We start from the raw sequence: 55280 nt of genomic DNA, 5'->3' as shown, positions 1-55280 counted from the left end.
GATCACGCCGGGCATGAAGAAGATGGGGATGAACACTGCCACCAGCGATACCGAGATCGAGATAATGGTGAAGCCCATTTCCTTCGAACCCATCAGGGCCGCCTTGAAGGGAGGAATGCCGTCTTCCACGTGGCGCACGATGTTTTCGAGAACCACGATGGCATCGTCCACCACGAGGCCGACTGCGAGGGTGATGCCAAGCAGGGAGATGTTGTCCAGGCTGTAGCCCAGGCCGTAGAGCAGGGCGACCGCGCCGATCAGCGAGACCGGCAGCGACAGCGTGGGAATGATGGTGGCCACCAGGCGGCGCAGGAACAGGAAAATCACGAGCACCACCAGCGCGACCGTGATGCCCAGCGTGATGTTGACGTCATGCATGGCCTCGCGGATCGACATCGAGCGATCGTTGAGCAGGCTGACCTGGATGGATTGCGGCAGCTGCGACTTGAAGCGCGGCATCATCTGCTTCACCGCGTCCACCACCGCCACGGTGTTGGCATTTGGCTGGCGCTGGATGGCGAGCACGATGGAGCGCTCGCCATTGAAGCGGCTGGAAGTCTTGATGGTTTCGTAGCTGTCTTCGACCGATGCCACGTCGCGCAGGCGTACCGGCGCATTATTGCGGCTGGCGATGATCTGGTCGGCGAAGGCGGCCGCGTTCGTCAGTTGTGCGTTGGCCTGGATGGTCAGCGTCTGGCGTGCGCCGTCCAGGGTGCCGACCGGGGTGTTGGCGTTGGCATTGCGGATGCCCGCCATCAGTTCGTCGAGCGTCATGTTGCGCGACGCCAGCAGGGCAGGATCGGCGCGCACCCGCACCGCGAAGCGCTTCTGGCCGTAGATGTTCACCTGCGCCACGCCATTCAGGGTCGACAGGCTGGGCGAAATCAGGTTCTCGGCATAGTCATTGAGTTCGGAAATGTTGATCGAGGGCGAGGTCAGGGCCAGCAGCAGCACCGGTGCGTCCGCCGGGTTCACCTTGCGGTAGGACGGCGGGGTGGTCATTTCCGCCGGCAGCGAGCGCTGCGCGCGCAGCAGGGCGGCCTGCACGTCCACCGCCGCGGCGTCGATGTCGCGCGAGGGATCGAATTCGAGGGTGATGGACGAACTGCCCAGCGTATTGGTAGAACTGATGACGTTCAGGCCGGCGATGGTGGAAAACTGCTTTTCCAGCGGCAGCGCCACCGACGACGCCATGGTGTCGGGACTGGCGCCCGGCAGCACCGCGCTGACGTTGATGACCGGCGTGTTATAGCTGGGGAGGGCGGCGACCGGGATCTTGAGGTAGGCCAGGACGCCGGCAATGACGACCGAGGCGCTCAGCAGCACCGTCAGGATCGGCCGCCGGATGCACAGTTCGGAAAGATTCATGATGCGCTCTTCTGCTCGGCGGCCTTGCCGTTCTGCGCGGCCGCGTCCTTGTTCGCGGGATCGCGGCCCTTGCCGCCGCTTCCACCGTTGCCGCCGTTGCCGCCGGCCTTGCCGCGGTTCGGCGCGGCCTCCGCCTCGCGCACCTTGGCGCCGGGACGCAGGTTCTGCTTGCCGTCGACCACGACCAGGTCGCCCGCCTGCACGCCCTTGACGGCGGCCTGGTCGCCGAAGGAATACACCAGTTCGATCTTGCGCGGCTGCGCGGTCTTGTCGGGCGTGACTGTGTAGACCGTGCGGTTGTCGATGCCGGTGATGATGGCCGCCTGGGGAATCACGATGGCGTCCTTGATCTCGCGGACCGTCAGCGCGACCGCCACGTATTGGCCCGGCCACAGCTTCTGGTCGGCGTTCGGGAAGTTGGCCTTGACGCGGATGGTGCCGTTCTGCGCGTCCACCGTGTTGTCCACGAAACCGACCTTGCCCTGCAGCGGCTCGCCGTTCTTCGGCGTGGCCACCACCTTGATGTCGCCGGCCTTCTGCGCGGCGAGCAGGCCGGAAAGCTCGCTTTCCGGCAGGCTGAAGGTGACGGCGATCGGATCGAGCTGGGAAATCGTGACCAGCGCCGGCGCGGTTGCAGCAGGCTGGACCAGGCTGCCGGGGAAGACGCTGATGGCGCCGAGCCGGCCGGAAGACTGGGCGCGGATGGTGTCGTAGCTCAGGGCCACCTTTGCCGCCTCGACCGCCGCGCGGTCGGCGGCGATGGTGGCGCGCTGGGCTTCCACCTGGGCCTGCACCGTGTCGACCGCGCCCTGGGCGATGAACCCCTTGCCCAGCAGGTCGCGGCTGCGGGCGAGCTGGCGTTCCTGGTCGGCCAGCGTCGCCTGGTCCTTCACCAGCTGCGCCTCGGCCTTCTGCAGGTTGACGCGGTCGGCGCGGTCGTCGAGCGTGAACAGCACGTCGCCGGCCTTCACGAACTGGCCTTCCTTGACATGCACCTTGGACACCACGTTGGTCACCTGCGGCCGCACGTCCACGCTGTTGAGCGAGCTGACGTAGCCGTTGGCATCGACCCGGACCGGCATGTCCATGCGCCTGGCGGCGACGGTGCTGACGGTCGACGCCGGCGCCTGGCCTTGTCCCTGCGCTTGCGCCGAGGGCGCGTTCGCCGCGTTGGCCGCGTTCTGCGCACCGGGCTTGAAGGCGAGCCAGCTGGTCAAACCGCCGGCCAGGACAACGATCAGGATGAGGGCAAGCCGCTTGTTCATGAGCGCCAAAAAATTAGTTAGCAGAGGCAAGCATTCTAACACTGGCATACTATGTGCCCGTTAGCCCTGACTCCCTCAAACGTATCGGAACGTAGCAATAATATGTCACAACGTAACGGTTCTCCCTCCATGCCGCCGGTCCAGGAACGTTTCGGCCTCGCCATCGGCAACGTCAGCCGCGCCTGGCGCGCGAAACTGGACGTGCGGCTGCGGCCGCTGGGACTGTCGCAATCGAAGTGGCTGGCCTTGCTTTACGTGTCGCGCGCGCCGTCCGGGCTCAGCCAGACCGAGCTTGCCGCCATGCTCGGCGTCGAGGCGCCGACGCTGACCCGCCTGCTGAACCAGCTCGAGGAATCCGGCTGGGTGCGGCGCAACACGCTGGCGTCGGATGGACGCTGCAAGATGGTGAGCCTGACGGCGAAGGCGCGCGGCGTCATCAAGCGGATCGACGCCGAGATCCAGCAGCTGCGCGCCGAAACTTTGTTCCAGCTCTCCGACGCGGAAGCGAAGGCCGGCCTCGCCGCCTTGCAGAAGCTGCACGGCCTGCTGGACGCGCTCTGACCTTCCTCGGCATGGAGCCCGTGCCCCGTCGCGGTTAGCACAGCCCGCGGCGAAAGCCAAATAAAATTTCGCGCCCTTCCTGAAATGAAATAGTTGTTTCAGTTTCATCGCGGCTACATTGCAATACAGTCGTGCCGGCCAGGACCCATCCGGGTTGCCGACCTCCGCAGCGATGCGCGAAGGGCGGGCATGCCGCCACCGCCTGCATTCCTCTGGAGAACCGCACCATGATCCTGCGCCGCCTTCGCATCGGTACCCGCCTCTCGGTCGGCTTCGGCCTCATCCTCGTCATGCTCATCGTGGTGCTCGCCGCCAGCAACCTCGTCAGCCGGCAGAAGCGCGAGGCCATCGTGAAAGCGGTGGAAACCAGCAACATGAAGACCGCGCTGGCGGCAGACATCAAGGGCGCGCTGCTGGAAACCGCGGTCGCCATGCGCAACATCGGCCTGCAGAGCGACCTCGACGTCATGAAGAAGGAAGAGGCCAAGGTCAAGTCGCTGCGCGCCCAAGCCGTGCAGGCGCATGAACGCCTGAACGCGCTCGGCCTCGACGGCGAGGAGAAGAGCATCCTGGAGCGGATCGCCAAGCTTGAGCAGGACATCGACGTACCGTTCAAGGAAGCGATCCGCCTGGTCGGTGCCTTCAACAGCGAAGAGGCGATGAAGCTCATCTCGTCGCGTATCGACCCGCTCAACCAGCAGGAACTCGCCGAGATCAACAAGCTGGTCGCGCTGCAGAAGCAGGCCGAGAAGTCCGTGCTCGAATCCTCGCGCAGCGCCGACGCCCGCATCCTGATGCTTTCCTTCGCCATCGGCGCAGTCGCGCTCGTACTCGGCGGCGGCCTCGCCTTCGTCCTGACCCGCGGCATCACCCATCCCCTGCAGGATGCGGTGCTGGTCGCGCGCAAGGTGGCGGCGGGCGAACTCACGTCGCAGGTGGAAGTGACGGGCAACGATGAAGTCAGCGAATTGCTCGCCGCGCTGCAGGACATGAACGGCAGCCTGCTCAAGATCGTCGGCGAAGTGCGCCAGGGAACCGATTCCATCACCATCGCCTCGCGCGAGATCGCCTCCGGCAACGCCGACCTCTCGGTCCGCACCGAGCAGCAGGCCAATGCCCTGCAGACCACCGCTTCCTCCATGGGCACGCTGACCGACACCGTGAAGCAGAATGCCGAGAACGCGCGCCAAGCCAACTCGCTCGTGATCTCCGCGTCGGACGTCGCGGTCCGCGGCGGCGCGGTGGTGAGCGAAGTGGTGGGCACGATGGGCGCGATCAAGGACAGCTCGCGCAAGATCGTCGACATCATCACCGTCATCGACGGCATCGCCTTCCAGACCAACATCCTCGCGCTCAATGCGGCGGTGGAAGCCGCCCGCGCCGGCGAGCAGGGACGCGGCTTCGCGGTGGTGGCGGCCGAGGTGCGCAACCTCGCGCAGCGCAGCGCCAGCGCGGCCAAGGAAATCAAGGCGCTGATCTCGGACTCGGTGGAGAAGGTGGATGCCGGCGGCAAGCTGGTCGACGAAGCCGGCAGGACGATGGACGACATCGTGGCCTCGGTCAAGCATGTGGCCGACATCATGGGCGAGATCACCGCCGCCAGCGCCGAGCAGAGCGCGGGCATCGAGGAAGTCAACCGCGCCATCGCCCGCATGGACGACATGACGCAGCAGAACGCCGCGCTGGTGGAACAGGCCGCCGCGGCCGCGCAGAGCATGCAGGACCAGGCCGGCACGCTGGGCCGCGCCGTCGCCGTGTTCAAGGTGGAAGGCCGCACCCTGGACGCGCCGCCGTCGACCGGCCATGAGCCGGCGGACCAAACCCCGCGCGCCGGTCACGCGGCATCGGGTGCTCTGGTCGCGCGTTCGCCGGCTGCCGGCCGGCATGGAGGCGCGATGACCGTGCGCACGGCGTCCCGTGCGCGGGTTGCCGCTCCGGCCCAGGGCAGCGAGTGGGAGGAATTCTGAACCTTCCCGGCCGGTCTTCGTACCGGTACTTGACCTTTCCCTGAATCGGGATGGCGCGCCTGCGCCATCCCGCGTTTTCATGGCGTCGCCGCTTCCCGCGCGGGCAGGTCGCATGGAACGATCGCGTACCACTTCCCACATTGCTTATCCCGTCGCGACCTTGTTATAGTGCCCATGAGCATTGTCTTTTTTCCATGCTTGGGAAACTCCAGCAAAAGCCGATTAAGGTATTGAGTGACATCAAATAGCACGCTTTTTGCTTGGACTAAACTCAAAGAATCGTACTTTGTAGAGCATCCGTGTTTGCTGAACGTCGTGTGCGACGGAGCTCTGTCCATGCTTCCATGCGGTAACGCATGACAGCCGCTCCCTCTGCCTCGCGCGCGGCGCACGATGCGTCGTCAACCGCACCTTGCCCGCATTTCATCCGGGCAAGCATGTCGCGGTTTTTATCTGTCATCTGAGAGGGAGAATGGAATGAATGAGGTCGTCATCGTCGCAGCAGGTCGTACCGCCGTTGGCAAGTTCGGCGGCACGCTGGCCAAGACCGCTGCGTCGGATCTGGGCGCGCACGTGATCAAGCACCTGCTGGCCAAGACCGGCATCGCGCCGGAACTGGTCAATGAAGTCATCCTGGGCCAGGTGCTGACTGCCGGCTGCGGACAGAACCCCGCCCGCCAGGCCGTCATCCGCGCCGGCCTGCCCGACATGGTCCCCGCCTTCACCGTCGGCAAAGTCTGCGGCAGCGGCCTCAAGGCTACTCACCTCGCCGCGCAGGCCATCAAGTGCGGCGACGCCGACATCATCATCGCCGGCGGCCAGGAAAACATGAGCGCCTCGCCGCACGTGCTGAACAATTCCCGCGACGGCTTCCGCATGGGCGACGCCAAGCTGGTCGACACCATGATCGTCGACGGCCTGTGGGACGTCTACAACCAGTATCACATGGGCATCACCGCCGAGAACGTCGCCAAGAAGTACGGCGTCTCGCGCCAGGAGCAGGATGAGTTTGCCGCCGCGTCCCAGAACAAGGCGGAAGCCGCGCAGAAGGCCGGCAAGTTCAAGGACGAGATCATTCCCCTGGAAATCCCCGGCAAGAAGGGCCCGACCGTCTTCGACGCCGACGAATTCATCAAGCCCGGCGTGACCGTCGATGCCCTCGCCAGCCTGCGTCCCGCCTTCGACAAGGCCGGCACCGTGACCGCCGGCAATGCCTCCGGCATCAATGACGGCGCGGCCGCGGTGATCATGATGTCGGCGAAGAAGGCCGACGAGCTCGGCCTCAAGCCGCTGGCCCGCATCAAGGCCTATTCCTCGGCCGGTGTCGACCCGACCGTCATGGGCATGGGCCCCGTTCCCGCATCGCAGCTCTGCCTGCGCAAGGCCGGCTGGACCCACAACGACCTCGACCTGATGGAGATCAACGAAGCTTTCGCCGCACAGGCCATCGGCGTCAACAAGGAAATGGGCTGGGATACCAGCAAGATCAACGTGAACGGCGGCGCGATCGCGATCGGCCACCCGATCGGCGCTTCCGGCTGCCGCATCCTCGTCACGCTGATCCATGAAATGATCCGCCGCGACGCCAAGCGCGGACTCGCCAGCCTGTGCATCGGTGGCGGAATGGGCGTCGCACTTGCAATCGAGCGCTGATTCAGGGTTGGCGCAGTTTCACATTACTACCACGTCACCATAAAAGAGAGAGAACACAACATGGCAAGAATCGCATTGGTAACCGGCGGCATGGGCGGACTCGGCGAGGCTATCTGCATCAAGATGGCCGCGCTTGGCTACCAGGTCGTGACCACCCATTCGCCCGGCAACACCAAGGCCGCCGACTGGCTGGCCGAGATGGAAGGGCAGGGCTACAAGTTCAAGGCCTATCCCTGCGACGTGGCCGACTACGACTCCGCGCAGAAATGCATCCAGCAGATCACCGCGGAGCTCGGGCCGATCGACGTGCTGGTGAACAATGCGGGCATCACCCGCGACATGACCTTCAAGAAGATGGACAAGGTCAACTGGGATGCCGTCATCAAGACCAATCTCGATTCCGTGTTCAACATGACGAAGCCGGTGGCCGACGGCATGGTGGAGCGCGGCTGGGGCCGCATCATCAACATTTCCTCGGTGAACGGCCAGAAGGGCGCCTTCGGCCAGACCAACTACTCCGCCGCCAAGGCCGGCATGCACGGCTTCACCAAGGCCCTGGCGCTGGAAGTGGCGCGCAAGGGCGTGACGGTCAACACCATCTCGCCCGGCTACATCGGCACCAAGATGGTGATGGCAATCCCGAGCGAGGTGCTGGAGAGCAAGATCATTCCGCAGATCCCGATGGGCCGGCTCGGCAAGCCCGAGGAAGTCGCAGGCCTGGTGGCTTACCTCGCCTCCGACGAAGCCGCTTTCCTGACCGGCGCCAACATCGCCATCAACGGCGGCCAGCACATGTCCTGAGCCGTCTTCCGCTCTTGCTGCCCGTCACGGGCAGCCCGCGTTCAGCCCGGCGCCGACATCGGCGGTCCGGGCTTTTTTGCGCCGTTCCCCACGCTGCCTACCGGGCGGGCTGCGCCATCATGGGGCAGGCCGTTTCAGCCTTGCACCAGCAATTGACAGGGATCAGTGCTAGGCCATCCAGCTTCCGCACCCGCGTCAACATCCGCTAACGTCATTCTGATTTTGCGATGACGAACTAATCGCGCAAAGACGTCTCTATTCGGCATGCCGCCGAGAACGATGACGTTGATGGCAGGCCACCATGCGAATCGAGTTTGGAGACCGTTATGCGTAACGAATATACCCAGCGTTTCAGTTCTGACCTGGATGAAACACATGAAAAACTGCGGAAGGATGTGATGCGCACCATCGAGGCGCATGGCATGCGGTCGATCACCGACCTGCCGGAAATGACGGCAGCCGAATGCGCGAAATGGTTCTTCTGGAACATGCATGAGAACCTGGAGCAATTCAGGCAGTACGAGCCGACCCTGATCGGCCAGGTCATGTGCACGACGCTGACGCTGACCGATGGCCTGTCGATGGCGACCGAGAAGGTCGGTGCGGAAAAGCGCGTGGCGCTGACCTGCCGCTGGCACTTGCGGCTGGCCTATGCCTCCTACCAGAACGAGGAAGCCTTTCCGATCGGCGACGGTTCCGTCACGCTGTCCATCGCCGACGAGGTGCCGACCCAGCCGCCGCTGCAGAAGAACCAGAAGGGCTACATCGACTCCGACAACTCCCTCTATCCGAACCAGCTCTTCATGTACGGGTGGGTGAAGGAATCGATCTGGAACGAAGTCAAGCCGCATCTCTATACGCCGACGCCCAACTGCCAGACCGACCTCATGCTGCGGGATAACTGCCTGTTCCCGGTCAAGTCGGGTTTCGGTTTCGTTGCCGGGCCCCCGGGATCGATCGGCATCACCAACCTCGAATTCACCGTCGCGTCGCATTCCGTCGACCGGCGCATGAACCGCAGGATCGAAACCCTGCGCAAGCCCTGATCCGTCCTACGGCAACAGTTTGCGCTGCGCCAGCAGAAGCAAGGTGCGCAGCGCCAGCAAGCCGATCGCTACCGTCGCGGTGAGCAGCACCACATGGCCGATCCAGATCGGCCAGCCGCCGCGATGCACCGCTTCCAGCACCACGCTCGCGCATGCCGCCAGCGGGAAAGAGAACGACCAGAAGCCCACCGAAAACGGCACCTGGCTCCACCACGCGATGCGTGCCATCACCACCGCCAGCGGCAGCAGCGCCATGCCCAGGCCCATCGCCAGCACGAGCGCAGGCAGCTCGGGCCAGAGCGTGGCCGCGCTCAGCGAAGCTACCAGCGGCGGCGCCAGTTCGATGCCGATGGTCGGCCGCAGCCCCTCCGGCAAGGGACCGGAGAACAGCTTGTCCAATACCTTGGCCTCGAGCATGGCCCAGCCAGCCAGTCCGGCGCCGAAGCTGATCGCGCCCCAGCCGGCGTAGTCCAGGGAGGCCAGCGCCATGCCGCCCACCAGCGGCCCGCCCACGAGCGGAAGATAGAGCGCCGGCGTCACCGCGTTGGCGGGCAGCTGGCCGCTGGCCAGCGTGGCGCACACCCGGTAGGCAATGATCGCGTTGAGGGCAAGGGCGGCAATGCAGATGGCGGTGCGGATGTCATGCGCGGGATCGCCGACATGGATCACCGCCAGCAGGGTCGACATCGGCAGCAGGGCCTGCAGCGGCCCCTGCACCGGATGGCGGAATTCGGCCAGCACCGCCGGCCAGTGGCGGTGGCACTTCGCGGCATAGAGCAGCAGGATGATCGCCCAGATGGCGGCGCTCGACCAGACGATGGGCGGGAAGACGTCGGCGGCGAGGCTCCAGCCGAAGGCGCCGGCGCGCCGCCACGCTCCCGCCAGGCCGAACAGGCCAACCGGGATGGCGCACAGCCCGGCCGGCAAGCGTGCCAGCCATGGCGATCCCTTGGGGTGGTTCCCTGCACCGAAGAGGTAGTAAAGCCGGGCGCGTGGGTGTTCGTTGTCCATCGAAAAACCTTGTGCTGCGCTGGTGAGAGGCTGAGGTTCATATTACCCAAAGTCGCCCGCCGGTGTCAGCAAGCCTCAGGCACAAGCTGAAGCAGCGCAAGGCGGCCGCCCTAAGTTCCTGATGGTCCGGCGCACTGGCAGGGGTATGTCGCGTTGCACAAAATCATCATTGAACTTCACCACGCATGTCTCTAAAATACGCCGTGTTGCTTCGCAACATACCAGCAGTCGTTCCAGATTGATACATACAGTACGCCAAGTCGTGCCGGCCGCCAGGAGCGGCCGTCGTCCAGTTACCGGAGAAGCCATGTTTTTGACCCAAGACCAGATTTCCACCGCCAAAGCCAATCTCGAAGCAAACGTATCCCTTTACTTCACCCTGACAAGCAAAACCCTGGAAAGCCTGGAAAAGCTCGCCACCCTCAACGTGACGGCAATCAAGGCCTCGATGGAAGAATCCGTCGCCACCACGCGCCAGCTGATGGCCGCCAAGGATGCCCAGGAATGGCTCGCGCTGGTCAATGCACAGGCCAAGCCGAACGTCGCCAAGGTGGTCGCCTATGCGGGCCACGTTGCCAGCATCGCCACCGATGCCCAGGCCGAATACAGCAAGGCCACCGAAACCCAGATCACCGAAGCCGCGCGCAAGGTCAATGAACTGGTGTCCGAAGCAGCGAAGAAGGCACCCGCCGGTTCCGACGCTTTCACCAACCTGTTCAAGACCACCATGGACAACGCATCGGCCGGCTACGAGCAGCTGACCAAGTCCACCCGCCAGGCAGTCGACGCCTTCAACGCCAACGTGAACGGCGTGGTCAACCAGATGGCCAAGACCACTACCGACGCCACCACCACCGTCAAGGCATGATCGGCTGATACCAGCCGCGCGGAAAAGCGCAGGAAAGAGAAGGGCCGCCAGAGCGGCCCTTTTTTCATGTCTGCGGCTTGCAGTCTGTGTCTCGCATCGCATCCGGTTGACGCAGGCCGATTCGCCCGGGAAGGCGATCGGCGAGAATGTCCGGCATGAGAGCCATGTCCCCGCCATTCCCATGACGGCGCCGCCATCCACTCCCGACGGCCGCTACCTGATCGTGCGCGGCCGCCTCTGGCGCAAGTCCAATCCCGCCCTTTCCGAGGAAGAACGCGCACGGCACACCAAAGCCTTGATGGCGGCCCGCCGCGCCGTGCGCGCCGCCTTGCAGGGCGGCGACGACGCGGCCCTGCGCAAGGCGAGGGCCGGGGTACAAGCCGCCAAGGTCGCGCTCGGCGAGCGCGGACCCGTCTGGTGGCAGGACGGCAGCCCGGACTACAACCGCCATCTCGTCAAGAATACGCCCTATGCCGCCTGGCATGACAGTCTCGGCCCGCAGGAAGATGCCTGACGCCGTCACCTCCCGATGAGGCCGGCGGATCAATCCACGGAAGCGCCGCGCGGATCGAAATTCAGGTCGCGGGCCATGGCCTCGTATAGCTCCCGGGCGCGCGGACTGTCGGCCGGGGGCAACCTGACCTCGACCACCAGGTAAGCATCGCCCGGATCGCCTTGCGCGCCGGCCGGAATGCCGCGTCCCTTCAGCCTCAGCTTGCGTCCCGGCTGCGTGCCGGGCGGAATGCGCACTTCCACCTTGCCATCCGGCAGCGTGGCATCGACGGTGGCGCCGAGCGCCGCTTCCCATGGAGCCACCGGCAGGCTCGCGAACAGGTTGCGGCCTTCCGCGCGGTAGCGCGGATGCGGCTTGAAGTGGACCTTCAGGTACAGGTCGCCGGGCTTGCCGCCGATGCCCGGCGCACCCTGGCCGGCGAGACGTATCGATTGTCCGGGGCGCACCCCGCGCGGGATGCGCACCTGCAGCGAACGGTCGCCCGACGGCATCCGCAGGGTGATGGTGCGGGTTGCGCCGGTGTATGCGTCCTCGAGGTCCAGTCCGATCTCGGCGTGCTGGTCCTCGCCCGGCATGTCGAACGATGCGCCGGTTCGTCCCGATTGCCGGAATGGCCCGCCGCCTCCGAACAGTTCCGAAAACAGATCGCCGAAGGCGTCTTCGTCGCTGCCGGCAGCGGCCCGGCGGCGGCCGGCATGCTCTTGCCAGCCCTGTTCCTCCCAGCCGGGCGGGAAGCCGAAGCCCGCGCCCATGTCCGGGCGGCGGCCGGCCTCGTCGTAGGCCGCGCGCTTTTCCGGGTCGGAAAGCACGCCAAACGCTTCGTTGATTTCCTTCATCTTCAATTCGGCGTCCGGTTCCTTCGATACGTCCGGATGGTACTTCCGCGCGAGGCGGCGGAACGCCTTCTTGATGTCGTCCGCGGAGGCATCGCGGGCGACTCCGAGCATCTCGTAGTAGTCCCTGGTTTCCAAAGCGGATCTCCTGCAAACAGTGGTTGCAGTGAAGATGGCATCGCCGGGACGCGATTTCAAGGCCGCCGATTTGCAATGACCAGGCAGTGGATGCGGCTGAAAAATTTCGCCGGAACGGCTCTTGAAAACCGTTTTTGCGATTCCTATGTTGGCCATGAACGCGGATCGGCATGCATCCGGGAAGTCCCGGTGGCCGCCGCGGCCCGTGAAGAAAAAGGAGGACAACATCATGTATCGCACCCTATTTCCGCGTGACCTGTTTGCCGAACTCGACCGGCTCCAGCGTGAAGTGCAGGAAGCCTTTGACGGCCCGAGCATCCGCGGCGCCGGACGCGGCGGCTATCCGGCGCTGAACGTCGGCAGCACGCCCCAGTCGCTGGAGCTCTACGCATTCGCTCCCGGCCTCGACCCGAACAGCATCGAAGTGAATCTCGAACGCGGCGTGCTGACCATCGCCGGGGAGCGCGCCAATGCCACGCCCGCCCAGGACGAGAAGACCACGCTGCACATCAATGAACGTTTCGCCGGCCGCTTCCGCCGCGTGGTCAGCCTGCCGGACGACGACATCAATCCAAGCGGCGTCAGCGCCGAATACCGCGACGGCGTGCTGCATGTCACCGTCAAGCGCCGCCAGGCACCGCAGGCGCGCCGCATCGAAGTGCAATGACAAGGAGGCCATCATGACGACCAACACCATCAACCAGACCAGCGCGGGCAAGGACCAGGTCGCCCAGAAAGACAACCGGAAAGACCAGCAGCCGAACGCGCGCCAGGAAGCGGCGCTGCTGCCGCCCGTCGATGTCATCGAAGACGCAGCGGGCATCACCCTGTACGCCGACCTGCCCGGCGTGCCGAAGGAAAAGCTGAGCCTGCACCTCGAAGCCGACAGCCTCACCATCGAAGGCGAAGTCGCGCTTGCGACACCGGAAGGCATGGAGTCCAGCCATGCGGAAGTGCGCCTGCCGCGCTATCGCCGAACCTTCACCCTGTCGCGCGAACTCGACAGCGACAAGGCCACGGCGGAATTCAAGCTTGGCGTGCTGACCCTGCGCATCCCGAAGGCGGAGCACGCCCAGCCGCGAAAGATCGAGATCAAGGTGGCATAAGGCCCCGCCGCATCGACGGCGGGAACGATGGCGGCAACGGCGCGGGTCAGGCCCGCGCCGGGGCAGGCAAGGGGACGACCCGCAGCTTGCCTGCCGCCAGCGCGCCCGTGATCAGCTTGTAGGCATCGGAATCGAAAACGATGTCGTCTTCCGCATCCCCCAGCAGTTCCTGCCATTCGCTCGCCTGGCCGAGGGCCCCGAGGTAACGCCAGCGGTCGATCACGAGCACATCCTCGCGCGTTCCCTGAGCGCCCGTCTCCACCATGCCCACCGGCCCGTCGTGGGGCCAGGCCTGGATGCGCAGCGATTCCATCGCCGCCCGCGACTGGTTGCGCAGCGACGCCATGGCCATCTCGGCCTTTCCCACCGTATTGAACGGCCCGTACAGCGGCCCCTGCGCCGCGCTGAAGTCGACCTCGCGCGACGACACCAGCGCGAGTTCCGGCCGGCCGCGCGCATCGGCGCCATCGATGCGCCAGGCGTAGGCAACGCGCCGGTTCGGCGGCGCAGCATTGTGCACCGGCCGCAGCCTGCGCAGCAGGCGCGCTTCCAGCAGCCTGGCGCCGATGTCGCCGGCGGTTTCGCACCAGTCGAGGCGGTGTGCCTGGCGCGCGAGCTGCATGTCGCGCTGGGTGAACTTGTCTCCGTGGAAGTGCGCGAACACCCGTGCGCGCAGCTGCGAGGCGCGTCCCACGTACAAGGGCGCGCCCTGCTGGTCGCGGAAAAGATAGATGCCCGGCCTGTCCGGCAGGTCCTCGATCACGTCCGGGTCCAGCGCGGTCTCCAGCCCGCGCCGTTCGAGCTGGCGGGCGATCGCCGCATCGAGCGCTTCCGGCGCCACCGCGTCTTCCAGCTTGCGCCAGAACTGCCACAGCAGGTCGGCGTCCGCCAGCGCCCGATGCCTGGCTTCCACCAGCAGGCCATGGCGTTCGACAAGGGCGTCGAGCCCGTGCCGGATCTCAGAGGGAAAAAGCTTGCGCGAGAGCTTGACCGTGCACAGCACGTCGACCCGCAGCGTCATGCCGAGGCGCTTGTACGCCTGGCGCAGGAAGCCATAGTCGAAGCGCGCATTGTGGGCGATGAACAGGCCGCCCTCGATGCGTTGCCGCAGTTCGGCAGCGACTTCGTCGAACGCCGGCGCGCCGGCCACCATGGCATCGTCGATGCCCGTCAGTTCCTGGATGAAGGGAGGAATCGGCACGCCCGGATTCACCAGGCTCGACCAGCGCTCCACCCCGGACGCGCCGACCTCCACGATGCCGATCTCGGTGATCAGGTCGATGGCGGGATCGGGGCCGGTGGTTTCGAGGTCGATGAACAGCAGCTTGCCGGAACGATGATGCATGGGCTTGGCGGCGGGACGCGGTAGGCGGGACGGCGGGGCCGGCGCTTCAGGCGGACGTCACGCGGATGCGCACGTCGCCGAGCGTCACCACCTGGCCCGCGCGCACCTTGCAGGTCTTGCGCGACTCGACCTGGCCGTCGACCGATACTTCGCCGCTGGCAACGAGCGCCTTGCCGGCACCGCCGCTGTCGCACAGGCCGGCCAGCTTGAGCAGCTGGTTGAGTTCGACGAAGTCGCCGCGCAGGTTGAATTCGATGTCCTGCATCATGCCTTCTCCAGTGTCCGGGACGCCTTGTCCAGCCACACGGCAAGGTTCGCCTGCAGGTCTTCCTGGCTGAAGGAGCAGCTTTCCTCGGTGAACAGGCTGCCGGCTTCCATGCGGCCGAGCAGGTCTTCCTGGCTGAAGGAGCAGCTTTCCTCGGTGAACAGGCTGCCGGCTTCCATGCGGCCGAGCAGGTCTTCCATCACCTGCCCGTAGCTGGCGGGCAGGGCGGCAAGCAGGGCGGTCTCGCCGCGCCAGGCGCGGCAAAAGGCATCCATGGAAAGTTGTTTTCGGCGCAGGCCGTCGAGGGAGGCGCGCAAGGCGTGCAGTGCGGTATCGTGAGACATGAAATGGATGATCAGGTGATTAAAGCTGGCGCGCCTCGAAGGTGTTGCAGGCAGAGATCTGCCCGGTCTCGATGCCGCGCGTGAACCAGCGCACGCGCTGCGCCGAGGTGCCATGGGTGAAGGAATCCGGCACCACCTCGCCGCGCGCCTGGCGCTGCAGCGCATCGTCGCCGATGGCGCTGGCCGCCTTGAGCGCGGTTTCCACGTCGCCCTGCTCGAGGATGTTGCGCGCCTGGTTGGCATGGTTGGCCCAGACGCCGGCGAAGCAGTCCGCCTGCAGTTCGAGGCGAACCGAGAGCGCGTTGGATTCCACTTCGGAAGAGCGCCGCCGGACCTGGTCCACCTTGTCGGAGATGCCCAGCAGGTGCTGCACGTGGTGGCCCACCTCATGCGCGAGCACGTAGGCCTGCGCGAATTCGCCGGAGACATGGAAGCGCTGCTGCATCAGCCGGTAGAAGCTCAGGTCGATGTACACCTTCGAATCTCCGGGGCAATAGAACGGGCCGGTCGCGCTCTGGCCGGTGCCGCAGGCCGTCGGCGTGGAACCGGAGAACAGCACCAGCTTGGGCTTCACGTAGTTCCGGCCCTGGGCGCGGAACAGTTCCGTCCAGGTGTCTTCGGTGTCGGCGAGCACGGTGCGCACGAAGTTGGTCATCTGGTCGTTGGCGGGCGGATGGGAAGGCGCCTGCTGCACCTGCGCAGGCTGGCCGCCGCCGAGCATGCTGAGCACCGACAGGGGATTCACGCCGAACAGCAGCGATGCGACGACCGCGATGGCCACCGTCCCCAGGCTCAGCGAACCGCCGCCGAGGCTGAATCCGCCGCCGCCGCCTTCGCCGCGGCGGTCTTCCACATTGTCGCTTTCGCGATTACCTTCCCATTTCATTCCCGTCTCCTTGCGGCATCTGCTGCCTTCAAGATGTTGACAACGAGGCAGCAGTGAAGTGCCGCGCCTTCGGTTGTTCCTCAGCAAGCGCCAACGTCATTGGCGTCGTTGGCGTCATTTCCGTCAGGTCCGGCCGCCGGCTCACGCCAGGGCGACGCGGTTGCGTCCGTTTTCCTTGGCCCGGTACAGCGCGGCATCGGCGCGCGTCACCAGGCCGTCCGCGTCTTCCCCGTCCAGGATCGTCGCCACGCCCATCGATGCGGTGACGTGCGGCAAGGGCCGGGCCGCATCCTCGAACACCCGCGTCTCGCGCAATTGTTCGCACAGCCGCTGGGCAACCGCCTTCGCGGCCTGGGCGCCGGTGCCCGGCAGCAGCACGGTCAGTTCCTCGCCGCCATACCGGGCGGAAAAATCGCTCGGCCGGAGCACGGAAGAGATCGCCTTCGCGGCAGCAACCAGGGCGGCATCGCCCGTCTGGTGGCCGTGTTCGTCATTGAAGCGCTTGAAATGATCGAGGTCGATCATGATCAGCGACAGCGGCTCGCGGCTGGCGTGCGCATGGTCGATGAGGGCGGGCAGGCGGTCGTTGAGCCAGGCGCGGTTGTGCAGGCCGGTCAGGCCATCGATCATCGATAGCTGGCGGTAGAACTCGCCGACCTTCTCGCGGCGCCGCAATTGCGCGTTCGCGGCGCGCAGGCGGAACGAGAGCAGGCGCAGCATGTTGCGCGCCACGCCGTGGCATTCGTCGACCATGCGCCACAGCACGTCGGCGGGAATGACCAGCACGTCGGTGTCTTCCTGCGCGGCCACGTGGTCCGGCGGCGCGCCATGGTCGAGGACCGACAGTTCGCCTGTGCATTCGCCCGGCAGGACGGTGCCGAAGCCGCGTTCCCCGCCAGGCCGGACTTCGGCCGGCGTGACGCCGAGCGCGCCGTGCAGCACCACGTAAAGACGGCCCTGGCGATCCTTGGCTTCTGGCGGCGATTCCCCCGCGCGAAGGCGCAGTACCGGGCAATCGGCGAGCAGGGGCAGGATGGCTTCCAGCGGCGCGCCGTGGAAGAGTTGCACCCGGTCGGGGGCGTAACCTGAGGCGGCGAAGCTGGCGATGTGTTCCAAGGCTGTCCTGCGTGGTGATGGGGTGGTTTCCAACAGAACAGTAGGCTACAGCACTTGGCGCGTCAGTGCCACCTTGACGATGTAACCGAAGACCAGCAGCGCCGCGACGAAGGCGGCGGCGCGCACGCCCTTGGTCTTGCCGCGCTTGAGCGCAATGGTGCCGAGGCCGATGTAGGCGATGAGCGCCACGACCTTCGCGGTCAGCCAGTTCTGCGCGAGCGGGTACTGGCTGCTCCACACCGCCAGGGTGATGGCGCTGGCCAGCAGGGCGGTATCGATCACGTGCGGAGCGATCCTGACCCAGCGCTGGCGCAGCGCCGGCGAGTCGCGCAGCATCCAGAGGCCGCGCAGCAGGAAGAAGGCGCCGCTCAGCGCGGCGCAGGTCATGTGTAAATGTTTGATGGCGAGATAATTCATGGTGCCCGCATTGTATCAAGGGACGCCATGATGCCAGGTTTCATTTCGGCCAGAGCACCATCTGCGTGCAGCGGAACATCGCCATGACCTTGCCGGTGTCGCGATGCCTGACCACCGCGTCCCAGACCTGGGTATTGCGACCGAGGTGCACGGCGCTGGCTTCGCATTCGACCACGCCGTCGCGGGCCGTGCCCATGAAGTTGCTCTTGAGTTCGATGGTGGTGAAGCTCTGCGCTCCCTCCGGCAGGCTGGCGACGCAGCCATAGCCGCAGGCGGTGTCGGCGAGGGTGACCACGCTGCCCGCGTGCAGGAAGCCGTTGGGCGCGAAGTGGGTCTTCTCGACCCTGAATTCTGCCCTGACCTTGCCCTCAGTGACTTCGGTGATCTGGATGCCGAGGTGGCCGGGCAGGAAGCCGGGGCTGCGGTCGTTGAAATAAGCGGCGTTCTTTTCCATGCGTTCTTCCTCAATCAGGCCAGGTGACGCGCTCGGGCAGCGGCACGCCGTCTTCGATGTCGGTCGCCGCCATGCTGCCTGCCATGGCTTGGACCACGATGTAGTACAAGTCTTCCTGCGAGTCGTTGCGCCAGGTGCGCGAGCCGTCGGGCGCCACGCGGATGACCGTTCCTTCGCGCACCGGGACGACGCGGCCGTCCACCTGGAACTGGCCGCTGCCCTTCAGGAAGATGTACAGCTCTTCATGGGTCTTGTGCTTGTGGTAGAAGGGCATGCCCTGGCCGGCGGGCAGCTTGTTAAGGGACACCTCCATGCCGGTCATTCCCAGCGGCTCCTTGAGGAAGAGCTTGCCGGGAAAGCCCCGGCCCTTGCCGAGGGGATGAAAGAACTGGTAGCTCGAGAGTTCATCGAGCGGTCCGGCGTGCGCGCTGGCGAAATGTTCGCCCTGGGTCACTTCCAGCGATGCCATGGTCATGATCGTTCCTCCATTTGAATGTATATGCATCTATTTGAACAAAAAAAATCAGCCAGCCTGCTGGCTGGTCATGGCCAGCACGGTATCGGCGAGCACGCCGAGGTCCAGTCCCCGCATGCGTTCGGCAAACTGCTTCTGCGCCTGCTTCCAGAGCGGCGTCGCCTCGCGCAGGCGCTCCTTGCCCTCGGCGGTGAGCGACCAGCGGCGCTCGCGCCTGTCCTCGCCTGGCTCGCAGCCGATCCAGCCATTCTCCTGGATGATCTTCAGGGTGCGGGTCAGGGTGGTGCTGTCCGCGACCAGCGCCGATGCGATTTCCCCGGTGGGAAGCCCGGGATAGGCCGCAAGCAGGCGCAAGATGCCGTACTGGGTGATCTTCACTCCAGAGGGCTTCAGCGCCTGGTCGTAGAACTGGGTGACCACGCGCGAGGCTTGGCGGATGGAACCGCAATAGCAGGGCATTCGGACAGGTTGCATGATGGCTTGAATATAGCTGCATATACATCTAAACGCAAGGCGCCCGGGAACGCAAGGGCGTGATTGCTTCAAAACAAGCCGGTTGAACTTAGCATTGCACCAACAGTCCCACCGGCGTAATGGGGCAATAACGTGCAACAAGGGATGGGAGCAAACGTCATGAACGCATTTCGCAGCAGGCATGAGGAAAGGTATCGCGATGCCGCGGTCGGCGATGGTCTCGGCAGGGAACGATCACCTTCCAGGCTGCTCGGCCGCAATGCCGCGCTGCTGGGCGCCGGCGCCGCTCTCGCGGCCGCCGCGGTCTACGTGCAGATGCGGACTCGCGAAGCGGAAAACACCAATCCACCCGCCGGCAGGTTCATCGAGGTCGAGGGCGTGCGCTTGCACTATCTTGAGCGCGGGCAAGGCCAGCCGCTGGTTCTCCTCCACGGAAACGGCAGCATGATCCAGGACTTCGAAACGTCCGGCCTGATCGAGGAAGCGGCCAAGCATTACCGCGTGATCGCCTTCGACCGTCCGGGGTATGGCTACAGCACTCGTCCGCGCAGCACGATCTGGGGACCGCAGGCGCAGGCCGAGCTGCTCCATCACGCCTTGCATCTCATGGGGATCTCGCGGCCGATCGTCGTCGGTCATTCCTGGGGGGCGATGGTGGCGGCCACCATGGCGCTCGATTACCCCGGCGCGGTGAAGGGCCTGGTGCTGATGTCCGGCTACTACTATCCGACGGCGCGGCTGGACGTGCCCTTCGCGTCCCAGCCTGCCATACCGCTCATCGGCGACCTGCTGCGCTACACCGTCTCGCCGCTGCTGTCGCGCATGATGTGGCCGGCGGTCCTGCGCAAGCTGTTCGGGCCGAAGGAAGTGCCGGAGCGCTTCGCGCGCGAGTACTCGGTATGGATGACCCTGCGGCCTTCCCAGTTGCGGGCCGCCGCCGCCGAGGCGGCGCTGATGATCCCCGCCGCCTTTTCCCTGCGCAATCGTTACCGTGAACTGGACGTGCCGGTGGCCATCGTGACCGGTTCGAGCGACCGGCAGGTGAGTTCACGCTTCCAGTCGGAGCGCCTGCACGACGAGGTCAGGCGCAGCACGCTCCACGTCGCGACCGGCGTGGGGCACATGGTGCATCACTTCGCCCAGGGAGAAATCCTTTCCGCCATCGAGGAAGTCGGCAAGGAACTGCCGCAGCGGCAGGCCGTGCCGCGCATCCACGCGCAACGCATTCCCCTGCACTGAAACGCGGCCGGCGCCCGGCCGCGTCCTGCGTCAGTACCCGGTGCGGAAGCGGGTGCCGCGGAAGTTCAGGATCATCCCGTTCGCCGTCATCGTTTCCAGCTTCAGTCCAGGGGCGATCTCGTCGCCCTCGTGCATCAGGCGGCCGTTGATCAGGACCGAGCGATCAGCCTTGTTCCCCGAGTAGATGTAGCCGTTCATGCTGTACGCCGGGATCTGCCGCTGCAGGTCTTCGGGCAGCTCGCGCAGGGCCGGCGCGGGCGCGGGTTTGGCTTCCTGCTTCTCTTGCTTTTCCTGTCTGTCCTGCGCCTTCGGCGTCTCCTTGCGGCGTGCCGGCCTCGGCTTGCGCTCGTCGGCCTGTGCGGCTGAAGCATGCTCGGCAGGCGAGGGCGCTTTGGCCGCGGGTGCCGGCGCATGGGTCGCCGGCGCGACCGGGGCTGCCGATGGTACTGCGGCCTGCGGCGCATTTGCGGAAGCATCGGCGACGGCGGGTGCGGCGGGTGCAACAGGTGATTGCGGCGATGCCGCTGGAGGCGCGGCTTGCGGCGCGGGCGACGGTCCCAGGCGCAGCCATGCGAGGCCCATGCCGAGCGCGGCGATCACGGTAATCGCCAGCCAGGGCCAGGGCGTGCGCCACACGGACGGCGGCGCGCCTGCGGGACCGCCGGAAGGGGCGCCGCTGAACGTGCCGCCGGCATTCCCCTGCCGGCGCTCCGCCTCGGCCTTCTTCAATGCGTCGAGGATGTAGGACATCTAAGCTCCTGCCTTGCTGTTCATGGTTGCCGCCGGCTGGCGCGCGGCATGCAATGCCGGTTCGGCGACGCCGGCCATGCGGTTCAGGTGCATGAGCGTGACCGCGCCGGCAATGCCGTCCACATGCAGGCCCTGGGACGACTGGAAATCCTTGATCTGCGCCATCATCCGTTCGGACATCGCCTGGCCCTCGGCCGGCGCGGCCCCGCCGTAGATCTGCGCGAGCTGGCTGGCGATCCAGTCGACCTGCGGCCCGCTGTCGCCGATGCGGGGCGGCTTGTCGAATTCCGGCGGCACGCGCCAGATCGTCAGGAATCCGCCGTGGTACTGGCGCGTCAGCGCTGCCATGGAGATGGTCTTTGCCGTCGCGCCGATGCCCGTAACCAGTTCCTGTCCCTCCAGGCCGGTCAGCAGCAGCCAGCTGGTCTTGCCCGCGGCATCCTTCAGCGGCAGCAAGGCCGGCCGGTCGAGCAGGCGAAGCTCGGCGAGTCCGCCTTCGCTGCGGTAGCAGCGCAGCTTGGCCGGCTTGATGGCTTCGCAGGGATCCTGCGCGCCGTCGGGCACGGCATCGCCCCACATGGCGGCGAGCCGGCGGATTCCGGCTTCCTGGGAGGCGAAGCTGTCCGGCGCATCGACGGCCGCCTGCGACGGCCCGGCAGGAGCGGGCTGGCTGGTTGCCGATGCCGCCGGCGTTGGCGTGGCTGGCTCGCCGGTGCCTTTCTTGTCCGCGTTGCCGGCAGGCGCGCCGCTTGCCGCCGGGCCGGAGGAAACGGTCCGCAGCACCGCGGGAAGCATGCCGGCGAGTCCGTCCATCCAGCCCTGCTCGTAGCCGATGGCGAGCGCCCCGGCGGCAACGATCGCCGCCACGGCAGCGAACGTTGCCGGCGTCTTTTTCTTGACGGCCGGCGCCGCCGCGTCGCCCCCGGCAAACAGCTCCTGCGCCGCATGCCGGATGATGTCCCGGTCCACGGTATGCCGGCCCATGGAATAGGCGCCAAGCAGCGCGCGGTCGCACAGCAGGTTGATGCGGCGGGGGACACCGCGCGTGAGCTGGTGGATTTGCCTCATCAGGGGCTGCTGGAATGGCGAGGTCGCGGTGAGGCCTGAGGTGGACAGGCGATGCTGGATGTAGCTGGCCGTCTCCTGCTCCGTGAGCGCGCCGAGATGGTAGCGCGCGATGACGCGCTGGGCGAGCTGCTCGAGGTCGGGCCGGGCGAGGATGTCGCGCAGTTCGGGCTGGCCGATCAGGATAATCTGCAGCAGCTTGCGTTCGTTGGTCTCGAGGTTGGTCAGCAGGCGCAGCTGCTCCAGCACCTCGACCGCGAGGTTCTGCGCCTCGTCGATGATGAGCACGGTATTGCGGCCGCGCGCATGCTCGTCGAGCAGGAAGGCATTGAGGGCGTCGATGTGGTCCTTGACCCCGTTCACCCCCTTGGCGGCCTGCGGAACGGCGATGTGGAATTCCTCGCAGATGGCGCGCAGCAGCTCATGCACCGTCAGGCGCGGGTTGAAGATGTAGCCGACGTTGCAGTTCTCCGGCACCTGCTCCAGGAAGCAGCGGCAGACCGTGGTCTTGCCCGCGCCGATTTCACCGGTCAGCACCACGACGCCGCCGCCGCTGTTCGCGCCATACATCAGGTGGGCCAGCGCCTCGTGGTGGCTCTGGCTCATGAAGAGGAAGCGGGGATCAGGCGAAATCGAGAAGGGATCCCGGTTCAGCCTGAAAAACTGGGTGTACATGTGGCGATGAAGTGGGCGATGTGGTGAACGAAGTGTACGCGGCGGTGCGGCCTGGAAAGGGAACGACCTGGTTGCAGGCCGCGGCCAGGCAAGGCGACAGTTTAACAGTCCGCGCCACGAAAGGCGGCCCGGCGCATTGCCGGTTTGATAAAATCCCGCGGTGACACGGCCGCTGCCGCCGCGCCGCCTTCCATTCAATCGTTTCCTGGAGAACACTACATGGGCAAGACTTTTCTCATGCTCGCCTTCCTCGCGCCGCTGGCCTGCGCCCCCGCCTTCGCGGCCGGCCAGATGAAACCCGGATTGTGGGAAATGACCATGAAATCCGACGCCATGAAGAACATGCCCAAGATTCCGCCCGAACAGATGGAGCAGATGAAGAAGATGGGCATCGCCGTGCCGGAATTCCAGGATGGCGGCATGAAGACCCGCATCTGCATCACCAAGGAAATGGCGGACCGCGAGGAGCCGCCCGTGATGGACCCCTCCACCGGCTGCCAGCCCAGGAACTACCAGCGCAGCGGCAACAGCTACAGCATGGACATCGTCTGCAACGGCGCCGACATGAAGGGCGAAGGCAAGGCGAAGGGCAGCTTCTCCGGCAGCGACAACTTCACGTCGACCTACGACTTCAAGGGCACGATGCACGGCCAGCCGGTGAACCAGCATCACGAAAGCAGCGGCAAATGGCTCGCGGCGGACTGCGGCAACGTCAAGTCCTATGGCGACATGAAGCCGAAAAAGTGAGCAGAGCGGGGGCGACTAATATTTCATGACGGGAAAATAATTTTGTCGGAAAGTTGATTTGTGGCATATTTTGGGAAATAGCCATCGCGCAACGGTCGGGGCAATGACCGTGCCGATCAACGAAGAAGAGGTTGACATGTTATTTTTGAAGAGCACCGCAGCGCCCGTCGCCCCTGGCGTGTTCACCGTGGATGTGGCGGCCAAGCCGCCCGGCAAGACATTCATGATCTACACCGCGCTGGATGCGGCGAACCCGCCGACCACCTTCATCCAGGAAATCGAAGGCCTCGGCTTCAAGCAGGTGTTCACCAAGGAATACACGCACCACGACGGCAAGAAGATCATGGACATGCATTTCCAGAAGGCCGGCACCGACATCTTCGAAGGCTGGAAGGATGCCGAACGCGAGGCGAACCTGCAGGCGATCCAGGATGCGATGTCCAAATACAACATCACCATCAGCCCCAGGGTGATGTCGCTGGCCGAAGCCTTCCGATAGCCTTCCAATCGCCTTCCCATAGTCGCCTCCACCAGACTGTGGTAGTCTGAACAACGCGCGCCGCCTCACAGGCCTGGCGCGCCGCAGTGCTTCCTTTCCTCATCCTCCGGGAAGCACGGGGCGGGTGCCGGCAACGGCGCGCCGTCCCCTCCAAGGCATTCGCCCGCACACCCGCCGGACGCATGCCCCTGCTGGCCGAAATCCACCCGTTTCCGTGCGCCGTCCTGTCCGTGTTCCATGCGGCCCGGCGGCCTTTGCCATTGCTTTTTCGCCGCAGTGAACCTGCATGCGTGCGCTGTCACGCACAGGGCCGGACCATGACCGGCCACGACAACAAGACCAACGACGATAACGCTCCCACTAGACATGACTACGCTCGAACACAATGCATTGCAATACCACGCCGCCCGCGATGCGCGGCCGGCCGGCAAGATCGCCATCCAGGTGACCAAGCCCGTCGACAGCCAGGACGATCTTTCGCTTGCCTATTCCCCCGGGGTCGCCGTGCCCTGCATGGAAATCAACCGCGACCCCGCCAAGGCCTACGACTACACCGCCAAGGGCAACCTGGTGGGCGTCATCACCAACGGCACCGCCGTGCTCGGACTCGGCGACATCGGCGCCCTCGCCGGCAAGCCGGTGATGGAAGGGAAGGCGGTCCTGTTCAAGAAGTTCGCCGGCATCGATGCCTTCGACATCGAGATCGACGAAACCGACCCGAAGAAACTGGTGGAAGTGATCGCCGCGCTGCATCCCACCTTCGGCGGCATCAACCTCGAAGACATCAAGGCGCCCGAATGCTTCCAGGTCGAACGCTCCCTGCGCGAGCGCCTGTCGATCCCGGTCTTCCACGACGACCAGCATGGCACCGCGATCGTGGTCGGCGCCGGATTCCTGAATGCATTGCGCCTGACCGGGCGCGACATCTCCCTCGCCAAGATCGTGTGTTCCGGCGCCGGCGCAGCGGCGCTGGCCTGCCTGGACATGCTGGTGGACCTGGGCGTGCCCCGCAAGAACATCACCGTCTGCGACAGCCGCGGCGTGCTCACCACTTCGCGCGACCTGAGCGAGGAAAAGCGCGCCTGGGCCCAGGACACGCAGGCGAGCACGCTCGGCGAGGTCATCGGCATGGCCGACGTGTTCCTTGGCTTGTCCGGCCCCGGCCTGCTCAGCCAGGACGACGTGCGCAAAATGGCCGCTAGGCCCATCGTCTTCGCGCTCGCGAATCCGGAACCGGAACTTCGCCCGGAACGCATCCGCGAGGCCGCCCCCGACGCAATCGTTGCCACCGGGCGGTCCGACTACCCCAACCAGATCAACAATGCGTTGTGCTTTCCCTACCTGTTCCGCGCCGCGCTGGACGTGGCGGCAACGACGATCAACCAGGCGATGAAACGCGCCTGCGTGGTGGCGCTGGCGGAGATGGCGGCGACCGATGCGCAGTTCGGCACGGAATACATCGTGCCGTCGCTGCTAGACAAGCGCTTGCTGACGGGCGTGACGCCCTTGATCGCAGCCGCGGCGGTGGAGAGCGGCGTGGCGCGGCAGGTGTGGGACCAGCAGGTTTATCGCGGGCGTCTCGAGGCGCTGGCGAAGACCTTGATTTGAAGTGGGCTTGGGTGGGGGTTGTTCCCTCCCCTTCAAGGGGAGGGCTAGGGTGGGGATGGGGTTCGGTGGCATGTAGAGAACACTATTTGGTTCGCTCGTGATGTCAACGCTGTTCTTTGCTCGCGTCGGAAACCCATCCCCACCCCAACCCTCCCCTTGAAGGGGAGGGAGCTTGGTAGTCAGGGCGCGGATGTAGTGGCCGTGGCGGTCGCCGCAGTCATCATTCGCCGTAACGCGATGCCGAAGGCGAGCCCGCGATGTCCCTTCTGACGTCGCCGAAAGGGGCGGCGGCAGGGGGCGCTTTTCTTTGGTTCCGTTTCGTGGGGCCCGCCTAGGGGGCGAGTCCAAAGAAATGAACTGGCCCGCCGGGGCCAGTCCCGGCACCGCCCCACGGAGTGGGAACAGCAACCGGTTCACCGGAGAGACGTACGCAACCGTCGTAGAAATGGGATCCCCGCCTTCGCGGGGATGACAAAGGTAGTCTGCAATGACAGCCCTAGCAAACCCTGACAAAGCCAATCAAGAACTCCACTCCCTTCCCCCTACCCCTTCTTCCGAAACACCAAATCCCAAACCCCATGCCCCAACCGCAATCCGCGGTTCTCGAACTTCGTCACCGGCCGATACTCCGGTCTCGACGCATACCCGGCCGCGGTATTTTCCAGCACGGCTGAGTCGCTCAACACCTGCAGCATCTGCTCCGCATAATCCTGCCAGTCCGTGGCGCAATGCAAGTAGCCGCCAGGCGCGATGCGCGAGGCGAGCAGCTCCACGAAGGGCGGCTGGATCAGCCGGCGCTTGTTGTGCCGCGCCTTGTGCCAGGGATCGGGAAAGAAAACGTGCACGCCGGCCAGCGACTGCGGGCGGATCATGTGGGTGACGACCTCGACGGCGTCGTGCTGGATGATGCGGAGGTTCGTCAGCCCGCGTTCGCCGATCAGCTTGAGCAGGCTGCCGACCCCGGGGGTGTGGACTTCCACGCCGATGAAGTCCTTGCCGGGCATGGCGGCGGCGATGTGCGCCGTGGTGTCGCCCATGCCGAAGCCGATCTCGAGCACCTGGGGCGCGACGCGGCCGAATGCCTGCGCGAAGTCCGTTTCCGCCTTGGCGTAGGGCAGGCAGTATGCCGGGCCCAGCGTTTCCAGCGCCTTGGCCTGCGCGTTCGACAGGCGGCCGGCACGCGTGACGAAGCTGCGTATCCGGCGTTCGGTCGGGTCGTACAGCATCGGCCGGTTGTCGTCGGAGGAGTGGTCAGACATGCGAATTCGAATCCAAGAAAGCCCAATGAAAAAGGCACCGGTCCGGTGCCTGGCGTGGAGCGGGTGAAGGGAATCGAACCCTCGTCTTAAGCTTGGGAAGCTTCAGCTCTGCCATTGAGCTACACCCGCGATGCCGTGCATTTTACGCGGGTTGGCGAGCGCCGCGCAAATCACGGCGGGCGCACTGACGAGGGCGGAGGTGCCGGCAAGGGCAGGGGCAGTATGGCGCGGATATGCAAGTAAAACATCCGGGCGGCGATTCGTACTCCGGGGAAAGGGAATCGCCTATACTGGCTGCATCGCGCCCGCGCCCCCGCCGATCCGACAATGGCCACACGCTCCGCATCTTCCCTGCCGTTCCTGCCCGCATCGTTGCGCGCGGCACTGGTGGGAACGCTGCTGTTCCTGGCCCAGGCGGCGATGGCCGCGGACCGTCCCGCAAAGCTGGTGCTCTGCCACGAAAACCAGGATTCCTACCCCTGGATCATGACCGACCGTCCCGGCCTGAACATCCTGTTGCTGAAGCTGCTTGAACGCGACCTGAAGCTTCCCGTGGAATTCGTGCCCTTGCCCTGGAAGCGTTGCCTCGCGGAGCTTGCCGCCGGCAGGGTGGACGGCGCCTTCGCGGCCAGCTTCAAGGCGGACCGCCTTGCAATGGGGCGCTATCCCGGCGCGGCCAGGGACACGCCCGATCCGGCGAAGCGCCTGCATGGCAGCAGCTATTCGCTCTACCGGCTCAAGGGCGGCAACCTCGACTGGGATGGCAGCGCATTCCACAACCTGTCCGGACCGGTCGGCATCCTGAGCGGATTTTCCATCCAGGATTTCCTGCTCGAGCGCGGCGTGCAGGTCGACGAAGGAACGGGCAGCCCGGAACGGACCTTGCGCAAGCTGGAAGCCGGACGGATACAGGGCGCCGCCCTGCAGACGCGGCGCGCCGACCACCTGCTGCAGCATCCCGAACTCGCCGCCAGGATCGAGCGCCTGCCCGTGCCGCTCGAGGACAGGCCGTATTACCTCATGCTCTCCTTCGATTTGGTGCGCGGCCATCCGGCGCTGGCGGAGGATATCTGGAACCGCGTTGCGAGGCTGCGCGACTCGGGCGAGTTCCGCCAGATCGAGCGTGACTTCTACAATAATTAAGCGCAACTAATTCTCCCTCCCGCCCTCCCGAATGTCCTTTGTGCAACCCGGCTCGCATGATAAGTTGAAACGCATGACGAACTTCCCGGGAGACGGGCATGAAGGCGATGTGGGGGTTGGCTGGAATCTTGGCGGGCACGATGTCGTTTGGCGCGATGGCGCAGGATGGTTGTCCGAATCGCGGCGATCTTGATGCGGCTTACTGCGATGCCGACAAGGATCTCGTTGCCGACACACCCTCCGATCCGAAGAAGCTGAAGTCGCCTTCGAACCTCGCCTTCACCTTCACGCCGCTCGAGGACTCGGCCGCCTACGAAAAGCTCTTCAAGCCCTTCACCGACTATCTCGCCCAGTGCACCGGCAAGAAGGTCGGCTATCTTTCCCTGTCGTCCAACACCGCGGAGATCGAAGCCATGCGCGCCGGCTCGCTGCATGTCGGCGGCTTCTCGGCGGGACCGACGAACTTCGCGGTCAACATCGCCGGCGCAGTACCCTTCGCCGTGATCGGCAACCAGAAGGAATACCAGAGCTATACCCTCATCATGATCGTGCGCAAGGACAGCGCGATCCAGAAGATGCCCGACATCAAGGGCAAGAAGGTCGCGCACACCTCGTCCACCTCGAACTCCGGCCACCTCGCGCCGATGGCCTTGTTCCCCAAGATCGGCGTCGTGCCCGACAAGGATTACAAGATCCTCTTCTCGGGCAAGCACGACCATTCCATCCTCGGCGTGCAGTCGGGCGAATACGATGCCGCCGCCGTGGCCTCCGACGTCTTCGACCGCATGGTCGAGCGTGGCCAGATCAAGGCCGACGCCTTCCGCATCATCTACCGCAGCGACAAGTTCCCGACCCAAGCCTTCGCCTACGCCCACGACCTGGAACCGGGTTTCCGCGACCAGATGCTGAAGTGCTTCTATGACTACCGGTTCAGCGACGAGCTCAAGAAAGCGTTCGCCGGCTCCGACCGCTTCTTCCCCATCAACTACAAGAAGGACTTCTTCATGGTGCGCTACGTGTCGCAGAGCGCGGGCGAATCCTTCAACCGCGTCGCCTACGACAAGCAGGTCGCGAAGGAAAAGGAAAAAAAGTAGCCGGCGGCCGCATCATGCGGCATCGCAAGGAACGCACTGCAGCATTCGAATTGAAACACCGTAAAAATACGGTATCGCTTGACCTTCCCGTGTCATCGCCTATGGTGCATGCAAGCCGGCGCTTCCACCGACGCGCCGGCTGCATCGATAAAAACATTGGAGACGAGACATGGCAATTCCGCTTCACCTCGCCGTGAGGACCGCGCTCGCGGCCTGCGGCGCTTTCGCGTGTTCCGCCGCACTGGCAACGGTAGTCACCCTTCCGCGATATAACGTGAGTTTCAACGACGTGTCGGTCTCCGGGATTTCCTCCGGCGGCTACATGGCGGCCCAGATGCATTTCGCTTATTCCAAGACCGTGCGCAAGGGCGCGGGGGTGATCGCCGGCGGGCCGGTGTACTGCTCCCAGGGCAACGTCTACATCGCCACCGGGCCTTGCATGGCCGACACCGGTTCGCGCGACCTGTCCTACCTGATCTCCGTGGTCAACACCTGGTCCGGCAACGGCTACATCGACCCGACGTCGAACCTCTCCGCCTCGAAGGTGTACCTGTTCTCGGGAACGATCGACTCTACGGTCCGGCAGCCGGTGATGAACGACCTCAAGACGATGTACGCCAACTACGTCCCCGCCGCCAACATCACCTACAAGAACAACATCGCCGCCGAGCATTCCCTGCCCACCGACTACTACGGCAATGCCTGCAGCTTCAACGGCAATCCCTACATCAACAACTGCAACTTCGACGCCTCCGGCGAGATCCTGAAATGGATCTACGGCCCGCTCAACGCCAAGAACGCCGGCACGCTCGGCGGCAGCTTCGTCAACTTCGACCAGACCGCCTTCTGGGGCAACTTCGACCCGACCAACCACGGCATGTCCAACGATGGGTGGGCCTACGTGCCGGCAAACTGCGCGGCGGGACAGGCATGCAAGCTGCACGTGGTGTTCCACGGCTGCAAGCAGAACGTCGCGACGGTCGGTTCCGCGTTCTACCGCAACACCGGCTACAACAAGTGGGCCGACACCAACAACATCATCGTTCTCTACCCGCAGGCGAACGTCACCTCCGCCAATCCGAACGGCTGCTGGGACTGGTGGGGCTATGACGACGTGAATTTCCCGGCCAAGAGCGGCGGCCAGATGGTGGCCGTCAAGACCATGATCGACCGCGTCGTGAGCGGCAATGCGTCATCGCCCTACACCTGCGCGCACTGGTTCGCCAGCAACTACGAGCATGTGTACTACGGCCGGGCCTATGCGTCCGGAGGGAACGCTTACGCGACCAATTCCAACCAGTACCTTGGTTATTACTCGACGGCGGCGTACACGGATGTCAGGCGGACATCGAGCGGGTACTACGCGTATGGCAGTTGTCCGTGAGAGGATGGTGATTGCAATAGGATCCCCGCCTGCGCGGGGATGACAGCAAACGGGGCAATGCAGAAAAACGGGGCAACGGGACAAACGCGCTTCGCTGTCATTCCCGCGCAGGCGGGAATCCCATTTGCTGTAGCTGCTGGAATATCGTCAGATCGCCAACAATTCCCCATTGACGTTCCATGCCGTGCCGAACCGGTCGACCACCATGCCCCAGGTCTTGGCCCAGAACGTAGGCTGCAGCGCCATGGTCACCGTGCCGCCCTCGGCGAGCGCGGCGAAGATCTGCTGCGCCTTTTCCACCGTATCGTAGTTCAACGTCAGCGAGACGCCCTTGATGCCATCGTAGGGCATCTGCGGCGGACAATCACCGGCATACAGGTAGCCATCGCCATCGAGCGCCAGCCGGATGTGCATGGCCCGCTGGTGCAGTTCCTTGGGAATCTGGTCAGCCATGGGCGAATCGCCGTTGCGAACGATGGTTTCGATCCTGCCTTCGAGGGCACGTTCATAGAAGCGCATGGCTTCTTCGCAATTGCCGTTGAAGACGAGGTAGGCGATGGGATGCGGCATGATGGTTTCCTTTGCTTCGACGATGGGGGAACGCGGAAAAATGAACCGGGCGCAACGATTGCGCGCCGGGCGGGCCCGGCGCTTCAAGCCTAGACGCCACCCATGCAAAGGTACTTGATCTCGAGGTATTCGTCGATGCCGTACTTCGAGCCTTCGCGCCCCAGGCCGGACTGCTTGACGCCGCCGAAGGGGCCGACTTCGTTGGAAATGATGCCGGTGTTGATGCCGACCATGCCATAGTCCAGCTTTTCCGCCACGCGCCAGACGCGGCCGATGTCGCGCGAGTAAAAGTAGCTAGCCAGGCCGAACTCGGTATCGTTGGCCGCGGCGATCACTTCCTCCTCGGTCGTGAAGCGCGTCACCGCCGCCACCGGGCCGAAGGTTTCCTCCTGCATGATCTTCATGTCCCCGGTCACGTCGGCCAGCACCGTGGGTTCGTAGAACTGTCCGCCGAGCGCATGGAGCTTGCCGCCTGCGAGAAGCTTCGCGCCCTTGGCCACCGCGTCCGCCACGTGGTCCTTCACCTTGCCGATGGCCTGGTCGTCGATCAGCGGGCCTTGCGACACGCCTTGCTCGAAACCGTTGCCCACCTTGATCTTCTTCGCGCCCTCGGCAAGCTTGGCGACGAAGCTGTCGTAGACCGCGTCATGCACATAGAAGCGATTGGTGCAGACGCAGGTCTGGCCGGCGTTGCGGTACTTCGACACCAGCGCGCCTTCCACGGCGGCATCGATATCGGCATCCTCGAACACGATGAAGGGCGCATGGCCGCCCAGTTCCAGCCCGAGCTTCTTGATGGTGGGCGCGCATTGCTGCATCAGGATGCGGCCGACCGGCGTCGATCCGGTGAAGGACAGGTGGCGCACGATGGGACTGTCGCACAGCACGCGGCCGACCTCGATGGAGCGCTGCGAATCGGCGGTGAGGATGTTGATCACGCCAGCAGGGAAGCCGGCGCGCTGTGCGAGTTCGGCAAGGGCCAGGGCCGACAGCGGCGTCTGCTCGGCCGGCTTGAGGACGATGGTGCAGCCGGCGGCGATGGCCGGGGCGACCTTCCGGGTGATCATGGCGATCGGGAAGTTCCAGGGCGTGATGGCGGCGCAGACGCCGACCGGCTGCTTCAGCACCACCATGCGCTTGTCCGCCCAGGTCGAGGCCGGCACGTCGCCGGACACCCGCTTGGCTTCTTCCGCGAACCACTCGACGAAGCTCGCGCCATACATGACCTCGCCCTTGGCCTCGGCCACGGGCTTGCCCTGTTCCGCCGTCATCAGCGCGGCGAGGTCGTCGGCATGCGCGATCATGAGGTCGAACCATGCCCGCAGGATGCCGGCGCGCTCCTTCGCGGTCTTCGCGGCCCAGGCCGGGAAGGCGGCGTTGGCCGCGTCGATCGCCCGGCGGGCATCGTCGGCGCCGAGGTTGGGCACGGAAGCCAGGGTCGCGCCGTCGGCTGGATTGGTCACATCGAAGGTCGATTCGGCGCCGATCCAGGCACCATTGACGTAGGCCTGGTTGCGCAGCAAGGCGGCATCGTTCAGCTTGGGAATGCCTTTCACAGAATTCAGCATGGATAGTCCTCGGGCATGGCGTGGTAAAAGATCAAGGATAGCGTAAAGGCAGGGCGCTTGCCCCACGGAACCTCAGCTCGCGTCCTTCGGCTTGGCGGCTTCGCGCCGGTTGAAGCCGGCCACCATGTCGAAGCGGAACAGCCGGCATTCCAGCGCGCCGTTGAAAAACGGCGTCTTGCGCGATTCCTTCAGGCGCAGCATCTTCGGCACGCCGAGATCGGCGGTGAAGAGATAGACCTGCCAGCCTGCGAAGCGCTGCTTGAGCGTGGCGCTGAACGCGGTATAGAACGAGGCGGCGAGCTCGTCGGGCGCCTGCGAACTATCGCCGCGCACGCCGATGCGCTCGCCGTAGGGCGGGTTGGTCAGCAGGATGCCGGGCGTTTCGCTGGGCGGCCTGACTTCCTGCGCTTCGATCTGCTTGAGCGGCACCTCGAACTGGATGCCGGCGTTGCGCAGGTTGTTGCGCGTCATGACGACCATGTCGCCCGAGATGTCGCTGCCGAAGAGGGTGGGCGTGACGGGTAGCGGAGCGGGCTTGAAGCTGCCCTTGATCGCCAGCCATTCCGCGGCATCGAAGTCATGGAATTTCTCGAAGGCGAAGCTGCGCCGCGCGCCTGGCGGAATGCCGGCAAGGATCTGCGCCGCCTCGACCAGGATGGTGCCCGAGCCGCACATCGGGTCGAACAGCGTCATGCCCGGCTTCCAGCCCGCCACCCGCAGCAGACCCGCCGCCAGGTTCTCCCGCAGCGGCGCGTCGCCGGTCTCCTGCCGCCAGCCGCGCTTGAACAGGGCCTCGCCGGAGGTGTCGAGATAGACGGTGTAGGTGCGGGCATCGAGGAAGCCGGTGATGCGCATGTCCGGCGTGCGGGTATCGACGGAAGGGCGCTTGCCGTAGAGGTCGCGGAAGCGGTCGCAGACCGCATCCTTCACCTTCAGGGTGATGAATTCCAGGCTTTTCAGCGGCGACTTGATGGCGGTGATGTCGACGCGGATGGTGTGGTCGACGCCGAACCATTCCTCCCACGGCGCGGCCAGGGTAGCGTCGTAGATGTCGTTCTCGTTGACGTAGCTGGCGTGGGCGATGCGCAGCAGCACGCGGGAAGCGATGCGGGAATGCAGGTTGATGCGGTAGGCGTCGTCGAGCGCGCCGGAGCAGTGGACGCCGCCGGGTACCTGATTGTGGACCTTGAGGGTCGTGCCCTGGCTGGCGATCTCGTTGAGTTCCTCGGCGAGGGCGGCTTCGAGGCCGCGGGGGCAGGGGCAGAAATAGCTGTATGTCATGAGGGGTACCTTTTGTCCGTTGGTTGATGTTGTCGAGGTGTTGGGCGCCTCGGGCTGGGGTTTATCCTTGGCATTCCCGCGAAGGCGGGGATCCCATTGTTGCTTTCTCTCCGGTGAAGCGGTTGCGGTTTCCACTCCGCGGGGAGTAGCCGGGTCTGGCCCCGGCGGACCAAGCTCCCTCCCTTTCAAGGGGAGGGTTGGGGTGGGGATGGGTTTCTTCCGCGAGCAAAGGACGTCGTTGACATCGCGAGTGAACTAAATGCTGTTCTTTACATGCGGCCGAAACCCATCCCCACCCTAGCCCTCCCCTTGAAGGGGAAGGGACAGGGCGGAGGGTGCTGATTCTTCTGCGGCACCGTGCTCCCCGTCGTCGGAACAGCCTAGAGCCATGCCGATGCGGCAGGAGGTCGAGTCATCGAATCCCTTTCAGGTGATTACCACCGCAGAGAACGGCATCCCCTCAACCCATCGAACGAGGCCGCCCGAAGTAACTCCCACATGGGGGTGGAAGCAGCTTTCTTTGGGTACTTTCGTAGGGCCCGCCTAGGGTCTGCTGATAAAGAAAGTACCTGGGCCGCCGGGACCAGCCCCGGCAAGTCCCCACGGAGTGGGAGCCTAAACCGGTCTACCGGAGAGAAACCCTCAATAGGATTATCGCCTACGCCGGAATGCGCGCCACCCCCATCCAGCACTCTTACCCCCCAACCGCCCTCTCCACGAACTCCAACCTATCCTGCCCCCAAAACCCTTCCCCCTCCACCCGATACCACGGCGACCCGAAGACATCCGCCCGGATCGCCTCCTCCGTATTCCGGTCATACTCCGCCTGCACGCCGGCAGTCCCGGCGGACTTGATCAGCATCCCGCCATCCATCCCGCATTCCGTCGCCATCGCCGCCAGCGTGCCTTCATCGGCAATGTTCCGCTCGCCGGCCCAGACGCCGCGCATGATCACCCCCGCGAGCGTCAAGGCCGCGTCCGTGCCGTGCGCGAGCCGCGCGGCGATGATCAGCTTCGCGGCAGCATCGCCCGGCACCGGGAAGAACGCCGGATGCAAATTCAGCGGCAGCTGCAGGTGCTCGCTCCAGCGCTTGAGCTCGACCAGCCGGTAAGCCTGGCGCTGCGCCGGGCGTTTCGCCAGCGGCAAGCCGCCGGAGACGCCGAATACCTTGCCCAGGTCCATGGGCTTGATGTCGATCTGCGCGCCATGCTTCTTGGCAATCGCGACCAGGCGGTCATGCCCAAGGTAGGTCCAGGGAGATTGCGGCGCGAGGAAATACTCGATGATCTTGGCCATGCTTCCTCATTGTCTAGAAGGGTTTGACGACGACCATGATGACGGCGACCAGCATGCCGAGCACCGGGAATTCATTGAACCAGCGATACCACGTATGACTGCGGACGTTGCGTCCTTGTTCGAATTTCTTGAGCAGCGAGCCGCAGGCATGGTGATAGCCGACGAGCAGGAGCACCACCAGCAGCTTGACGTGCAGCCAGGCATTGCCCGGGCCGCGGCCGATGCCGTAACCCAGCCACAGCCAGAGCCCGAGCAGCAGGGCGGGCACGGCGAGCATGGTCATGAAGCGGTAGAGCTTGCGCGCCATCAGCAGCAGGCGTGACGTAGCCGCGGCATCGGTTTCCATCGCCAGGTTGACGAAGATGCGCGGCAGGTAGAACAACCCGGCGAACCAGGAGGCGATGAAGAGGATGTGGAAGGCCTTGACCCAGAGCATGCGCGGTTCCGCCTTATTCGCGGACTTCGCCGTGGCCGAAGACCACGTATTTCAGCGAGGTCAGGCCGTCGAGGCCGACCGGGCCGCGCGCGTGCAGCTTGTCGTTGGAAATGCCGATCTCCGCGCCGAGGCCGTATTCGAAGCCGTCGGCGAATCGGGTGGAGGCATTGACCATGACCGAGGCGGAATCGACTTCGCGCAGGAAACGCATGGCGCGGGAATAGTCTTCGGTGACGATGGCGTCGGTGTGCTGCGAGGAATAGGTGTTGATGTGGTCGATGGCCTCGGAGACGCCATCCACGATCTTGACCGCGAGGATGGCGGCGAGATACTCGGTGCGCCAATCCTCCTCGGTGGCGGCCGCGAGGTGCGGATAGCCTTCCAGGATGGCGCGCGCCTCGCCGTCGCCGCGCAGCTCGACGTCCTTTGTGCCGTAGAGTTCGGCGAGCGTCGGCAGGACCTGCGGCGCGATGGCGCGGGCCACCAGCAGGGTTTCCATGGTGTTGCAGGTGCCGTAGCGGTGGCACTTGGCGTTGAAAGCCACCTTCAGCGCCTTGTCGATGTCGGCCTTGTCGTCGATGTAGACATGGCAGATGCCGTCGAGGTGCTTGATCATCGGCACCTTGGATTCCTTCATCAGGCGTTCGATCAGGCCCTTGCCGCCGCGCGGCACGATGACGTCCACGTATTGCGGCATGGTGATCAGCTCGCCCACGGCGGCGCGGTCGGTGGTTTCGACGATCTGCACCGCGTCCTCGGGCAGGCCGGCGCCGGCCAGGCCTTCCTTGACCAGCTTGGCGAGCGCCTGGTTACAGTGGATGGCTTCCGAGCCGCCGCGCAGGATGGTGGCGTTGCCGCTCTTGATGCACAGGCCGGCGGCGTCGACGGTGACGTTGGGCCGCGCTTCGTAGATGATGCCGATCACGCCAAGCGGCACGCGCATCTGGCCGACCTGGATGCCGGTCGGGCGGTATTTCATGTTGGAGATTTCGCCGATGGGATCGGGCAGGGCGACGATCTGTTCCAGGCCTTCGGCCATGGTGGCGATGGCCTTGTCGGACAGCGTCAGGCGGTCAAGCATGGCCGGCGCGAGGCCGTTGGCGAGGGCGGCGTCGAGGTCTTTCCGGTTGGCGGCGCGCAGGGCGTCGGCCTCGCGGCGGATGGCGGCGGCGATCAGCGCCAGCGCGCGGTTCTTCGCGCCGGTATCGGCCTTGGCCATGGCCCGCGATGCCTTGCGGGCACGCTGGCCGACGTCGTTCATGTAATGCTTGATGTCCATGATGCTTGCTTTCGTGTATTCACTTTTCCGATTGACTGCCAGAATCTCACCGTCCCCGCGCGATCTTCAACCCAAGCTGCAGAATCGCATCCCACGCATCGCCCGCGAAGTTCTTCGCCCGCAAGCCCTTGACCATCTTATCGACTTGCGCCGCATCCTGCAGGGCGGATTCGAGCAGCGGCACGCTGAGCCGGCGCAGCGCCGGCTCCATCAGGCGCTCGCGCGGCCCCCAGATGCGGTTTTCCTTGAGCAGCATGCCGAGCGGCTTGCCTTGCGCCATCCCTGTCCGTAGCCGAAGCAGGGTGCGGATTTCCTCGGCGATGGCCCACAGCACGAGGACCAGGGCTTCGCCTTCTCCCTTCAGTCCTTCCACCATCCGCACCAGCCGCGCGGCGTCGCCGGTGAGCATGGCCTCGTTGAGCTTGAAGACGTCGTAGCGGGCGACATTGAGCACCGCGTCGTGCACCTGGTCGAATCCCAGCTTGCCGGCGGGATAGAGCAGGGCGAGTTTCTGGATTTCCTGGTGCGCCGCGAGCAGGTTGCCTTCGACGCGGTCAGCGATGAACTCGACCGCCTGCCTGTCGGCACTCTGCTGCTGCGCCGCGAGGCGCGCGCCGATCCAGGCCGGCAGCTGGGCGCGCTCGACCAGCGGAATGTCGATGTACATCGCAGCCTGCTGCAGGGCGGATACCCAGGCAGCCTTCTGCGTCTGCCAGTCCAGCTTCGGCAGGGTGATCAGGGTAACGTTGTCCGGATTCAGCGACGCGACGTAGTCCTGCAGCGCCTGGCCACCTTCCTTGCCGGGCTTGCCGTTCGGAATGCGCAGCTCGATGAGCTTGCGGTCGCCGAAGAGCGATTGCGACTGGTTCGCGGCGAGCAGTTCGCCCCATTTGAAATAGCGTTCCGCGATCAGCACCTCGCGCTCGGACAAGCCCTGGCCACGGGCCGCGCGGCGTATCTTGTCGGCCGCCTCCAGCGCCAGCAGATGCTCGTCGCTGGTGATCACGTACAGCGGCGCGATCGCCTTGGACAGGTGGGCATCGAGGGCGTCATGTCGCAGCTGCATGGCGTTTCCGTGAAGGCGTCAGGGTCAGGCGGGATTCAGCGCCGACAGGCGGCGCAGGACCTGCTGCACCAGGTCGGACTGCATGTCGCGGTAGAGGAGTTCTTCTTCCTTTTCCTTGGCCACGGCCTGCGATTCGTTGTAGGTGACGATCCGCTTGAGCGTGATGTCGGTCGGCACGAGCAGTTCCTTGCCGGTGCGGTCGAGGATGCGGAAGCGCAGCCGGTAAAGGAGGGCGAGCTCGCGGATGCGTCCCTGGGTGTTGAGCGACTGCACGACGCGGTCGCGCGTCTCGGCCAGCGCCTCGATGACGGCTTCCGCGCCCTGGCGGTCGGCGACGATGTTGACGCCCCGGCCGCGCAGGTTGCGCCGAAGCTCGACGCCGAGCGGCGACGTGTCCGGCAGGGTGAGGTAGATCGTCTTGAAGGGAATCGCCGCCGAGCCGTCGGACCCGCGCAGCTGGAAGCCGCAGCCCGCCAGCGCCGCGGCGCCGGCGAGCGCGGGAACGATTGCGAGCAGGGCGCGTCGCTGGGTGTTCATCCTCGGTCCGCCTTCACGCGACGATGTTGACCAGCTTGCCGGGCACGACGATGACCTTCTTCGGCGCGCCTTCCACGAATTTCCTGACGTTCTCGTTGGCGAGCGCGGCGGCTTCGATGGCGGCCTTGTCGGCTTCCTTCGGCACCTTCACGCTGCCGCGCAGCTTGCCGTTGACCTGCACCATCAGCTCGATCTCGGCTTGCTCCAGCGCGGCCGGGTCGACCTGCGGCCAGGGCGCGTCGAGGATGTCGCCATGTGCCACGTCGAAGCCGAGTTCCTTCCAGAGCACGTGGGTGATGTGCGGCGCGACCGGATACAGCACGCGCAGGAAGATCGACAGTCCTTCGGCAATGACCGCATTGCTGGCGCGCGAGTCGTCGAGCTTGGCGGCTTCCATGGTGTTGAGCATCTTCATGCATGCCGAGACCACGGTGTTGTACTGGATGCGCTTGAAGTCGTGGTCGGCCTGCTGCAGGATCTTGTGGATCTCGCGGCGCAGGGTCTTGTGGGCTTCGGGCATCTCGGCAAAGTCGAGGTACTCGGATGCAGCCACCCGGCCGGACTGTGCATGCGCATAGGCCCAGACGCGGCGCAGGAAGCGGTGCGCGCCTTCCACGCCGGCGTCGTTCCACTCCAGCGTCTGTTCCGGCGGCGAGGCGAACATCACGAACAGGCGGGCGGTGTCGGCGCCGTACTGGTTGATGAGTTCCTGCGGGTCGACGCCGTTGTTCTTGGACTTCGACATCGTGCCCACGCCTTCGTAGTTCACCGCCGAGCCGTCGCTCTTGAGCTTCGCGCCGGTGATGCGGCCGCTGTCGTCGAAGACGTTTTCCACCTCGTTCGGCCAGAAGTATTCGATGCCGCCCTGCGCCGTGCGGCGCGAGTAGATGTGGTTCAGCACCATGCCCTGGGTCAGCAGGTTGGTGAAGGGCTCATCGACCTTGACCAGGCCGAGGTCGCGCATGACCTTGGTCCAGAAGCGGGCGTAGAGCAGGTGCAGGATCGCGTGCTCGATGCCGCCGATGTACTGGTCCATGGGCATCCAGTACTGCGCGCCTTCGCCGACCATGCTTTGCTCGTTCTTCGGATCGCAGTAGCGCATGAAGTACCACGACGAATCGACGAAGGTATCCATGGTGTCGGTTTCGCGGCGCGCCGGCTTGCCGCACTGCGGGCAGTCGCAGCGCAGGAAATCCTCGCGCTTGTTGAGCGGGTTGCCGCTGCCGTCGGGCACGCAGTCCTGCGGCAGCACGACCGGCAGGTCCTTCTCGGGGACCGGCACCGAGCCGCAGGCGTCGCAATGGATCATGGGGATCGGCGTGCCCCAGTAGCGCTGGCGGGAAATGCCCCAGTCGCGCAGGCGCCAGGTGGTCTTCTTCTCGCCGTCGCCCTTGGTGGCGAGGTCGGCCGCGATCTTGTCGACCGCCGCCTTGTAGGCCAGGCCGTCGTAGGCGCCGGAGTTGACCGTCACGCCGCGCTGCTTGTCGCCGTACCATTCCTGCCAGGCGTCGGTGGAATAGGTTTCGCCTTCGACGGCAATGACCTGCTTGATGGGCAGGTCGTATTTCTTCGCGAAGGCGAAGTCGCGCTCGTCGTGCGCCGGCACGCCCATGACCGCGCCGTCGCCGTAGGTGATCAGCACGTAGTTGCCGACCCAGACCTCGACCTTCTCGCCGGTCAGCGGATGGCTGACGAAGAGGCCGGTGGGCAGGCCTTCCTTTTCCTTGAGCGCGAGCTCGGCCTCGGTGGTGCCGCCGCGCTTGCATTCCTCGATGAAGGCGGCGAGCTCGGGGTTCGACGCGGCCGCGTGCGTTGCCAGCGGGTGCTCCGGCGCCACCGCGCAGAAGGTCACGCCCATGATGGTGTCGGCGCGGGTGGTGAAGACGAAGAGCTTGCCGTCCTGGATGAGCTGGCCGTCCTCGCCGCGGATGTCATGCGGGAAGGCGAAGCGCACGCCCTCGCTCTTGCCGATCCAGTTTTCCTGCATCACGCGCACACGCTCGGGCCAGCCGGGCAGCTTGTTGGCGACGTGGTCGAGCAGTTCTTCCGCGTAGTCGGTGATCTTGAGGTAGTAGCCGGGGATCTCGCGCTTTTCGACCAGCGCGCCGGTACGCCAGCCGCGGCCGTCGATGACCTGCTCGTTGGCCAGCACGGTCTGGTCGACCGGGTCCCAGTTCACCACCTGGGTCTTGCGGTAGGCGATGCCCTTTTCCAGCATCTTGAGGAAGAGCCACTGGTTCCACTTGTAGTAGCTGGGGTCGCAGGTGGCGATTTCGCGCGTCCAGTCGATCGCCAGTCCCATCGCCTGCATCTGCTTCTTCATGTAGGCGATGTTGTCGTAGGTCCACTTCGCCGGCGGCACGCCGTTCTTCAGCGCCGCGTTCTCCGCCGGCAGGCCGAAGGCGTCCCAGCCCATGGGCATGAGCACGTTGTAGCCGTTCATGCGCAGCTGGCGCGCCATCATGTCGTTGATGGTGTAGTTGCGCACGTGGCCCATGTGCAGCTTCCCGGACGGGTAGGGCAGCATCGAGCAGGCGTAGAACTTTTTCCTGTCCTGGCCCTGGCTGTCCTTCGCGTGTTCGACGGTCTTGTAGGCGTCGATCGCGGCCCAGTGCTCGTGGGCGGCTTTCTCGACATCGGCGGGAAGATATTTATCTTGCATGACGGATGATGCGGAAATGGGTGGAGGATGAATGTAAGCCCGTCATTATACTTGCTGGCGGACGGGTATTACCGAAAGGGAGGGACGCGCGGCCCTTCGGCGTTCAGCGGAAAACCAGGTTCAGCGCCGGTTTCTCGCCGGATTCGGTGAAGCGTTCGTTGACGTCGTCCACGGCGTCGCGCAGCGCTTCGGCGATGTGGGGGGCGTTGCGTTCGAGCACGTCGGCGTGCAGCACCTCGATGGCCAGGCATTCGTCCGGGCCGAGCAGGAAGCGGGACATGCCTTCCTCTTCGCCGTCGCCGCGCAGCGAGCTCAGGCAGTCGATCCAGGCGGACAGGTTGTTGCCATAGAAATCGGGAAAGCCGAAGGCCTGCCGGCTTTCGCGGTGGAAGCCGGGCCAGTCGGCGATGCGCCGTCCGTCCAGTTGAACCCGTTGAACCCGTTGCGCATCTGGCATGGTCTTCCCCGGATTATTTCAGTCCCAGCACGTCCTGCATGTCGAACAGGCCGGTCGCCTTGTCGGCCAGGAAGCGCGCGGCGCGCACGCTGCCATGCGCGTACGACACCCGGCTTGACGACTTGTGGCTGATCTCGATGCGCTCGCCCATGCCCGCGAACAGCACGGTGTGGTCGCCGATGATGTCGCCGCCGCGGATGGTGGCGAAGCCGATGGAGGAGGGATCGCGCGCGCCGGTCACGCCTTCGCGGGCCCACACCGCGACGTCGTCGAGCTTGCGCCCCAGGGCGCCGGCGATGACTTCGCCCATCTTGATCGCGGTGCCGGACGGCGCGTCGACCTTGTGGCGGTGGTGCGCCTCGATGATCTCGATGTCGTAGCCCTCGGAAAAGCTCTTCGCCGCCATTTCCAGCAGCTTCAGCGTGACATTCACGCCGACGCTCATGTTCGGCGCGAACATGATGGCCGTGCGCTTCGCCGCGTCGGCGATCGCGGCCTTGCCGGCCTCGTCGAAGCCGGTGGTGCCGATCACCATCTTGATGCCGTGGGCGGCGCAGTATTCCGCGTGCCTGAGCGTGCCTTCCGGCCGGGTGAAGTCGATGAGCAGGTCGACGCCGGCCAGGCCGCGGGCGAGGTCGGATTCGATCGCCACGCCGGAAGACTTGCCAAGGAAGGCGGCGGGATCGGTGCCCAGCGCAGGCGAGCCCGGGACGTCCAGCGCGCCGGCCAGCGTCACGTCGCCGGCGTTGAGGATGGTTTCAATGAGCATGCGGCCCATGCGGCCGGAGGCGCCGGCAACGGCGAGTTTCATCGGGGTCATGGTGCGGTCACCTTGCGGTCGGGGTCTTGCCCTCGATCAGGGAGAGGTATTCCTGCTCGGTCGGCAGCTGGTCGCCCTCGATGTTGACCAGGCGGTTCTGCTTGAAGAAGACGGAGACGCGGCTGGAAATGACTTCGCCGGTGTTCTTCTTGAGGCGGAAGACGTAGTCCCAGCGGTCGGCGTGGAACACGTCGGTCAGCAGCGGCGTGCCCAGGGCGAACAGCACCTGGTCGCGGGTCACGCCTTCCTGCTTCTGCATCGCTTCCTTGAGTGGGGTGATCATTTCGCGGGACACGAAATTACCCTGCTGCACGTTGATGCGGTAGGGCCGGAAGATGCCGAGGAAGCGGTCCGCGCCGCGCGGTCCCTCGGTATGGACGGCGCTCTGCTGCGCTGCAGCGGGCGCGTCGTCGAGAAGGGGGTTTTTCGAGGCGCATCCGGACAGTACACAGGCGAGCGCCGCCGCGGCCAGGAGAACAACCGGACGCAGGCCGTCGCGCGGAAATGACATTCTCATAAGTTCCTTCAATTCGTTGGGCCTCGGCCCGAAAACGCTATATGATAAAGCAGATAACCTGAATCCGACCAACAACATGCCAAGCAATCCTTCCGAGCTGAAAGCCAGCGGCCTCAAGGCGACATTGCCGCGTCTGAAAATCCTCGAAATCTTCCAGAACAGCGAAGTGCGCCACCTGAGCGCCGAAGACGTCTACAAGATCCTCCTCGCCGATAACATGGACGTCGGCCTGGCGACCGTCTACCGCGTGCTCACCCAGTTCGAGCAGGCGGGCCTGCTGCACCGCAATCACTTCGAGAGCGGCAAGGCGGTCTTCGAGCTCAACCAGGGATCCCACCACGACCACCTCGTCTGCCTCGACTGCGGCCGGGTCGAGGAATTCTTCGACGAGGAAATCGAGAAGCGGCAGCAGAGCATCGCGCAGGCGCGGGGATTCAACATCGCCGAGCATGCGCTGGCCCTCTACGGCCACTGCAGCAAGACCGACTGCCCCCACCGCAACCGCTAGGCGGTCGCGGGCCCTTCCCATTTTCCAGCCAACGCGTGCCGCCCAGGCAGGCGCCGCCGACAGGGAATCGATGAGTTCAGAAACCAGAGTCTATCCGCGCAAGGCCTTGCGCTGCCCCGCCCTGATCGTCCTGCCCGGGATCGCCCCCATCCGCGCCAAAACGGTGGACGTCTCGCTCGGCGGCCTTTCCCTGGTGCTGCCGGGCCAGCTGCCGGCCGGGCAGCCCTGCACCCTTGTGTTCGAACCCATCATCAATGGAAAACCGCGCCGGATTACCGCCGCGATACGCGTGATCTATAGTATTCTCAGCAGTACCGATGGCTTTCGGACAGGCGTGCAGTTCGTCGAACTCGACGCCGAAAACAACAAGTCGCTGGCCGAGCTCATGATCTGATCATGCCGCGGGCTCAAGCCGCTGCAGAATAAAGCCGATAGAAGGGGAGTGGTCTGCGGGCAGCGCGCCCGCCCGCGGTGCATCTTGCATAGGGAGGGGAATGTGGATCTGAAAGAAGCGGAATCGGCGGTGGCCTGGGTCAGGACGGTGGCGAACAAGAACAACGGAGAGCTGCCCGACTACAGTACCTATACCGACCAGGTCAAGAAGTACCTGAACGATCCTTACAACATGCCGTTCAAGCTGCCCAAGGAATACCAGTATGCCTATCTCCGGGTCAAGGGCATGAGCCATGCCGATGCCTTCGAGCGCATGGGGCTCAAGCCCATCGCCGCGGCGGGCAAGTCGGAGCAGAAGTCGGCGTGGTGGAAATTCTGGGAATAGCGGCTGACTCTCTTCCCGCCGCAGGACAAACCCGCGTCAGGGCATGCGCGACGGCGAAAGCGCATTCGACAGCAGCTTCGCCGTGATGTCGACGATGGGAATCACCCTTTCGTAGGCCATGCGCGTCGGCCCGATGACGCCCAGCGTGCCGACCACCTTGCCATTCACCTCGTAGGGCGCGGTCACCACGCTCATCTCGTCGACCGGCATCAGCTGGCTGTCGCCGCCAATGAAGATCTGCACGCCGCTGGCCTTGCTCGACATGTCGAGGATCTGCATCAGGCCGGTCTTCTGCTCGAACAGGTCGAACAGCTTGCGCAGCGAAGTCATGTTGGATGCCAGGTCGCTCACGCCGAGCAGGTTGCGCTCGCCGGAAATCACCACGTCTTCCTCGTTCTCGGACATCGCGGCGCTGCCCGCTTCAACGGCCGCCTGCATCAGGCGCGTCATGTCGTCGCGCAGCTGCACGATCTCGTTCTGCAGGCGCGTGCGCACCTGGTCGAAGCTGAAGCCGGCGTAATGCTGGTTGATGTAGTTGGCCGCCTGGGTCAGCTGCGACGGCGTGTAATCCACGTCGGTCAGCAGCAGGCGGTTCTGCACGTCGCCGTTGGGGGCGACGATGACCAGCAGGATGCGGCGTTCCGACAGGCGCAGGAACTCGATCTGCTGGAACACGGATTCGTGGCGCGGCGTCATGACGACGCCCGCGAACTGCGACAGCGAGGACAGGACCTGCGCGGCGCTGGAAATGGCCTTCTGCGACGACCCCGCGCCGGCGAAGCGCAATTGCAGCTTCGACTCCAGGGTGGATTCGTCGATCGGCTGCACCGTCATGAGGGTATCGACGAAGAAGCGGTAGCCGCGCGGCGTCGGCACCCGGCCGGCCGAGGTATGCGGGCTTGCCACGAAGCCCATCTCTTCCAGGTCCGCCATGATGTTGCGGATGGTGGCCGGCGAGAGGTCGAGACCCGAGATCTTCGACAAGGCGCGCGAGCCGACGGGCTGGCCGTCGGCGACGTAGCGTTCGACCAGCGCCTTCAGCAAGGTTTGAGCACGGATATCCAGTTGCATGGCAGTATTCTAGCGATGCCGCGAAGCAGGCGCCAATCATTCTTGGCCCTTGCGAGTACATTAGCGGACATTATTTTGCTAGTGATCATGGTTTGGCTAGCTCGTCTTGCAACCATTGTTGCAGCTCCGTCAAAGTCCCGCATACCGCATCCGGCGCAATATGCGCAGGAATGTCCCGCGGCCGCAGGTGTTGCCGGTCCATCAGCACGCCGCGCAGGCCGGCCCGCTGCGCGCCCTCCACGTCGAGGCGCGGGTCGTCGCCCACGTACACCGTTTCCCGCGGCGCCACGCCCAGCGCATCGCATGCCGCGAGGAAAATCTCCGGATCGGGCTTGGCTCGGCCTAGCTGGTAGGCCGCGATCGAGGCATCGAACCAGTGCGCCAGGCCGATCGCTTCCAGGTCGGCCACGCCGTTCGACACCGAACCGAGGATGACCCGGCCGCGCAGGGCCGAAAGCGCGGGCAACACGTCGTCGAACAATTCCACTTCGTTGCGCGCCTTGGTGAACACCGCCATGGCCGATTCCACCAGCGCCGGATCTTCGCCGGTGGCCAGGAAGGCTTCGGTGAGGCCGGCATGCCGCAGGCGCCGCAGGTCGAGCTGGTAGACCGGGTCGGTCGCCATCAGCGCCTTGCGCCGTTCGCGCAGTTCCGTGATGGAAAAACGGGCGGGCACGGCGGGCGCATGGCGGCGCAGCCAGTCGAACATCAGGTTCTCGGCGCGTTCGATCACGGGAACGACCGGCCATAGGGTGTCATCGAGGTCGAACAGGACGGCTTTGATGGAAGGCATAAGGCAAGATTGGGGACGGAAATCCGGGATTTCAATGGCACTCCGGGCAAGCCCACAGCATGCCATGCCGGGCAATGCACGGGGTGCGCCGTTGTACAGCAGGCTGTCAAATTATGGTCTAATCTGCATCATGCTGCCCTCCACCTCCCGGCCCCTGAGGTTCGAAACCATCGCGCTCGTCGGCAAGTACATGGCCGCCGGCTTTTCCGAATCGCTCTCGGAGGTCGCCGCCTTCCTGAAAAAGCGGGGCCATCGCGTGGTCATCGAGGCCGAGACCGGCCGCAACGTCGAGCTTGCCGGCACGACCAGCATGACCGCCGAGGAAATCGGCAAGCATGCCGACGTGGCGATCGTGATCGGCGGCGACGGCACCATGCTCGGCATCGCCCGCCACCTCGCGCCCTTCGACGTGCCGCTGATCGGCATCAACCAGGGCAGGCTCGGTTTCATGACCGACATTTCCCAGGACACCATGATGAGCGTGCTCAACGACATGCTCGATGGCAAGCTGGAGTCCGAGCAACGCAGCCTGCTCGAGGGATCCGTGCTGCGGGACGGCAAGAACATCTTCCACGCCCTGGCCTTCAACGACGTCGTGGTGTCGCGGGCCGCGACCTCGGGCATGGCGGAACTGCAGGTTGAGGTGGATGGCCGCTTCATGTACAACCAGCGTTCGGATGGCCTGATCGTGGCCACGCCCACCGGGTCCACCGCCTATTCGCTGTCGGCCGGCGGGCCGCTGCTGCATCCCAGCCTTTCCGGCCTGGTACTGGTGCCGATCGCGCCGCATGCCTTGTCCAACCGCCCGATCGTGGTGCCGGATACCTGCAACATCGTCATCGAAATCATGGGCGGACGCGACGTCAGCGTGAACTTCGACATGCAGTCGCTCACCAGCCTGCAGCACCACGACCGCATCATCGTCCGCCGTTCCGCCTACACGATTACCTTTTTGCATCCGCAGGGATGGAGCTATTACGACACCTTGCGCGAGAAGCTGCACTGGAATGAATATCCCTCGGTTGCAGGCCAGTTAAAATAGCGGCTGAATCAAGCAGCACTCCCTTTGCGTCACAACAAGCGTCCGGCGGCCTGGCCGACCAGCCAGCCGGCGGACCGACTAAACGATTTCCACATGCTTCGCACATTATCCATTCGCGATTTCGTGATCGTCGATTCGATCGAACTTGAGTTCGCGCCCGGCTTCACCGTGTTCACGGGCGAAACCGGCGCCGGCAAGTCCATCCTCATCGATGCCCTGGCCCTGGCGCTGGGCGGGCGGGGAGACGCCAGCGTGGTGCGCGAAGGCGCGGCCAAGACGGACATTACCGCCGAATTCACCACCAGCCAGGGCGAGGTCGATGCCTGGCTCGACGCCCATGATTGCCGCGGCGAGGATGGCGGCGTGCTGCTGCGCCGAGTGATCGACAACGCCGGCCGCTCCAAGGCTTACATCAATGGCATCGCCGCCACCGCCGCACAGCTGCGCGAACTCGGCGAAATGCTGGTCGACATCCACGGCCAGCATGCGCATCAATCGCTCATGAAGACCGATGCCCAGCGCGTGCTGCTCGACAGCCAGGCTGGCCTGCTCGAGGACGCCAAGGCCGTCGCCGCCGCCTACAAGACCTGGAAGGCCCTGGCCAAGCAGCGCGAGGAGTTCGAGATCAATGCCCGCAACGTGCTGCTCGAGCGCGAACGCCTCGAATGGCAGGTCAACGAACTCGAAAAGCTCAATGCCAAGCCAGGCGAGTGGGCCGACATCAGCAACGAGCACAGCCGCCTGTCGCACGCCGCCAGCCTGATCGAAGGCGCGCAGGAAGCGCTGCATGCCATCTCCGAATCCGACAACCCGATGCTGTCGCAGCTGTCCGGCCTGACGCAGAAGCTCGGCAAGCTGGCCGACGTCGACGCCGGCCTCAAGCCGGTGCTCGAAGCGCTCGAGCCGGCCCGCATCCAGCTGCAGGAAGCGGTCTATTCCCTCAACGATTACCTCGGCCGGGTCGAGCTCGACCCGGAACGCCTGCAGGAAGTCGAGTCGCGCCTCGATGCCCTGCATTCGACCGCCCGCAAGTTCCGCGTGCAGCCGGAAGACCTGCCGCAGGAATTCACCACCCTGTCGGCGCAGCTGCGGCAGCTGGCCGATGCGAGCGATCTCGACGCCATGCGCGCCCAGGAAGAAAAGCTGCAGGCGGCCTACATGGCGCTGGCGCGCAAGCTGTCGTCGGCGCGCGCCAAGGCGGCCAAGTCGCTGGGCGATGCCGTCACCGTGGCCATGCAGGAACTGAGCATGGCCGGCGGGCGCTTCGAGATTGCGCTCAACGCCGCCGAGCCCGCCAGCTATGGACTGGAGCAGGTGGAGTTCCTGGTGGCCGCCCATGCCGGCACCTCGGCGCGGCCGCTGGCCAAGGTGGCGTCGGGCGGCGAACTGGCGCGCATCTCGCTGGCCATTTCCGTCATCACGTCCACCGCGACCGCCACGCCGACGCTGATCTTCGACGAAGTCGACAGCGGCATCGGCGGCGGCGTTGCGGAAGTCGTCGGACGCCTGCTCAAGCGCCTCGGCCAGGATCGCCAGGTGCTGTGCGTCACCCACCTGCCGCAGGTCGCCAGCCAGGCGAACCAGCATTTCCAGGTCAGCAAGCGCGGCGTCGAAGGACGCACCGTGTCGAGCATCCAGCCGCTGGACGCCAAGTCGCGCGTCGAGGAAATCGCCCGCATGCTGGGCGGCATCGAGATCACCGCCACCACGCGCAAGCATGCGCGCGAGCTGCTGGCATCCTGAACCTGATCGGACCGACACCATGCGACCGCAACCCGAACCCGACTACACCCACGGCAGCATCGCCAGGACCGCGATCCTGCTGGTCAACCTTGGCACGCCGGACGCGCCCGACACGCCGTCGGTGCGCCGCTACCTTAAGCAGTTCCTGTCCGATCCGCGGGTGGTCGAGATTCCCCGGGCGGTCTGGAGCCTCATCCTGCACGGGGTCATCCTGCCTTTCCGCTCCAGCAAGTCGGCGGCGAAATACGCCTCCATCTGGACCGCCGAAGGCTCTCCCCTCAAGCTGCACACCGAGCGCCAGGCGCGCCTGCTGCGCGGCTACCTCGGCGAGCGCGGCCATGCGGTGGAAGTGGCCTACGCCATGCGCTATGGCAATCCTTCCATCGACAGCGTGCTGGACAAGCTCAAGGCCGACGGCTGCGACCGCATCCTGGTCGTGCCCGCCTACCCGCAGTATTCCGGCACCACCACCGCCTCGATCTGGGACGCGGTGTTCCAGCACTACGCCAGCGTGCGCAACATTCCCGAACTGCGCCTGGTCAAGCATTACCACGACCATGCCGCCTACATCGACGCCCTGCGCGACAGCATCCTCGACCACTGGAAGACCAATGGCCGGCCCGACAAGCTGCTCATGAGCTTCCATGGCGTGCCCAAGCGCACGCTGATGCTGGGCGATCCTTACCATTGCGAATGCCACAAGACCGGGCGCCTGCTGGCGGCCGCCCTCGGCCTGACTGCGGACCAGTACCTGGTCACCTTCCAGTCGCGCTTCGGCAAGGCCGAGTGGCTGCAGCCCTACACCGCGCCCACCGTCGCCCGCCTGGCGAAGGAAGGCGTGCGGCGCATCGACGTGGTCTGCCCCGGCTTCACCAGCGACTGCCTCGAGACGCTCGAGGAAATCGCGATGGAAGTGAAACAGGATTTCCTGGTGGCGGGCGGCAAGGAATTCCATTACATCCCTTGCCTCAACGAGTCATCGCGCTGGATTGCCGGCATGGCCGACATTGCGCTGCAACACCTGCACGGCTGGCCCACCGGCCCCGAACCCGGCCTGCGCGACCGCATGGCCCGCGACGCGCAGGCAAGCCGGGAGCACGCCCTTGCCCTGGGGGCGGAACGCTAGCCTTCGCTTGACAGGCGCCTGGCGGCCCTTCACTGGCGTATCGCCAGGGGCGTCAGGCTGATCAGCAAGTTGGACGTGCAGAGCACGGCGGCGACGAGCGCGGCATACGCGACGACCGCTACGGAAATCAGTTGCAGTTTCATGATGCATCCGGCAAGGCGGGTGGCCCGGCAAGGTAACGACAGGCTTGCCGGCATCCGCTTTCATCTTAGTCCATGGCGCCCCGGATGCCATGTCATGGCGGCATCACAAGGATGCCCGCAATAAATTCATGAATTCCCCTTGAAAAAGTGAGGGCAAGCCCCACTTGGGGCAATGTCGAACACTAAGTCATTGATTGTCGAGGGGATTTTTAGTGATGCAAGACCAAGAGAAAATTCAGGAGCAAGCAGAAAACGTTGCTCAGCAGGCCGCCGGCCAGGCGCAGCCTGACGCCGGGTCCGAACATCAGGCGCCTGACGCGGACCGTTCCATGGAAGAGCGGCTCGCCGCCGCGGAAGCCAAGGCGACCGAGATGCAGGAAGCCTTCCTGCGGGCCAAGGCCGACGGGGAAAACATTCGCCGCCGTGCCCAGGAAGATATCGCGAAGGCGCACAAGTTCGCCATCGAAAACTTCGCCGAAGCCCTCGTGCCGGTGAAGGACAGCCTCGAAATGGCGCTCAAGCTGGACACGCCGTCGGTCGAGTCCCTGAAGGAAGGCGTGGAGATGACGCTCAAGCAACTCAACGCCGCCTTCGAGCGCAACCGCCTGCTCGAGATCAATCCGGTGCCGGGCGAGAAGCTGGACCCGATGAAGCACCAGGCCATCTCCATGGTGCCTGCCGAGCAGGACGCCAACACCATCGTCACCGTGCTGCAGAAGGGCTACATGATCGCCGATCGCCTGCTGCGTCCCGCGCTGGTCACGGTGGCGCAGTAATAAAAAACAGAGGGAGCGCTTGAAACTAGCGCGCTGTTCCACACATACAACACATCATAAAACTGCTTTTTAGAGGAACGCAAAATGGGCAAAATCATTGGCATCGACCTCGGCACGACCAACTCCTGCGTCGCCGTCATGGAGAACGGCCAGCCTAAGGTTATCGAAAACTCCGAAGGTTCGCGCACGACGCCGTCCGTCGTGGCTTACCAGGACGACGGCGAGATCCTCGTCGGCGCGCCGGCGAAACGCCAGGCCGTCACCAACCCCAAGAACACCCTGTACGCGGTAAAGCGCCTCATCGGCCGCAAGTTTGCCGAGAAGGAAGTGCAGAAGGACATCAACCTGATGCCCTACCAGATCGCCAAGGCCGACAACGGCGACGCCTGGGTCGGCGTGCGCGACAAGAAGCTCGCGCCCCCTCAGGTATCCGCCGAAGTCCTGCGCAAGATGAAGAAGACCGCCGAAGACTATCTCGGCGAGGAAGTCACCGAAGCCGTGATCACCGTGCCGGCCTACTTCAACGACGCGCAGCGCCAGGCCACCAAGGACGCCGGCCGCATCGCCGGCCTCGACGTCAAGCGCATCATCAACGAGCCGACCGCGGCCGCGCTGGCCTTCGGCCTGGACAAGTCCGGCAAGGGCGACCGCAAGATCGCCGTGTATGACCTAGGCGGCGGCACCTTCGACGTCTCCATCATCGAGATCGCGGACGTCGACGGCGAAATGCAGTTCGAAGTACTCTCCACCAACGGCGACACCTTCCTCGGCGGCGAAGACTTCGACCAGCGCATCATCGACTACATCATCGACGAGTTCAAGAAGATCAACGGCCTCGACCTGTCGAAGGACGCGATCGCGCTGCAGCGCATCAAGGCTTCCGCCGAGCGCGCCAAGATCGAGCTGTCCTCCTCGCAGCAGACCGAGATCAACGAGCCCTACATCGCGATGGTGAACGGCGCCCCGGTCCACCTGAACCTGAAGATCACCCGCGCCAAACTGGAATCGCTGGTGGAAGAGCTGATCGAGCGCACCATCGAGCCCTGCCGCACCGCCATCAAGGATGCCGGCGTGAAGGTCTCCGACATCCAGGACGTGATCCTGGTCGGCGGCATGACCCGCATGCCCAAGGTGCAGGACAAGGTCAAGGAATTCTTCGGCAAGGATCCGCGCAAGGACGTCAACCCCGATGAAGCCGTGGCCGTCGGCGCCGCGATCCAGGGTTCCGTGCTGTCGGGCGACCGCAAGGACCTGCTGCTGCTGGACGTGACCCCGCTGTCGCTGGGCATCGAAACCCTCGGCGGCGTGATGACCAAGATGATCCAGAAGAACACCACCATCCCGACCAAGTTCAGCCAGGTGTTCTCGACCGCCGACGACAACCAGCCGGCGGTGACCATCAAGGTGTTCCAGGGCGAGCGTGAAATGGCGACCGGCAACAAGCTGCTGGGCGAGTTCAACCTCGAGGGTATTCCGCCCGCGCCGCGCGGCCTGCCGCAGATCGAAGTGACCTTCGACATCGACGCCAACGGCATCCTGCACGTGGGCGCGAAGGACAAGGCCACCGGCAAGGAAAACAAGATCACCATCAAGGCCAACTCCGGTTTGTCGGAAGAGGAAATCCAGAAGATGGTGAAGGACGCCGAGCTCTACGCCGACGAGGACAAGAAGCTCAAGGAACTGGCCGATGCCCGCAACCAGGGCGACGCGCTGATTCACTCGACGCGCAAGGCGCTGACCGAGTACGGCGACAAGCTGGACGGCGGCGAGAAGGAAAAGATCGAAGGCGCGATCAAGGAATTGGAAGAGGTCCTCAAGGGCAACGACAAGGACGCGATCGATGCCAAGGTGGCCGCATTGACCACCGCCGCGCAGAAACTGGGCGAAAAGATGTACGCTGACGCCCAGGCGGCGCAGGCTGGTGCCGCTGGAGCGGGTGCCGGAGCAGCGGGCGCCGGCGGTCAGGAGTCCAAGAAGGAAGAAGACGTCGTCGACGCCGACTTCAAGGAAGTCAAGGACAAGTAATCAGAAGAACATCGCGGCGCGGCAGCAGCGCGTCGCGATGCACGCCGAACGACGGTCTCCCGATCTCGTTCGGCGTTTGTGCTTGTGCAGTCACAGTATGATGCGGTACGACGCAGAACCAAGACAGGATGCCTAGAACATGGCGAAGCGAGATTATTACGAGACTCTCGGGGTCGAAAAGAACGCCTCCGATGAAGACATCAAGAAGGCCTATCGCAAACTTGCGATGAAATACCATCCGGACCGCAATCCGGACAGCAAGGGCGCGGAGGAGAAGTTCAAGGAGGCCAAGGAGGCCTACGAGATGCTCTCCGACAAGGGCAAGCGCGAAGCCTATGACCGCTATGGCCATGCCGGCGTCGATCCCAACATGGGCGGCGGCGGTGCCGGCGCGGGCGGCTTCGGCGGATTCTCCGATGCCTTCGGCGACATCTTCGGCGACATCTTCGGCGCCGGCGGCGGACGGGGCGGCCGCGGCGGCCCGCAGGTGTATCGCGGCGCCGACCTGCGCTACAACCTCGAGATCACGCTGGAGCAGGCGGCCCACGGTTTCGATACCACCATCCGGGTACCGTCCTGGAGCGAATGCGAAACCTGCCACGGCAGCGGCGCCAAGCCCGGCACCCAGCCAACGACCTGCGGCACCTGCGGCGGCCAGGGCCAGGTGCGGATGCAGCAAGGCTTCTTCAGCATCCAGCAGACCTGCCCCAAGTGCCATGGCACCGGCAAGGTCATTCCCAATCCCTGCACGACCTGCGCCGGCGCCGGCCGTGTCAAGAAAAACAAGACGCTCGAAGTCAAGATTCCCGCGGGGATCGACGACGGCATGCGCATCCGCTCGTCCGGCAACGGCGAGCCTGGCATGAACGGCGGCCCGCCGGGCGACCTGTATGTCGAAATCCATATCAAGCAGCACCCGGTTTTCCAGCGCGACGGCGACGACCTGCATTGCGAGATCCCGATCTCGTTCACCAAGGCGGCACTGGGCGGCGAAGTCGAGGTGCCGACCCTGAACGGCAAGGCCTCGTTCACCCTGCCCGAAGGAACGCAGTCCGGCAAGACCTTCCGGTTGCGCGGCAAGGGCATCAAGGGCGTGCGCTCGGGCTATGCGGGCGACCTGTTCGCCCATGTGGTCGTCGAAACCCCGGTCAAGCTGACCGACCGGCAAAAGGCCCTGCTGCAGGAATTCGAGCAGCTGACCACCGATGGCGGCGCGAAGCACAATCCGCATACCAAGTCCTGGAAGGACAAGGTCAAGGAATTCTTCGAGTAAGCTCGCGCCGGCCTGCGAGCCTGGCCCCGTGTACAGCCGTCCGCGCCGCATCCCTGCGGCCCGGACGGTTTTCTTTTGAGAAATCACAAAGCCGCGAACGCTTTAGAGTTTTCATTCTAGGGTTTCCTCTGATAATCAAACGGTCGTGCAATTTCCTGACGGAATGATCGCGGCGGACAATAAAAGGGGAGACAAGATGAGCATGAACATCAGGAAGGCCATCGCCATCGCGGCGATGATCGGTGGTTCGATGTGGATGGCGCCGGGCCAGGCGGCGATCGACGTGGCCGGCATCAAGCTGGAGGACGCGGCGAAGATCAATGGCCAAGATCTGAAGCTGAACGGCGCCGGCATCCGGTACAAGGCTATCTTCAAGGTCTATGTCGCCGGGCTTTATCTCCCCGAGAGACGCAGCAGCACGGCGGACGTGCTTGCCGTGCCCGGCGCGCGGCGGGTCACCATCGTCATGCTGCGCGACATCAGCAACGAAGAACTCGGCCGGGGATTCATGAGCGGCATCTACCAGAACAGCGACAAGGCCGAGAAAGCCAAATTCATCGGGCAATTGCAGAAGTTCGGCGAAGTCTTCGCTTCCGTGCCCGAGCTGAAGAAGGGCGATGCCCTGACCGTGGACTGGGTACCGGGCACGGGCACCCTGATCCACCTGAACGGCAAGCGCATCACCGATCCCTTGCCGGACATCGGCTTCTACAATGCCTTGCTCAAGATCTGGATCGGCGAAAAGCCAGTCGATACCAAGCTCAAGCGCCTGATGCTCGGCGAGCGCCCGGAAGACATCGACCGTCCCTCGGGATCCTCGAACATCAACTGAAGACGGATCGCCGCATGACAAAGCGGGCGCTCGGTGAAAACCCGGCGCCTGCCGAAAGCTTGCGGAATTCCGGCTTCGGCCGCCAATTCCACGAATCGGCGGCCTTCATTGGCGCATCTCGCCGAATCGGGGCAGCTGGCCGCGGGCATGCGGGCGGTTGCGCGATGTTGTCGATGTCGAATCTTCTATAGAATTGCGGTCGGCCCCTTTTCCAGCCATGGGAAAGCCGATGATCGACTCCGCATTCACATCATGAACGACCCCCGCAAAGATTCCCTTTCCCTCGAGCAGCTATTCCGCAACAACCGCG

The 55280-nt window shown here is 64.8% G+C and carries 57 protein-coding genes and 1 tRNA gene (2 of these 58 running past the window's edge); 27 read left to right on the top strand and 31 right to left on the bottom strand.

Annotated elements, in window-relative coordinates; all coding sequences use genetic code 11:
- Together G3574_RS06755 and G3574_RS06750 are read right to left on the bottom strand one after the other, a co-directional pair.
- On the bottom strand, positions 1 to 1368 hold the 5' portion of the coding sequence (locus G3574_RS06755; protein WP_163961326.1) for an efflux RND transporter permease subunit. Its footprint begins 1725 nt before the window's first position; only the first 1368 of its 3093 coding nucleotides appear in the window; its start codon is at positions 1366 to 1368; its stop codon lies beyond the left edge, outside the window.
- Entirely contained in the window at positions 1365 to 2633 is a 1269-nt protein-coding gene (locus tag G3574_RS06750) for an efflux RND transporter periplasmic adaptor subunit (protein WP_163961324.1), read from the bottom strand. The genes G3574_RS06755 and G3574_RS06750 overlap by 4 nt, the downstream gene beginning before the upstream one ends.
- Positions 2634 to 2735: 102 nt before the next feature.
- Between G3574_RS06750 and G3574_RS06745 the strand changes: the two genes are divergently transcribed.
- The 5 genes from G3574_RS06745 (at position 2736) to G3574_RS06725 (ending at position 8661) form a co-directional block, all read left to right on the top strand.
- Entirely contained in the window at positions 2736 to 3194 is a 459-nt protein-coding gene (locus G3574_RS06745) for a MarR family transcriptional regulator (protein ID WP_163961322.1), read from the top strand.
- Positions 3195 to 3421: 227 nt separating this feature from the next.
- Positions 3422 to 5161, top strand: coding sequence for a methyl-accepting chemotaxis protein (locus G3574_RS28785; protein ID WP_163961319.1), 1740 nt, complete (start codon positions 3422 to 3424; stop codon positions 5159 to 5161).
- A gap of 477 nt (positions 5162 to 5638) precedes the next feature.
- Positions 5639 to 6814, top strand: a complete 1176-nt coding sequence (locus tag G3574_RS06735; RefSeq protein WP_163961317.1) for an acetyl-CoA C-acetyltransferase — start codon at positions 5639 to 5641, stop codon at positions 6812 to 6814.
- 60 nt (positions 6815 to 6874) lie between these two features.
- Complete coding sequence (gene phbB / locus G3574_RS06730) at positions 6875 to 7615, top strand: acetoacetyl-CoA reductase (RefSeq protein ID WP_163961315.1); 741 nt, start codon at positions 6875 to 6877, stop codon at positions 7613 to 7615.
- Between the two features lie 326 nt (positions 7616 to 7941).
- The gene (locus G3574_RS06725) at positions 7942 to 8661 is read left to right on the top strand and encodes a hypothetical protein (protein WP_163961313.1); all 720 of its coding nucleotides are present in this window, start codon (positions 7942 to 7944) and stop codon (positions 8659 to 8661) included.
- A 6-nt stretch (positions 8662 to 8667) separates the two neighbouring features.
- Here the strand turns inward: G3574_RS06725 and G3574_RS06720 are convergent, their stop codons facing one another.
- A complete protein-coding gene (locus tag G3574_RS06720) occupies positions 8668 to 9672 on the bottom strand; it encodes an SLAC1 family transporter (protein WP_163961311.1) in 1005 nt (334 codons plus the stop codon).
- Positions 9673 to 9979: 307 nt separating this feature from the next.
- Here G3574_RS06720 and phaP point away from each other — a divergent pair, with 307 nt between their 5' ends.
- Together phaP and G3574_RS28300 are read left to right on the top strand one after the other, a co-directional pair.
- The gene (gene phaP, locus G3574_RS06715) at positions 9980 to 10540 is read left to right on the top strand and encodes a TIGR01841 family phasin (protein WP_163961310.1); all 561 of its coding nucleotides are present in this window, start codon (positions 9980 to 9982) and stop codon (positions 10538 to 10540) included.
- A gap of 106 nt (positions 10541 to 10646) precedes the next feature.
- Positions 10647 to 11054 (top strand): hypothetical protein, encoded by a 408-nt coding sequence (locus G3574_RS28300; RefSeq protein WP_235953106.1) that lies wholly within the window; start codon positions 10647 to 10649, stop codon positions 11052 to 11054.
- A 29-nt stretch (positions 11055 to 11083) separates the two neighbouring features.
- Here the strand turns inward: G3574_RS28300 and G3574_RS06705 are convergent, their stop codons facing one another.
- A complete protein-coding gene (locus G3574_RS06705; RefSeq protein WP_163961307.1) occupies positions 11084 to 12025 on the bottom strand; it encodes a DnaJ C-terminal domain-containing protein in 942 nt (313 codons plus the stop codon).
- 229 nt (positions 12026 to 12254) lie between these two features.
- On the opposite strand from G3574_RS06705, the gene G3574_RS06700 reads away from it, so the two are divergent.
- Together G3574_RS06700 and G3574_RS06695 are read left to right on the top strand one after the other, a co-directional pair.
- On the top strand, positions 12255 to 12692 hold the full coding sequence (locus tag G3574_RS06700) for an Hsp20/alpha crystallin family protein (protein WP_163961305.1): 438 nt from the start codon (positions 12255 to 12257) through the stop codon (positions 12690 to 12692).
- A 13-nt stretch (positions 12693 to 12705) separates the two neighbouring features.
- Positions 12706 to 13131, top strand: a complete 426-nt coding sequence (locus tag G3574_RS06695) for an Hsp20/alpha crystallin family protein (RefSeq protein ID WP_163961303.1) — start codon at positions 12706 to 12708, stop codon at positions 13129 to 13131.
- Positions 13132 to 13177: 46 nt separating this feature from the next.
- Here the strand turns inward: G3574_RS06695 and G3574_RS06690 are convergent, their stop codons facing one another.
- From G3574_RS06690 to G3574_RS06650, 9 genes are all read right to left on the bottom strand, one after another.
- Complete coding sequence (locus tag G3574_RS06690) at positions 13178 to 14476, bottom strand: exonuclease domain-containing protein (RefSeq protein ID WP_163961301.1); 1299 nt, start codon at positions 14474 to 14476, stop codon at positions 13178 to 13180.
- A gap of 46 nt (positions 14477 to 14522) precedes the next feature.
- Positions 14523 to 14741 carry an RNA-binding S4 domain-containing protein gene (locus G3574_RS06685; protein ID WP_163961382.1) on the bottom strand — a complete coding sequence of 73 codons (219 nt, stop codon included), beginning with the start codon at positions 14739 to 14741 and terminating at the stop codon, positions 14523 to 14525.
- Positions 14741 to 15085 (bottom strand): hypothetical protein, encoded by a 345-nt coding sequence (locus G3574_RS06680; protein ID WP_163961299.1) that lies wholly within the window; start codon positions 15083 to 15085, stop codon positions 14741 to 14743. The genes G3574_RS06685 and G3574_RS06680 overlap by 1 nt, the downstream gene beginning before the upstream one ends.
- 19 nt (positions 15086 to 15104) lie before the next feature.
- The gene (ypfJ, locus tag G3574_RS06675; RefSeq protein WP_163961298.1) at positions 15105 to 15971 is read right to left on the bottom strand and encodes a KPN_02809 family neutral zinc metallopeptidase; all 867 of its coding nucleotides are present in this window, start codon (positions 15969 to 15971) and stop codon (positions 15105 to 15107) included.
- Positions 15972 to 16112: 141 nt separating this feature from the next.
- On the bottom strand, positions 16113 to 17087 hold the full coding sequence (locus G3574_RS06670) for a GGDEF domain-containing protein (RefSeq protein WP_163961295.1): 975 nt from the start codon (positions 17085 to 17087) through the stop codon (positions 16113 to 16115).
- 45 nt (positions 17088 to 17132) lie between these two features.
- Complete coding sequence (locus G3574_RS06665; RefSeq protein ID WP_163961293.1) at positions 17133 to 17504, bottom strand: SirB2 family protein; 372 nt, start codon at positions 17502 to 17504, stop codon at positions 17133 to 17135.
- Positions 17505 to 17544: 40 nt separating this feature from the next.
- On the bottom strand, positions 17545 to 17958 hold the full coding sequence (locus G3574_RS06660; protein WP_163961291.1) for a PaaI family thioesterase: 414 nt from the start codon (positions 17956 to 17958) through the stop codon (positions 17545 to 17547).
- A gap of 10 nt (positions 17959 to 17968) precedes the next feature.
- Positions 17969 to 18433, bottom strand: coding sequence for a cupin domain-containing protein (locus tag G3574_RS06655; RefSeq protein WP_205609681.1), 465 nt, complete (start codon positions 18431 to 18433; stop codon positions 17969 to 17971).
- Positions 18434 to 18481: 48 nt separating this feature from the next.
- The gene (locus G3574_RS06650; RefSeq protein ID WP_163961289.1) at positions 18482 to 18907 is read right to left on the bottom strand and encodes a MarR family winged helix-turn-helix transcriptional regulator; all 426 of its coding nucleotides are present in this window, start codon (positions 18905 to 18907) and stop codon (positions 18482 to 18484) included.
- Between the two features lie 159 nt (positions 18908 to 19066).
- Here G3574_RS06650 and G3574_RS06645 point away from each other — a divergent pair, with 159 nt between their 5' ends.
- Positions 19067 to 20146, top strand: a complete 1080-nt coding sequence (locus G3574_RS06645; protein WP_205609680.1) for an alpha/beta fold hydrolase — start codon at positions 19067 to 19069, stop codon at positions 20144 to 20146.
- Between the two features lie 30 nt (positions 20147 to 20176).
- Here the strand turns inward: G3574_RS06645 and G3574_RS06640 are convergent, their stop codons facing one another.
- Both G3574_RS06640 and G3574_RS06635 read right to left on the bottom strand, forming a co-directional pair.
- Positions 20177 to 20896 (bottom strand): general secretion pathway protein GspB, encoded by a 720-nt coding sequence (locus G3574_RS06640; protein WP_163961285.1) that lies wholly within the window; start codon positions 20894 to 20896, stop codon positions 20177 to 20179.
- Positions 20897 to 22636 (bottom strand): ExeA family protein, encoded by a 1740-nt coding sequence (locus G3574_RS06635; protein WP_163961283.1) that lies wholly within the window; start codon positions 22634 to 22636, stop codon positions 20897 to 20899.
- A gap of 219 nt (positions 22637 to 22855) precedes the next feature.
- On the opposite strand from G3574_RS06635, the gene G3574_RS06630 reads away from it, so the two are divergent.
- The 3 genes from G3574_RS06630 to G3574_RS06620 all read left to right on the top strand — a co-directional run bounded on the left by G3574_RS06630 (position 22856) and on the right by G3574_RS06620 (position 25490).
- The gene (locus G3574_RS06630) at positions 22856 to 23383 is read left to right on the top strand and encodes a DUF3617 domain-containing protein (RefSeq protein ID WP_163961281.1); all 528 of its coding nucleotides are present in this window, start codon (positions 22856 to 22858) and stop codon (positions 23381 to 23383) included.
- Between the two features lie 136 nt (positions 23384 to 23519).
- Complete coding sequence (locus tag G3574_RS06625; protein ID WP_163961279.1) at positions 23520 to 23882, top strand: hypothetical protein; 363 nt, start codon at positions 23520 to 23522, stop codon at positions 23880 to 23882.
- Positions 23883 to 24248: 366 nt separating this feature from the next.
- Positions 24249 to 25490: a malic enzyme-like NAD(P)-binding protein gene (locus G3574_RS06620; protein WP_163961277.1), complete on the top strand. Its 1242-nt coding sequence runs from the start codon at positions 24249 to 24251 to the stop codon at positions 25488 to 25490.
- Positions 25491 to 26032: 542 nt separating this feature from the next.
- On the opposite strand, the gene trmB is transcribed toward G3574_RS06620, so the two are convergent.
- Complete coding sequence (trmB, locus tag G3574_RS06615; protein ID WP_205609679.1) at positions 26033 to 26749, bottom strand: tRNA (guanosine(46)-N7)-methyltransferase TrmB; 717 nt, start codon at positions 26747 to 26749, stop codon at positions 26033 to 26035.
- A 55-nt stretch (positions 26750 to 26804) separates the two neighbouring features.
- A tRNA-Gly gene (locus tag G3574_RS06610) sits at positions 26805 to 26878 on the bottom strand.
- Positions 26879 to 27076: 198 nt separating this feature from the next.
- Between G3574_RS06610 and G3574_RS06605 the strand changes: the two genes are divergently transcribed.
- The 3 genes from G3574_RS06605 (at position 27077) to G3574_RS06595 (ending at position 30370) form a co-directional block, all read left to right on the top strand.
- Positions 27077 to 27892: a substrate-binding periplasmic protein gene (locus G3574_RS06605; protein WP_163961274.1), complete on the top strand. Its 816-nt coding sequence runs from the start codon at positions 27077 to 27079 to the stop codon at positions 27890 to 27892.
- Between the two features lie 98 nt (positions 27893 to 27990).
- Entirely contained in the window at positions 27991 to 28986 is a 996-nt protein-coding gene (gene phnD, locus G3574_RS06600) for a phosphate/phosphite/phosphonate ABC transporter substrate-binding protein (protein WP_163961272.1), read from the top strand.
- Positions 28987 to 29155: 169 nt separating this feature from the next.
- Entirely contained in the window at positions 29156 to 30370 is a 1215-nt protein-coding gene (locus G3574_RS06595) for an extracellular catalytic domain type 2 short-chain-length polyhydroxyalkanoate depolymerase (protein WP_163961270.1), read from the top strand.
- Positions 30371 to 30517: 147 nt separating this feature from the next.
- On the opposite strand, the gene G3574_RS06590 is transcribed toward G3574_RS06595, so the two are convergent.
- The 12 genes from G3574_RS06590 to G3574_RS06535 form a co-directional block, all read right to left on the bottom strand.
- Positions 30518 to 30940 carry a VOC family protein gene (locus G3574_RS06590; RefSeq protein WP_163961268.1) on the bottom strand — a complete coding sequence of 141 codons (423 nt, stop codon included), beginning with the start codon at positions 30938 to 30940 and terminating at the stop codon, positions 30518 to 30520.
- 89 nt (positions 30941 to 31029) lie between these two features.
- A complete protein-coding gene (locus tag G3574_RS06585) occupies positions 31030 to 32508 on the bottom strand; it encodes an NAD-dependent succinate-semialdehyde dehydrogenase (RefSeq protein ID WP_163961266.1) in 1479 nt (492 codons plus the stop codon).
- 72 nt (positions 32509 to 32580) lie between these two features.
- On the bottom strand, positions 32581 to 33789 hold the full coding sequence (locus G3574_RS06580; RefSeq protein WP_163961264.1) for a THUMP domain-containing class I SAM-dependent RNA methyltransferase: 1209 nt from the start codon (positions 33787 to 33789) through the stop codon (positions 32581 to 32583).
- A 694-nt stretch (positions 33790 to 34483) separates the two neighbouring features.
- Positions 34484 to 35086: a 2-hydroxychromene-2-carboxylate isomerase gene (locus tag G3574_RS06575; RefSeq protein WP_163961261.1), complete on the bottom strand. Its 603-nt coding sequence runs from the start codon at positions 35084 to 35086 to the stop codon at positions 34484 to 34486.
- Positions 35087 to 35099: 13 nt separating this feature from the next.
- A complete protein-coding gene (locus G3574_RS06570; protein WP_163961260.1) occupies positions 35100 to 35522 on the bottom strand; it encodes a CopD family protein in 423 nt (140 codons plus the stop codon).
- 13 nt (positions 35523 to 35535) lie between these two features.
- Entirely contained in the window at positions 35536 to 36801 is a 1266-nt protein-coding gene (locus G3574_RS06565) for a glutamate-5-semialdehyde dehydrogenase (RefSeq protein ID WP_205609678.1), read from the bottom strand.
- Positions 36802 to 36847: 46 nt separating this feature from the next.
- Positions 36848 to 37867: a DNA polymerase III subunit delta gene (holA, locus tag G3574_RS06560; protein ID WP_163961258.1), complete on the bottom strand. Its 1020-nt coding sequence runs from the start codon at positions 37865 to 37867 to the stop codon at positions 36848 to 36850.
- Positions 37868 to 37891: 24 nt separating this feature from the next.
- Positions 37892 to 38404 carry an LPS-assembly lipoprotein LptE gene (locus G3574_RS06555; RefSeq protein WP_163961256.1) on the bottom strand — a complete coding sequence of 171 codons (513 nt, stop codon included), beginning with the start codon at positions 38402 to 38404 and terminating at the stop codon, positions 37892 to 37894.
- A 13-nt stretch (positions 38405 to 38417) separates the two neighbouring features.
- Complete coding sequence (gene leuS, locus G3574_RS06550; protein WP_163961253.1) at positions 38418 to 41066, bottom strand: leucine--tRNA ligase; 2649 nt, start codon at positions 41064 to 41066, stop codon at positions 38418 to 38420.
- A 103-nt stretch (positions 41067 to 41169) separates the two neighbouring features.
- Positions 41170 to 41523 (bottom strand): barstar family protein, encoded by a 354-nt coding sequence (locus tag G3574_RS06545; protein ID WP_163961251.1) that lies wholly within the window; start codon positions 41521 to 41523, stop codon positions 41170 to 41172.
- A gap of 13 nt (positions 41524 to 41536) precedes the next feature.
- The gene (dapB, locus tag G3574_RS06540) at positions 41537 to 42343 is read right to left on the bottom strand and encodes a 4-hydroxy-tetrahydrodipicolinate reductase (RefSeq protein WP_163961249.1); all 807 of its coding nucleotides are present in this window, start codon (positions 42341 to 42343) and stop codon (positions 41537 to 41539) included.
- Between the two features lie 7 nt (positions 42344 to 42350).
- On the bottom strand, positions 42351 to 42854 hold the full coding sequence (locus G3574_RS06535) for an outer membrane protein assembly factor BamE (RefSeq protein WP_235953105.1): 504 nt from the start codon (positions 42852 to 42854) through the stop codon (positions 42351 to 42353).
- An 82-nt stretch (positions 42855 to 42936) separates the two neighbouring features.
- Here G3574_RS06535 and fur point away from each other — a divergent pair, with 82 nt between their 5' ends.
- The 3 genes from fur to G3574_RS06520 all read left to right on the top strand — a co-directional run bounded on the left by fur (position 42937) and on the right by G3574_RS06520 (position 44146).
- On the top strand, positions 42937 to 43368 hold the full coding sequence (fur, locus tag G3574_RS06530) for a ferric iron uptake transcriptional regulator (RefSeq protein ID WP_163961245.1): 432 nt from the start codon (positions 42937 to 42939) through the stop codon (positions 43366 to 43368).
- Positions 43369 to 43438: 70 nt separating this feature from the next.
- Positions 43439 to 43762, top strand: a complete 324-nt coding sequence (locus G3574_RS06525) for a PilZ domain-containing protein (RefSeq protein ID WP_163961243.1) — start codon at positions 43439 to 43441, stop codon at positions 43760 to 43762.
- A gap of 102 nt (positions 43763 to 43864) precedes the next feature.
- Positions 43865 to 44146, top strand: coding sequence for a hypothetical protein (locus G3574_RS06520; RefSeq protein WP_163961241.1), 282 nt, complete (start codon positions 43865 to 43867; stop codon positions 44144 to 44146).
- Between the two features lie 36 nt (positions 44147 to 44182).
- Here the strand turns inward: G3574_RS06520 and hrcA are convergent, their stop codons facing one another.
- Together hrcA and G3574_RS06510 are read right to left on the bottom strand one after the other, a co-directional pair.
- Entirely contained in the window at positions 44183 to 45217 is a 1035-nt protein-coding gene (gene hrcA / locus G3574_RS06515) for a heat-inducible transcriptional repressor HrcA (RefSeq protein ID WP_163961239.1), read from the bottom strand.
- Between the two features lie 85 nt (positions 45218 to 45302).
- Positions 45303 to 46010, bottom strand: coding sequence for an HAD family hydrolase (locus tag G3574_RS06510; protein ID WP_163961236.1), 708 nt, complete (start codon positions 46008 to 46010; stop codon positions 45303 to 45305).
- A 130-nt stretch (positions 46011 to 46140) separates the two neighbouring features.
- Here G3574_RS06510 and G3574_RS06505 point away from each other — a divergent pair, with 130 nt between their 5' ends.
- The 8 genes from G3574_RS06505 to can all read left to right on the top strand — a co-directional run.
- Positions 46141 to 47052 (top strand): NAD kinase, encoded by a 912-nt coding sequence (locus tag G3574_RS06505; protein WP_163961234.1) that lies wholly within the window; start codon positions 46141 to 46143, stop codon positions 47050 to 47052.
- Positions 47053 to 47145: 93 nt separating this feature from the next.
- Entirely contained in the window at positions 47146 to 48795 is a 1650-nt protein-coding gene (gene recN / locus G3574_RS06500; protein ID WP_163961232.1) for a DNA repair protein RecN, read from the top strand.
- Between the two features lie 19 nt (positions 48796 to 48814).
- Positions 48815 to 49921, top strand: coding sequence for a ferrochelatase (gene hemH, locus G3574_RS06495; protein ID WP_163961230.1), 1107 nt, complete (start codon positions 48815 to 48817; stop codon positions 49919 to 49921).
- Positions 49922 to 50279: 358 nt separating this feature from the next.
- Positions 50280 to 50840: a nucleotide exchange factor GrpE gene (grpE, locus tag G3574_RS06490; RefSeq protein WP_163961373.1), complete on the top strand. Its 561-nt coding sequence runs from the start codon at positions 50280 to 50282 to the stop codon at positions 50838 to 50840.
- Positions 50841 to 50924: 84 nt separating this feature from the next.
- Positions 50925 to 52865, top strand: coding sequence for a molecular chaperone DnaK (gene dnaK, locus G3574_RS06485; RefSeq protein ID WP_163961228.1), 1941 nt, complete (start codon positions 50925 to 50927; stop codon positions 52863 to 52865).
- Between the two features lie 139 nt (positions 52866 to 53004).
- Entirely contained in the window at positions 53005 to 54138 is a 1134-nt protein-coding gene (dnaJ, locus tag G3574_RS06480; protein ID WP_163961227.1) for a molecular chaperone DnaJ, read from the top strand.
- Positions 54139 to 54334: 196 nt separating this feature from the next.
- The gene (locus G3574_RS06475; protein WP_235953098.1) at positions 54335 to 54970 is read left to right on the top strand and encodes a chalcone isomerase family protein; all 636 of its coding nucleotides are present in this window, start codon (positions 54335 to 54337) and stop codon (positions 54968 to 54970) included.
- A 252-nt stretch (positions 54971 to 55222) separates the two neighbouring features.
- A protein-coding gene (gene can / locus G3574_RS06470) for a carbonate dehydratase (RefSeq protein WP_163961225.1) crosses the window boundary here: on the top strand, positions 55223 to 55280 show its start. It continues 620 nt past the right edge of the window; only the first 58 of its 678 coding nucleotides appear in the window; it begins with the start codon at positions 55223 to 55225; its stop codon lies off the right edge, out of view.

It is taken from the genome of Noviherbaspirillum galbum, from assembly GCF_010974945.1.
GTDB classification, from domain to species: domain Bacteria; phylum Pseudomonadota; class Gammaproteobacteria; order Burkholderiales; family Burkholderiaceae_D; genus Noviherbaspirillum; species Noviherbaspirillum galbum.
The sequence above is the reverse complement of the archived record's forward strand: the minus strand, read 5'-3'. Positions and strand labels throughout refer to the sequence as shown.

What these genes read in the sequence shown, in the direction of transcription:
- G3574_RS06590 (WP_163961268.1), bottom strand. Translation starts at nt 30,940, where the DNA reads ATGCCGCATCCCATCGCCTACCTCGTCTTCAACGGCAATTGCGAAGAA.
- dapB (WP_163961249.1), bottom strand. Translation starts at nt 42,343, where the DNA reads ATGACCCCGATGAAACTCGCCGTTGCCGGCGCCTCCGGCCGCATGGGC.
- G3574_RS06535 (WP_235953105.1), bottom strand. Translation starts at nt 42,854, where the DNA reads ATGTCATTTCCGCGCGACGGCCTGCGTCCGGTTGTTCTCCTGGCCGCG.
- hemH (WP_163961230.1), top strand. Translation starts at nt 48,815, where the DNA reads ATGCGACCGCAACCCGAACCCGACTACACCCACGGCAGCATCGCCAGG.
- G3574_RS06685 (WP_163961382.1), bottom strand. Translation starts at nt 14,741, where the DNA reads ATGCAGGACATCGAATTCAACCTGCGCGGCGACTTCGTCGAACTCAAC.
- G3574_RS06665 (WP_163961293.1), bottom strand. Translation starts at nt 17,504, where the DNA reads ATGAATTATCTCGCCATCAAACATTTACACATGACCTGCGCCGCGCTG.
- G3574_RS06580 (WP_163961264.1), bottom strand. Translation starts at nt 33,789, where the DNA reads ATGACATACAGCTATTTCTGCCCCTGCCCCCGCGGCCTCGAAGCCGCC.
- phnD (WP_163961272.1), top strand. Translation starts at nt 27,991, where the DNA reads ATGAAGGCGATGTGGGGGTTGGCTGGAATCTTGGCGGGCACGATGTCG.
- G3574_RS06635 (WP_163961283.1), bottom strand. Translation starts at nt 22,636, where the DNA reads ATGTACACCCAGTTTTTCAGGCTGAACCGGGATCCCTTCTCGATTTCG.
- G3574_RS06735 (WP_163961317.1), top strand. Translation starts at nt 5,639, where the DNA reads ATGAATGAGGTCGTCATCGTCGCAGCAGGTCGTACCGCCGTTGGCAAG.
- recN (WP_163961232.1), top strand. Translation starts at nt 47,146, where the DNA reads ATGCTTCGCACATTATCCATTCGCGATTTCGTGATCGTCGATTCGATC.
- G3574_RS06545 (WP_163961251.1), bottom strand. Translation starts at nt 41,523, where the DNA reads ATGCCAGATGCGCAACGGGTTCAACGGGTTCAACTGGACGGACGGCGC.
- G3574_RS06605 (WP_163961274.1), top strand. Translation starts at nt 27,077, where the DNA reads ATGGCCACACGCTCCGCATCTTCCCTGCCGTTCCTGCCCGCATCGTTG.
- G3574_RS06510 (WP_163961236.1), bottom strand. Translation starts at nt 46,010, where the DNA reads ATGCCTTCCATCAAAGCCGTCCTGTTCGACCTCGATGACACCCTATGG.
- G3574_RS06695 (WP_163961303.1), top strand. Translation starts at nt 12,706, where the DNA reads ATGACGACCAACACCATCAACCAGACCAGCGCGGGCAAGGACCAGGTC.
- G3574_RS06555 (WP_163961256.1), bottom strand. Translation starts at nt 38,404, where the DNA reads ATGAACACCCAGCGACGCGCCCTGCTCGCAATCGTTCCCGCGCTCGCC.
- G3574_RS06750 (WP_163961324.1), bottom strand. Translation starts at nt 2,633, where the DNA reads ATGAACAAGCGGCTTGCCCTCATCCTGATCGTTGTCCTGGCCGGCGGT.
- phbB (WP_163961315.1), top strand. Translation starts at nt 6,875, where the DNA reads ATGGCAAGAATCGCATTGGTAACCGGCGGCATGGGCGGACTCGGCGAG.
- G3574_RS06645 (WP_205609680.1), top strand. Translation starts at nt 19,067, where the DNA reads ATGAACGCATTTCGCAGCAGGCATGAGGAAAGGTATCGCGATGCCGCG.
- phaP (WP_163961310.1), top strand. Translation starts at nt 9,980, where the DNA reads ATGTTTTTGACCCAAGACCAGATTTCCACCGCCAAAGCCAATCTCGAA.
- G3574_RS06650 (WP_163961289.1), bottom strand. Translation starts at nt 18,907, where the DNA reads ATGCAACCTGTCCGAATGCCCTGCTATTGCGGTTCCATCCGCCAAGCC.
- G3574_RS06690 (WP_163961301.1), bottom strand. Translation starts at nt 14,476, where the DNA reads ATGCATCATCGTTCCGGCAAGCTGCTGTTCATCGACCTCGAAACCACC.
- G3574_RS06745 (WP_163961322.1), top strand. Translation starts at nt 2,736, where the DNA reads ATGTCACAACGTAACGGTTCTCCCTCCATGCCGCCGGTCCAGGAACGT.
- grpE (WP_163961373.1), top strand. Translation starts at nt 50,280, where the DNA reads ATGCAAGACCAAGAGAAAATTCAGGAGCAAGCAGAAAACGTTGCTCAG.
- G3574_RS06640 (WP_163961285.1), bottom strand. Translation starts at nt 20,896, where the DNA reads ATGTCCTACATCCTCGACGCATTGAAGAAGGCCGAGGCGGAGCGCCGG.
- G3574_RS06595 (WP_163961270.1), top strand. Translation starts at nt 29,156, where the DNA reads ATGGCAATTCCGCTTCACCTCGCCGTGAGGACCGCGCTCGCGGCCTGC.
- dnaK (WP_163961228.1), top strand. Translation starts at nt 50,925, where the DNA reads ATGGGCAAAATCATTGGCATCGACCTCGGCACGACCAACTCCTGCGTC.
- G3574_RS06565 (WP_205609678.1), bottom strand. Translation starts at nt 36,801, where the DNA reads ATGGACATCAAGCATTACATGAACGACGTCGGCCAGCGTGCCCGCAAG.
- leuS (WP_163961253.1), bottom strand. Translation starts at nt 41,066, where the DNA reads ATGCAAGATAAATATCTTCCCGCCGATGTCGAGAAAGCCGCCCACGAG.
- trmB (WP_205609679.1), bottom strand. Translation starts at nt 26,749, where the DNA reads ATGTCTGACCACTCCTCCGACGACAACCGGCCGATGCTGTACGACCCG.
- G3574_RS06625 (WP_163961279.1), top strand. Translation starts at nt 23,520, where the DNA reads ATGTTATTTTTGAAGAGCACCGCAGCGCCCGTCGCCCCTGGCGTGTTC.
- G3574_RS06525 (WP_163961243.1), top strand. Translation starts at nt 43,439, where the DNA reads ATGAGTTCAGAAACCAGAGTCTATCCGCGCAAGGCCTTGCGCTGCCCC.
- G3574_RS06570 (WP_163961260.1), bottom strand. Translation starts at nt 35,522, where the DNA reads ATGCTCTGGGTCAAGGCCTTCCACATCCTCTTCATCGCCTCCTGGTTC.
- G3574_RS06620 (WP_163961277.1), top strand. Translation starts at nt 24,249, where the DNA reads ATGACTACGCTCGAACACAATGCATTGCAATACCACGCCGCCCGCGAT.
- G3574_RS06575 (WP_163961261.1), bottom strand. Translation starts at nt 35,086, where the DNA reads ATGGCCAAGATCATCGAGTATTTCCTCGCGCCGCAATCTCCCTGGACC.
- G3574_RS06720 (WP_163961311.1), bottom strand. Translation starts at nt 9,672, where the DNA reads ATGGACAACGAACACCCACGCGCCCGGCTTTACTACCTCTTCGGTGCA.
- G3574_RS06630 (WP_163961281.1), top strand. Translation starts at nt 22,856, where the DNA reads ATGGGCAAGACTTTTCTCATGCTCGCCTTCCTCGCGCCGCTGGCCTGC.
- ypfJ (WP_163961298.1), bottom strand. Translation starts at nt 15,971, where the DNA reads ATGAAATGGGAAGGTAATCGCGAAAGCGACAATGTGGAAGACCGCCGC.
- G3574_RS06585 (WP_163961266.1), bottom strand. Translation starts at nt 32,508, where the DNA reads ATGCTGAATTCTGTGAAAGGCATTCCCAAGCTGAACGATGCCGCCTTG.
- G3574_RS06660 (WP_163961291.1), bottom strand. Translation starts at nt 17,958, where the DNA reads ATGGAAAAGAACGCCGCTTATTTCAACGACCGCAGCCCCGGCTTCCTG.
- G3574_RS06725 (WP_163961313.1), top strand. Translation starts at nt 7,942, where the DNA reads ATGCGTAACGAATATACCCAGCGTTTCAGTTCTGACCTGGATGAAACA.
- hrcA (WP_163961239.1), bottom strand. Translation starts at nt 45,217, where the DNA reads ATGCAACTGGATATCCGTGCTCAAACCTTGCTGAAGGCGCTGGTCGAA.
- G3574_RS06680 (WP_163961299.1), bottom strand. Translation starts at nt 15,085, where the DNA reads ATGTCTCACGATACCGCACTGCACGCCTTGCGCGCCTCCCTCGACGGC.
- dnaJ (WP_163961227.1), top strand. Translation starts at nt 53,005, where the DNA reads ATGGCGAAGCGAGATTATTACGAGACTCTCGGGGTCGAAAAGAACGCC.
- G3574_RS06505 (WP_163961234.1), top strand. Translation starts at nt 46,141, where the DNA reads ATGCTGCCCTCCACCTCCCGGCCCCTGAGGTTCGAAACCATCGCGCTC.
- G3574_RS06700 (WP_163961305.1), top strand. Translation starts at nt 12,255, where the DNA reads ATGTATCGCACCCTATTTCCGCGTGACCTGTTTGCCGAACTCGACCGG.
- holA (WP_163961258.1), bottom strand. Translation starts at nt 37,867, where the DNA reads ATGCAGCTGCGACATGACGCCCTCGATGCCCACCTGTCCAAGGCGATC.
- G3574_RS06655 (WP_205609681.1), bottom strand. Translation starts at nt 18,433, where the DNA reads ATGACCATGGCATCGCTGGAAGTGACCCAGGGCGAACATTTCGCCAGC.
- G3574_RS28785 (WP_163961319.1), top strand. Translation starts at nt 3,422, where the DNA reads ATGATCCTGCGCCGCCTTCGCATCGGTACCCGCCTCTCGGTCGGCTTC.
- G3574_RS06475 (WP_235953098.1), top strand. Translation starts at nt 54,335, where the DNA reads ATGAGCATGAACATCAGGAAGGCCATCGCCATCGCGGCGATGATCGGT.
- fur (WP_163961245.1), top strand. Translation starts at nt 42,937, where the DNA reads ATGCCAAGCAATCCTTCCGAGCTGAAAGCCAGCGGCCTCAAGGCGACA.